We start from the raw sequence: 40,956 nt of genomic DNA, 5'->3' as shown, positions 1-40,956 counted from the left end.
TTTGGCACGCTGTTGAGTTCTCAAGGAACGGACGCTTCCTTCGTACTCACCCTCTCGGGCTTTCCTCCGGGCGCTTCCCTTCGGTGTTTCCAACCTTACCAGATTCTTTTTCCGTTCCGTTCCCGGTTCGGATTTCGTTTCCGGTGGCCGTTGGAGGGCCTTTTGCCTTTCGGCGATGCCGACTTTATCAGAGTCTTTTCGGCCGACCTAATCGGCTTCGCGATCCAGATAAGGAGTCGATTGGCTCCGAGGGAATTCATTTCCTTCGAGAGCGAGCTAGACGCTAGTCGTGTCCCTCGAACATGTCCAGTCCGAGGCAACCGTTAGAATCTACCTCCCCGCGCCGACCGTGTCAACGTTCTTTGCGGGCGATGAGGAGACTAGCAGGTCACAGGGTCTGCTTGCACATCAGGCGGCCGTAGGGAGGTCGGCACTCCGGTCGACGGCGTCGACGTCGCCCGTGCCGCCGGCTCGTGCCGCCCGGCCGCCGAGGACGTACACGTACGCGAGGAAGGCCAGCTCCGCCACGACGCCGATCGTGATGCGTGCCCAGGTCGGAAGGCCGGAGGGAGTCACGAACCCCTCGATCAGACCCGAGACGAACAGGACCAGGGCCAGCCCGACGGCCATGCCGACGGCGGCGCGACCTTCCCGGGCGAGGGCCGTTCGCCGGCTTCGGGGGCCCGGATCGATGAGGGTCCAGCCGAGGCGCAGTCCGGTGCCCGCAGCGACGAACACCGCCGTGAGTTCGAGGAGGCCGTGCGGGAGGACGAGTCCGAGGAAGGTGTCGAGGCGACCGGCGGAGGACATGAGACCGATCCCCACGCCGAGGTTCACCATGTTGAGGAGGAGGATCCACAGCACCGGCACGCAGAGGAAGGCACCCAGGACCAGGCACATGGCCGCCGCCTGAGCGTTGTTCGTCCACACCTGGGCGGCGAAGGACGCCGCGGGATGGCTGGAGTAGTACGTCTCGTACTCACCCCCGGGTCGGGTGAGGCTGCGCAACTCCTCCGGGGCGGCGATCGCCGATTGGACCTCCGGGTGGGCACCGATCCACCAGCCGATGACTGCTGCCAGCAGGGTCGAGACGACTGCCGTGGGGATCCACCAGCGCCGGGAGCGGTAGACGGCCGCGGGGAAGCCTGCGGTGAGGAAGCGCGCGGCGTCCCGCCACGAGGCCCGTCGGGTGCCCGTGACCGTGGACCTGGCCCTGGCGACGAGCTGGGTGAGCCTCGCCGTGACCAGCGGGTCGGGCGCGCTCGACTGGATCAGCGAGAGGTGGGTCGCGGTGCGCTGGTAGAGGGCGACGAGCTCGTCGGCTTCGGCGCCGGTGAGCCGCCGACCGCGGTGCAGGAGGTGGTCCAGACGGTCCCACTCGGCGCGGTGGGTCATCACGAAGACGTCGAGGTCCATGATCGACTGCTGCTCCAGGCACTGGTCCGGGTCCGTTCCGGGCGAGGATCCGAACGGACTGTGTTCGCACATCTGCACGTCACTGCTGCGGCGCACGTCCGGTCAGCTTGGCAGACTGGCGTTCCGAGGGGTCGGGAAGGTCGGAGAACGTCTGATGCAGGAGAACGTCTGATGCAGTGGGGAAGGGGTGGGCGCCGGTGAACGGGGTCGTGACTGGGGATGCCGTCGTGCTGGGAATCCGGCCGGCGCGGTTGCCGAGCCGTGCGCTGGCGCTGTTGATCGATCTCGTCGTGGTCCTGGCGGCGTACCTCCTGATATCCATCGGCCTCGCGTTCGCGACGGCGTCCCTGGACGAAGCCGCGCTGACGGCGGTGTCGATCGCGACGTTCCTGCTCGTCCTCGTCGGTGGACCGATCGCCGTGGAGACGCTCAGCCACGGCCGGTCACTGGGGAAACTGGCGTGCGGGCTGAGGGTGGTGCGCGACGACGGCGGTCCGATCAGGTTCCGGCATGCACTGGTCCGCGGCGCCATCGGGGTCGTGGAGATCATGATGTCGTTCGGGGTCATCGCCTGCATCGCCTCGCTCGTCTCCGCGCGGGGGCGGCGGATCGGCGACGTCTTCGCGGGAACGCTCGTCGTGCGCGAGCGCGTCCCTGCTTCGCGGACCGTAGCCGTGCCCCCGCCACCGCCATGGTTGGTGGGGCGCTTCGCAGAGCTGGACCTGTCCGGGGTCCCGGACGACCTCTGGCTCGCGATCCGCCAGTACCTGACGCGGATGCACCAGCTCGACGGTGCCGTGAGCTTGTCGCTGGCGGAACGGTTGGCCGGTGACCTGGCGGCGCATACCGGAGCGCCCGCCCCTCGGGACGTGCCTCCGGCCGCCTTCCTCTCCGCCGTGCTGATCGAGCGGCAGGCGCGCGAATCGCGGCGGGCGCTCGCCGCTGCTTCGACGGTGGCGCAGCCGCGCCCCCACACGGTGTCCCCGGCGCCCGTGTCGTCGGCCCCCGTGTCGTCCACTCCGGCGCCGTGGCCCGGGACCGGAGGACCGGTGGGATCCGTGTCCCCCGCGGCTCCGTCCTTCGAGCCGCGGCCCGCTGCTGCCCGCCCGGCCGACGCGGACGGCGCTCCCGACGGCGTGGGTCCCGCCCGGCCGCCTTCCCGGTTCGCTCCGCCCGCCTAGTCGGTTGAGGGCCCGTCCGCGAGCGCGGGCGTGCAGGGGGGCGAGGTGCGTGCACGCGCCCGGACCGGCGCCCGCCCGAACCGGCCTCAGGGCGGAGGCGGCGGGGCTGGGACGGGGGTCAGGGGAAGACGGAGGGCGGGGTCTCGAGGTCTTCGAGCTCGATGCCCGGGGCCGAGAGAACCACGTCGCCCGTCAGGTGCACGGTGTGCTGCTCGCCCGTGTCCAGGGCGCTGACCCGGTACTCGTCCACGACCAGCAGGCCGTTGTCAGTGGTGTGCGCTTCTCTCTCGAGCAGGGCCCAGGACTGGTCGACGGTGCGGGGGGCGAGGACCGGGTCCGTGAAGGCGACGAGTCGGACGCGGGTGGCGGGGGCTCCCGGGGAGAGTCCGAGCAGCCGGGCCGTTGCGACGAGGAACGCGGGTGAGGTTCCGGTGAAGGCATGGGCACGGACGTTGCCTTCGGTCGCGTCCGCGCCGGTCGGGTCGGTACGCACCCAGGTGACGCCTTCGAGGGCGGCTCCGCGGACCTGCCAGCTCGCTGCGTGGAGTTCCAGGCGGATCGGTCGACCGAGTTCATCGAGGGCCAGGTCGACGGAGCCCCGGTGTTCGCCCGAAGGGCTGGTCAATTGCGAGACGTAGCGCCAACCCGACGGGCCGGGTGCGCAGTGGAAGTGCTCCTCACCGAGCGGGGTGCGATCGTGCGGATCATGGAGCGAGTAGCGGCCGCGGGGCATGGGGTCGTGGTCCTTGCGATGCGTGGGGGCCGGGCTGGTGGTGCGTGGCTGCCCGGTCCGGGTACGGGCCGGCGGTCCGATGGTCGTCGGCGCGCCGTGGTCCCCCCGGGGGGACCGCGCAGGCCCCCGAGACGTGGGTCCCGGGGGCCTGCGGTGGCGTCGGCGCGTGTTGGCCCGGTGCCGGTGTGCGGACCGGACCGACGGTCGTGCTGCCGGCGGTCAGTACCGGTAGTGGTCCGGCTTGTACGGGCCTTCGACCTCAACACCGATGTAGGCGGCCTGCTCGGGGCGGAGGGTGGTCAGCTTCACGCCGAGGGAGTTCAGGTGGAGGCGGGCCACCTTCTCGTCCAGGTGCTTGGGCAGCACGTAGACGTCGGTCGGGTACTCCTCGGGCTTGGTGAAGAGCTCGATCTGGGCCAGTGTCTGGTCCGCGAAGGAGTTGGACATCACGAACGAGGGGTGACCGGTGGCGTTGCCGAGGTTCAGCAGGCGCCCCTCGGACAGCACGATGAGCACCTTGCCGTCGGGGAAGGTCCAGGTGTGGACCTGCGGCTTGACCTCGTCCTTGACGATGCCCGGCACCTTCGCCAGACCCGCCATGTCGATCTCGTTGTCGAAGTGGCCGATGTTGCCCACGATCGCCTGGTGCTTCATCTTGGCCATGTCCGAGGCCATGATGATGTCCTTGTTGCCCGTCGTGGTGATGAAGATGTCCGCCTGGTCGATGACCTCGTCCAGGGTCGTGACCTGGTAGCCGTCCATCGCGGCCTGCAGCGCGCAGATCGGGTCGATCTCCGTGATGATCACGCGGGCGCCCTGGCCGCGCAGCGACTCGGCGCAGCCCTTGCCGACGTCGCCGTAACCGCAGACGACCGCGACCTTGCCGCCGATCAACACGTCCGTCGCACGGTTGATGCCGTCCACCAGCGAGTGGCGGCAGCCGTACTTGTTGTCGAACTTCGACTTCGTCACGGCGTCGTTCACGTTGATCGCCGGGAACAGGAGCACGCCGTCGCGCTGCATCTCGTACAGGCGGTGGACACCGGTCGTGGTCTCTTCCGTCACACCCCGGATCTCGGAGGCCAGCAGCGTCCACTTCTGCGGGTTCTCGGAGAGGCTGCGGTTCAGCAGGGTGAGGATGTGGCCGTACTCCTCGCTGTCGGCCGTCGCCGGGTCCGGGGCCTCTCCGGCCTTCTCGAACTCCACGCCCTTGTGGACGAGCAGGGTGGCGTCACCACCGTCGTCGAGGATCATGTTGGGGCCGCCGGTGGGCGAGTTCGGCCACGTCAGGGCCTGCTCGGTGCACCACCAGTACTCCTCCAGCGTCTCGCCCTTCCAGGCGAACACGGGCACGCCCCGCGGTTCGTCGGGCGTGCCGTTCGGGCCCACGGCGATGGCGGCCGCAGCGTGGTCCTGGGTGGAGAAGATGTTGCAGGACGCCCAGCGGACCTCGGCGCCCAGGGCGACCAGGGTCTCGATGAGGACGGCGGTCTGCACGGTCATGTGCAGCGAACCGGTGATCCGGGCGCCGGCGAGCGGCTGCTGCTCCGCGTACTCCTTGCGGATCGCCATCAGACCGGGCATCTCGTGCTCGGCGAGGGTGATCTCCTTGCGGCCGAAGGCGGCCAGGGAAAGGTCGGCGACCTTGAAGTCCTGTCCGGCGGCGACAGTCGTCATTGCGAGCTGCTCCTCAGTGGGGTCGAGGGTGTTCTGGGCTGGCTGGCTCCGCGGCCACTGCGGCGACAAGGGCACGCGCGTACCCGAACGCCGGCAGACGTCCGCAGCTCAGTAGCTCAGTCCGTCGGAGGCCCTCTCTCCCTCGGTCGGTCCGCGGACCGCCCGACCGCCATCAGCAGCGACGTCTGGCACTGGTCACGCTACACCGATCACCGTGGCGGTCCACAGCCCGCCCGCCGCCGGTTTCCGGCCGGATGCGGGCGACGGGTCCCGCGTGCCGGCGGCTCAAGGGGGGCTCCGGCGAGGCGTCGGAGCGGGACGGGGCGCCGTGGGACGGACTGCCGGGCGGCGGGAGCGACGGAAGCCACGAGCCCTGCCGGGCGGGCTCGTTCGGCGCAGGGTGCGGGCCGCTTGTGTCGGGGCGTGCCGCCCGATCACGTCCGCAGTGGGCCTCCGGCGCGGGCGACCCCTCCGTGCTGCAGCGGTCAGTGATCGAGGTCCGGGCCGGGGCCACCCGGGGACTTGGCGGGATCCGGTCCCGCCGCCGCGGCGGCCTCGCTGTAGATGTCCGGTTCGAGGTAGATGACGCGGGCGATCGGGACGGCGGTGCGGATCCGGTCCTCCGCGGCGTTGATGGCGGACGCCACCTCCCCGGCGGTGTCGTCGTGCTGGACGGCGATCTTGGCGGCGACGAGCAGCTCCTCGGGGCCGAGGTGCAGCGTGCGCATGTGGATGACGCCCGTGACCGTGTCGCCGTCCACGACCGCCTCCTTGATCTTCTCGACTTGCTCAGCGCCTGCCGCCTCGCCGAGGAGCAGGGACTTCGTCTCGGCCGCGAGTACCAGTGCGATCAGGATGAGCAGTGTGCCGATGCAGAGGGTGCCGATGCCGTCCCACACCCCGTTGCCGGTGAGCAACGCGAGACCGACGCCTCCGAGGGCCAGGACCAGACCGATGAGCGCACCGAGGTCTTCGAGCAGGACGACGGGGAGCTCGGGGGCCTTCGCGTGCCGGACGAACTCCTTCCAGGAACGGTCACCCCGCAGGGTGTTGGACTCCGCGATGGCGGTGCGGAAGGAGAAGCCCTCCGCGATGACCGCGAAGACCAGGACGCCGATGGGCCAGTACCAGTCCTCGATCGGGTGCGGGTGCGTGATCTTCTCGTAGCCCTCGTAGATCGCGAACATGCCGCCGACCGAGAACAGGACGATGGAGACGAGGAAGGCGTAGATGTAGCGCTCGCGCCCGTAGCCGAAGGGGTGCTGCGAGGTCGCCTCGCGCTTGGCCTTCTTGCCGCCCAGGAGCAGCAGCCCCTGGTTGCCGGAGTCGGCGACGGAGTGGACGCTCTCCGCGAGCATGGAGGAGGACCCGCTGAAGAGGAACGCCACGAACTTCGCTACCGCGATCGCGAGGTTCGCGGCGAGCGCCGCCACGATCGCCTTGGTTCCACCTGACGCGCTCATGGGTGCAGGGTGTCCTTCCTCGAAGCTGCTGGGACGTACCGGCTCGCGCTGCACGTCGGTTCCGTCCCGCGCCGTCCGGCCGTGGTACCGCCGCACGGCGGCACGGCCGGACATTGTTGCAGCAGCTGGTGCGGGGGGTGCGTCAGACCACCACGGTGGCACGGAACAGGGTCCCCGTACCGGACAGTTCGACCGTCTCGCCCGCTGGGACGAAGACGGATTCCCCCGGGGCGAGGGGAGTTCCGCCCGTTTCGGGGCGTCCCGCCGTGGCCAGCAGGACCTGCGGGGTGGGCGCCGTGAGGTCGCACGGTGCGGCGTGCGGTGAGCGGACGTAGCGGGACAGCCGGAACTCGTCGAAGGGGGTGTCGTAGACCTCCTCGCCCGTGGGCGACGCCTCGGGGCGCAGGACCGTGGGGTCACCGGCCTCGAAACGGACCACGCGGAGGAGTTCGGGGACGTCCACGTGCTTGGGCGTCAGCCCGCAGCGGAGCACGTTGTCCGAGTTCGCCATGATCTCGACGCCGAGTCCGGAGAGGTACGCGTGCGGCACGCCGGCGCCGAGGAAGACGGCCTCGCCCGGCTGCAGCCGGATGCGGTTGAGGAGCATGGCGGCGATGACCCCGGGGTCGCCGGGGAAGTGGTGGGCGAGGCTCCCGAAAGGGGCGAACGGGCCGCCGAGGCGTTCCGCGGAGGCGGCGGCCTCGGCGACGGTGGCGGCCATCTCCTCGCGGTCGGCGCTGAGGACGGCGGTGAGGACCTCCCGCAGCGCGGCGTCCTCGGGATGGGCGTGCAGGAGGTCGACGTACGGCTTCAGGGAGTCGACGTCGAGTGCGGCGATGAAGTCCGCCGCTTCGACGGGCGGGCGGAATCCGCACAGGCCGTCGAAGGGGGTGAGCGCGCAGATCAGCTCCGGCTTGTGGTTGTCGTCCTTGTAGTTGCGGTGGGGCGCGCTGAGGGGAATGCCCGCGCGCTCCTCGGCGGCGAACCCGGACTGCGCCTGGGCGCGGTCGGGGTGCACCTGGAGGGACAGCGGGGCGCCGGCGGCGATCAGCTTGAGGAGGAAGGGCAGCCGGGGTCCGAAGGCGTTCACGGTCGCCTGCCCGAGTTCGCGCACGGGGTCGGCCGCGATGACGTCGTTCAGGGCGCCGCGTTCGGTCTGCGAGGGCGCCCCGGGATGGGCGCCCATCCACATCTCGGCCTGCGGCTCGCCGGTGGGTGCGGTGCCGAGGAGCTCCGGGATGAGCGTCGTCGAGCCCCATGCGTAGGGGCGCACGGTGTTGGAGAGGCGGTCCATGGGGTTCCTTCGCGCGGTCTGGGTGCGTCGTGTTCCAGTCGGGGTGGTCGCTGTCTGCGGGTGTGGCCGCCTTCTGCTGGTCCTCCCGGAGGTGCTGGTGTGGGCGCCGTGCGTGATGCGGTGCGTCCAGGTCGTGTGCTGCGAGGTGTCCGCGTCACGGCGTGCCGCACGGGTGGTGACCAACGATCGCGCCTTTTGGTTGTCCGGGGGCGCCGAACGGTCGCCGTCCGGTCGACACCGCTCCCGGGCGTTGCTCCGCTCCCGATCAGCTGCTCCATGCGTCGCTCGCGCGCGGGTGGGGTGGATCCGCCGGAACGGGCCTACGCGTGGCCGCTGGTCGCCAGGGCCAGGTATCCGGCCGCGAAGTCGGTCACGGCCAGGAGCTCGGCGAGGGTCTCCAGCTCCGTGCCCTCCTCGGGCTCCAGCTCGCTGATGGCCGTGTCGTGGCTGAGGGCGAGTTCGCGTGCCGCCGGAGCGGCGGTCAGGTCGTCGCCCGCACTGTCGCGCAGGAGCAGGACGCGGGCCCGCAACGCCTGCGGCTCCTCGACACGGTCCCGGAAGAAGTCGTCGGGGTCGGCGCCGGCCGCGAAGTCACCGGCGAGGAGGACCCCGTGGGCGGGGAGCGCCTCGGGGAGCTCGGCGGCGAGGGCGGGGCGCCCCGCCAGCTCGGACAGCACGGCGGCGAAGCGGCGGCCGACCGGTCCGGCCGTGCCCTCGGTCCAGATCAGGGGGAGAGTGTCCGCGAGCTCGGCGGCGAGGGTCTTGGCGGGGTTGCTGTAGGTGGCGATGGCCGGGCCGCAGCGTTCGGCGATGCGGTCGAGCCGGTCGGCGACGCTCTGCAGCACGTCCGGGGGCGCGGTGATCAGGCCGACGCGGTCGAGGAGTGCGAGGAGCGGCGTGAACAGCGCCCAGAAGGCACCGGGGCTGGCAGCGGCCTGGGTCTCCTCGTACAGCTCGTACGGTGCGGTCGCCATGGGCACGACCATGCCGTGGACTCCGCTGACGGCTTCGGAGAGCGGGGAGCGCTGAGGGGCCACGGCGACGACGGTGCACCCGCGGCGGTACGCCTGCTCGGCGAGGAGGGCGAGGCCCGGTTCGCTGCCGTCGGTGGTGGCGATCAGGAGCAGGTCCACGGAGCCCGCCCAGCCGGGCAGCGCCCAGCGGAGGGCGCCCGCGGCCGGGGCGACACCGGTGGGGTGGAGACGGGTGACCGGCGCGGTGGGTCCCGCCAGCTCGGCGAGCAGGTCCGCCACTCCGGTGGCGGCGGTTCCGGGGCCGGCGATGAGGACGGCACGGGGGCGCCCCTCGGGCTTCAGCTCGGTGATCCCCGCCTCGGTGGCGTGCCGTGCGGCGGTACGGACGCGTGCCCCGGCCTCCGCGGCGCCGCGGAGCAGACCGCGGCGATCGGCGCGGGCGAGGGCTTCCGGGGCGTCGAGGAGCGACTCGTCGAGCATGGGGGTGGGCCTCCGATCGTCGCCGTACAGGTGCGGGTGCGGGCGCGCCGGGCGGGCTACCCGGGGCGGCGGGCCTCATCGACGAGGAGGACGGGGATCCCGTCCCGTACGGGGTAGGCCAGACCGCAGTCCTTGCCGGTGCAGATCAGCTCGGGGACGTCGTCTGCCGTGCGGTCGTCGAGCGGAGCGTGGCAGGCGGGGCAGGCGAGGATCTCCAGGAGGCCGGCTTCGAGCGGCATGGGGGTGTCCCTTCGAACATGCGGTTTGGGCCACGTCAGCCTACCGCTGGGGGACGGCGGGCGCGGCTCGGCATGCGGGGCGCGGGCCCGGCAGGACGGTGCGGGGGCGGCTCGCGACGGCGGCCGGGGGCCTGGTCCGGCTCGAGCCGGCGGACCCGCGCCGGTCGGAGCCCCGGCCGGGCTCCCGGGTTTCCGGGCACCGGCCGGGCTGTCGGCCGGTGCCCGCTCCCGGCCCGGTTCGCCGTCAGGCTCCGCGCACCAGCCCCAGGACCTCGTCCCGGAGGGCCGTCATCGTCGCCTCGTCACGGGCCTCCACGTTCAGGCGGAGCAGCGGCTCCGTGTTGGAGGGGCGCAGGTTGAACCACCAGTCCTCGGTGGCGACGGTGAGGCCGTCCAAGGAGTCGATCGAGACGCCGGGCCGGCGCTCGAAGGCGCCGCGGACGGCGAGCGTGCGTGCGGCCTGGTCGCTGACCGTCGAGTTGATCTCCCCGGAGCCGACGTAGCGGTCGTAGCGGTCGACCAGCGCCGAGAGGGGCTTGTCCTGGGTGCCGAGGGCGGCGAGGACGTGGAGGGCGGCGAGCATGCCCGTGTCGGCGTTCCAGAAGTCACGGAAGTAGTAGTGGGCCGAGTGCTCGCCACCGAAGATCGCGCCGGTGCGAGCCATCTCCTCCTTGATGAAGGAGTGGCCGACGCGGGTCCGGACGGGCGTGCCGCCGTGCTCCGCCACGACCTCCGGGACGGACCACGAGGTGATCAGGTTGTGGATGACCGTGCCACCGGGGTGCTTGGCCAGCTCCCTGGCGGCGACCAGGGCGGTGATCGCCGAGGGGGATACGCCTTCGCCCCGTTCGTCGACGACGAAGCAGCGGTCCGCGTCGCCGTCGAAGGCGAGGCCGATGTCGGCGCCCTCGGCGCGCACCCGCGCCTGGAGGTCCACGAGGTTCTTCGGGTCGAGGGGGTTGGCCTCGTGGTTCGGGAACGTGCCGTCGAGCTCGAAGTACATCGGAACGAGTTCGACCGGCAGGGGGGCGAACACCGTGGGTACGGTGTGGCCGCCCATGCCGTTGCCCGCGTCGACGACGACCTTGAGCGGGCGGATGGCCGTGAGGTCCACCAGGGAGAGCAGGTGGGCCGCGTACGCGGCGAGGACGTCGCGGCTGCCGACCGTCCCCGGGGAGGGCACCGGCTGGGGAGCGCCCTCGGCCAGCCAGCGCTCGACGAGGGCACGGATCTCTCCGAGTCCCGTGTCCTGGCCGACCGGTGCGGCGCCCGCACGGCACATCTTGATGCCGTTGTACTGGGCCGGGTTGTGCGACGCCGTGAACATGGCGCCCGGGAGTCCGAGGTGCCCGGAAGCGAAGTACAGCTGGTCCGTGGAGCAGAGTCCGATCTGGGTCACGTCCGCGCCGCGGCCGGCGGCGCCGCGGGCGAAGGCCGCGGACAGCCCGGGCGAGGACGGTCGCATGTCATGACCGACGACGATCGCGGTCGCATCCGTCACCTGCACGAACGCGGCGCCGAAGAGTTCTGCCAGCGACTCGTCCCAGTGGTCGGGGACCACGCCTCGGACGTCGTACGCCTTCACGATCTGCGACAGATCAGCAGCAGCGGATGCAGCCACGGCCCAACCCTTCTGGAGTCTCTTCGGTCGCATCAAACTACCGTCAGGGACTCACGGGGCTTTCGGTGCGGCGGTGCATGGGGGCGGGACGCGCGGCCCCGTGGACCGGCCTGCCGCCCGAAACGGCAGGTTGGGACGGGCCCACCGGCTGCCCGGTGTCGGTGCGGCCGTCGCGGGTCCCGCGGAGCGCCGGTCGGACTTCGCCGCACGGGAGCGCTGCGCCCGTGAGCAGCGTGCGGCCGTTGGATCCGGCCGGTCCCGTCAGTCCGGGGAGCGCAGGACCCGCAGGTGTCCGCGGCGCCCGACCTCCACCGGCTCCGATCTGCGGACGCCGGAACCGCCGGCCTCGGCCGCGCGTTCCTGGGGCCGCGCCGCCTCGCGCACCGCGTTGGCCAGTGCCTCGAGGTCGTCGCCGCTGGGGCGGGCCGGGGCCGAGCCGTCGGAGAGTCTGACGACCTCCCAGCCCCGGGGCGCGGTCAGCCGCTCGCTGTGCTCGGCGCACAGGTCGTAGCAGTGGGGCTCGGCGTAGGTGGCGAGCGGACCGAGGACCGCGGTCGAGTCGGCATAGACGTACGTCAGTGTCGCGACGGCGGGACGGCCGCATGCGGTGCGCGAACAGCGACGTACAGGGCTCACGACGTTGGACGGTACCGCACTCTTGAGCGGGCCGCGACGACTCTCCACCAGGTCACTCCCCCGTGTCGTGCTGTGACGTCCGGCACAGCGCCTTTTCGGGCAACTGCCTTGACCTGCGCGGGAGGAGACGGCCCCGGCCGGTCGCCGGGCGCGGCCCGGTCGCCCCTCGGCACAAATCGCGTCAATCGAGGCGAGGGCCGCGGTCGACTCGAGATCCAGAAACGCGCTCAAGCTTGGCTGAAATGTTCAATAAACGGCAGGTTAGGTGGCTGATTGGCAATGCACCGACCGTCCGGGAGCGCTGCGCAACGCCGCGGGGGTGGCGACATGCGGGACAGCGCGGCCGGCGGCCGCGCTGTCCGGGTCCCCGGGAGAGCTAGTCTGCGTCAGTGATGGACAGTCCCGTGCCTCCCCGCCCGACCGAGCCCAGGCCACGCCGTCGCGACCGCCACGGCCGCGGTATGCGCGGCCCGGTGGCCCCGCCGCAGGTGCCGCTGTCCGTCAGCCGAGCCGAGTCGTTCCACGACCTCGTGAGGGACTCGGTGGAGCGGCTGGAACGGCGCTGGCCGCAGCTCGCCGAGGTCGAGTTCCTGGTGCGCGAGGTGCCGACGGCCGAGGACGGGACGGTGCCGCTGGGCAGCTCGTCCCCGGCGGGCAAGGGGCTTCCCGCACGGATCACGATCTACCGGCGCCCGGTCGAGATCCGCACCAAGAACCGCGACGAACGGGCGCTGCTCGTCCACGAGGTCGTCGTGGAACAGGTCGCGGACCTGCTCGGGCTCTCGCCGGAGTCGGTCGACCCGCGGTACGGCCAGGACTGACGCGCCCCGACCGCCGGGAGGACCGCGGGTCCCACCCGCGAGCGGCCGCTGCTCCCGGACCCGTCCGGTTGCCCGGGACGCTACGGCCCCGCGGCCTCCCGGGCTCCACGCCCGTCCGACCCGCCGTCCCTCAGGGACGGATTCAGTCGTCCAGGACGGTGAGGTCCTGCTCGGCCCCGGGGACCTCGACCAGGCCGCGGTCGTCCGGGAGCGTCTGCACGGTGAACATCTCGATGCCGTCCTGCGGGAGCAGCAGCGTGCGCGCCGCGTGCACCGGTCCGCCGGACTGCGGTTCGACGGTCAGCGCGTACGAGCCCTTGAGACCGGCCGGCACGGGCGGGGTGACCGCCAGCGTCGTGCCTCCCTTGACCGTGTACGTCTTGACGACGCCGTCGCCACCCTGGGTACCGGCCGAGGCCGTGACCTTGACCCGGGCGGTCTCACCGGGAGCCGTCAGGGACAGCACGGACCCCTTGGCCCGGTTGTCGGCCGCGGTGGCGCGCTCCTTCACCGGTGCAGTGGCGGGGATGAAGGCGATCTCCTGCTTCGGACCTTTGCCGCGGGCGACCTGGAGCGCCGCCACCAACGGGGTGGGACGTCCGCTGGCGGAGGGGCTGAGGACCAGGGAGCCGGCCTCGTTCTTGGTCAGGTCCTTGAGGTCGAGGGTTGCGGTCATCCCCGACTTGACGTGCAGCGACTCGTGCCCCGCCGGCGTGATGGTGCCGGCGGGGCCCGCCAGCTGCAGCTTCACGTCGGCGTCGTCCTCGCCGGGGGCGAAGGCGACCAGCCGTACGGATGTGGCGTCCGCCGGGATGCCCGGCAGGACCAGCGTGGAGGCGGGGTCGGTGGAGGCGGGCAGCCAGTCGCTCCCGGTCTGATCGCCGGCACCGCGCACCACCGCGCCGACCCTGCCCGTGCTGGTGGTCACGTGCACCGTCACGTCCTCGGCCCGGTCGCTCGTGAGGGTGGAGAGCAGCACGGGAACGCTCGCTCCCGGGGGAACCGGGATGCCCTCGGTCAGCTGGGACTTGAGGGCGCCGTCCTTGCCGTAGAGCTCGATGTCGGCGACGGCGCCGGCGTCATCCGGGTTGGTGAGGTGGACGTAGTCCTGGCGGTCCTTGGCGAGGCTCGCGCCGGGGAACCAGAAGTCGGTGTCGGGTGCGGTGCAGCTGAGGCCGAGCACCCCGCGACCGCTGCCCGCGCTGACGGTGGTCGTCTGCTGGGTGGTCCAGCCGGGGGCCAGCGTGCCGCTGGCGGAGCCGATGAGCGCCGGGGCGTCCCCGCGGCTCGCCGTGCCGCCCACGGGCTTGCCTGGTTCCTTCACGGTGAGGAAGGGCTTGCTCGGTGCGGGCTTCTTCGGCGCTTCGGCACCCGTTCCGGCTCCGCCCTTCGCCGTGTCCGCGTCGGGCGTGGCCGCGCCCTTCCCGGTCTTGTCCGCCGCGTCGGGATCGGCCGGGGTCGCGGCGGACGGTCGCAGCACGGCCGAAGGGGCCTCGCCGCCCGCACGTCGCTCGGTGGCCGACGGCGTGACCGAGGTGTAGGTCGTCTCGGCGATGTCGGACGTCGACGGCGCCGGGCACAGCAGGGTGGACCGCTCGACCGGCAACCGTGCCGCGGACTCGGCCCGCGCGGGTGCCCCGTCGTCCGGGGCGGCGAGCGCACCGAGCCCGGTCACGGCGGCCAGGGCGGTCACCGCCGCGAGGAGCGAGAGGGTCGTGCGGTTCACTGGTTGCTGCTCCCGTCCGGACGCTGCTCGTTCTCGTGGTCGTACGAGCCGTTCCGGCCGGTCCCGTACGGATCGTCGGGGTGCTGACCGTACGCCTGCCGACCGGACTGCGGGTCGTCGTAGGGGTCGGCGTACCGCTGCACGTAGCTCTGGTCGTACGGTTGCTGGTCGTACGACTGCTGGGCGCCGTACGGGTACCCCTGCGCGGCATCCTGGTACTGCCCGGCGTAGGGGTCGGCCGCGTAGGGGACGTAGCCCGCGTCCGAGGCCGCGCCCGGGTACGCGTCCCACTCGCCTCCGTGGCCGTGCTGGTGGGGCACCGAAGCCTGGGTGTCCGGCCCCGGGGCGGGTGTGCCCGCGGGGGCGGCACCGTATCCGGGTGCGGTCTGCGGATCGGGGGCGTCGGTTTCCACGTCCGCCTCCTCGCTGCGGGCCTCGGCCCCTGCTTCTGCCTGCGCCGCACGGAGCCTGCGGGCCCGGCGCCCTTCGCCCTCGACGGGCTGGGCCGGGACCGGGGCCTCCGCCTCGGGGAGGTCGTCGTCGACCTCGCGGCGCCTGCCGGGCAGGGCGAGCACCAAGAGCACGACGGCGAGGAATCCCTGCGTCCAGATCCAGGCGGTGTGGGTGGCGGGGTCCTCGTACGTGAGGTCCAGGCGGCCCCCTTCGGTGGGGAGTTCGAACCCCTGGGCCCAGCCGTCGACGGTGGTCTTCTTCAGCGCCCGGCCGTCGAGCGTGGCCTGCCAGCCGTCGTCCGAGCGGTCCGCGACGCGCAGCACCCTCCCGGACGGGCCGGCCGGGATCCGGGTGTGCGCCTCGACCGGGCCGGACGCCACGGGCAGCGGGTCCTCCGAGCCGCCCACGACGACGATCCGGGCGACCTGGCGGTCGACGCTCCACAGGGCGCTGCCGTCGAGCTGGCTGAGGCGGGAGAGCCCCGGGGTCGCGTCGAGCACCCTGCTCATCTGGCGCGGGGCCCCGTCCCGTACCAGCACGTAGCGGATCGCGAAGCCGCTGAGCTGGCTCGTCTGGTCCGCTCCTGAACCGGCGACGAGGTTGGCGACGACCTTGTCGAGGCGCGCGTCACCGCCGCCGGACTCGGCGAGCTCGGCATCGCCGAGGCGGCCGCCGGAGCCGCGGACCAGGGCGTAGGACACCCGGGCCGGGGACGTGCCGCCGAGGACGAGGGTGCGGGGCTGGTCGCGGGTGGTGCTCTCCTCCGCGACGAACGCCGGGACCTGGACCGGGTCGCGGCGGGTCAGCGGGCCCGCCGCCCCGCCGATCATCCAGTGGGCGGCGGCGAGCAACGGGGCAGCGAGGGCGGCGGCGGCGATCAGCGCTGCGACGGGCTGGCGCCAGCCGAAGTTCAGGGCGGCGACCCGTTCGCGGGCCCCCTCGGCGCCGAGCACGGCGGCGGCGATCAACGCGCTTCCGTAGACGAGGGTGGCCGGTCCCGCCCAGCCGGAACCGTTGGCGAGGACCGCGAAGACGAGGGCGACGAGCGCGACCACCCATGCGGTGCCGATGGCCGCCCGCCGCTCACCGCGGAGCAGGGCGGCGAGGCCGGCGAGCACGATGCCGATCAGCAGCAGCCCGCCGAGGGTCTTGGGGCCCCCCGGGCTGGCACCGAGCAGGTCGAGTGCGGACGCCGCACCCTTGTCGAACGAGAGTCCGGCCTCACGCAGGAAACCGGAGGGCGCGCTGAGCAGCGACAGCGACCAGGGAGCGAGTACCAGCAGCGGGGTGCCGACGGTCGCGAGGAAGCGCAGTCCGTAGGCGACGGCGTCGCGCCGGCGCAGCACCAGGCCGGCGAGACCGAGTACCACGGCGACGGGCCACACGACCGGTGTGAAAGCCATCGCGAACGTCAGTAGGAGGGCGTAGGCCCACGTCGCGCGCCAGCTGCCGCGCGTCCCGTCCGGCTGGTCGAGCCCATGGGCAGCGACCCCGGCACGCGCGATCAGCGGCAGCACGATCGCGAGCACGGCGGTGCCGAGCCGGCCGGTGGCGAGGGCTCCGGTGGCGGCGGGCAGGAACGCGTACGCGATGCTCGCCCAGGCACGCAGCAGTCGGGATCCGACGAGCGGGCGGGAGGCGAAGTACGCCGTCACGCCGGCGAGCGGCACCGAGCAGACGAGGAGCAGGGTGACGGCGAAGCCGGTGGAGCCGAGGAGCAGCCCGGACAGGAGCGCGAGGACCGCGAGGTAGGGGGGTGCCGTCTGGGTGCCGCCGGTGCCGAGCGGATGCCAGGCGTCGGCGTACCGTCCCCACAGGTCGGCGACGCCCGCCGGCGCGGGCAGCAGGGCTCCGCCGGCCAGTGCCCCGCCGCCGAGGAGCCCCCGGCAGGCGACGAGCGAGACCACGAGCAGGACGGCGAAGAGGACGGGGCCGGGCTTGCGCGCGATCCGTTTGAGGCGGGCGAACTGCTCGACCTCGAGGAAGTCGGCCTCGTCCCCGCCGGGTCCCGATTCCACGGCGCCGTGCCGTGAGCCTCCGGAGTCGGAATCGCGACCGGCACCGAGGCTGCTCGCGACCTGTTCGACGGTGGCGCGGACGGTGGCGCCGGGCGGCGGGAAGAGCGGCCGCAGCTCGGCCGCTTCGACGACGGACTTCGCCCGCCTGCGTCGGGCGGCGAAGATCCGCTCGGGCCGCAGCAGCGTCCCGCAGAGGCCCATGACTTCGTCCACGGCCTGACCGGGCGCCTTGCCGACGAGGTAGCCGAGGGTGCGCATCAGGGTGCCGAGGACGAGACGGAGCAGGACGAAGGGGAGCGCGATGCCGCGGGAGTTGGTGAGCAGCGTGTAGACCGCACCGGCCTTGTCGACGCGGTGCGGGCTGGAGACGAGGCGCCCCGCACAGTCCACGGTGCGGCGCTCGCGGGCGGCGGCCTCGGCGTGCCGGAGGACGGCCCCGGGGGCGACCAGGACGCGGTGGCCCGCGGCATGGGCGCGCCAGCAGAGGTCGACGTCGTCGCGCATGAGGGGCAACCTGCGGTCGAAGCCGCCGAGCTCCTCCCAGACGTCCCGTCGGACGAGCATGCCGGCGGAGGAGACGGAGAGTACGGAGCGGACCTGGTCGTGCTGCCCCTGGTCCTGCTCCCGGCGGTCGAGGCCGGTCCAGCGGCGACCGCTGTTGGCGATGGAGACGCCGGCCTCGAGGAGCTGCTTCCGGTCGTACCAGCCGCGCAGCTTGGGGCCGATGATCGCGGCGGGGCGCCCGGTGGACAGTTCCGCGTCGGCGACGCGCAGCAGTTCGGCCAGTGCGTCGGGGGCGGGGGCGCAGTCGTCGTGCAGGAGCCAGAGCCACTGGACGGGCTCTCCGTGGGGCAACTCCGGCATGTCGTAGGCGTCGTCGCGCCAGGTCCTGCTCACCGGGTCCCAACCGCTGGGCCGCTTCAGGTAGGGCAGCTCTTCCGGGGTGAGCACGCCGGCGGAACGCACGGCTTCCTCGACGGCGGCGCCGAATCCGGTGCGGCGGGCGAGGTGCAGTACCCGGTCGGCGCCGAGCGCCTCGGTGACCAGCCGTGCGGAGTCGTCCGCGCTGCCGGTGTCGGCCGCGACCGCGGCCTGCACGGGGCGCTCCTGGCCGAGCAACCCGGCGAGCGCGTCCGGCAGCCAGCGGGCACCGTCGTGGGAGACGAGCACGGCGGTGACGACGTGCCGCGGGAACTCGGGCGTGGCGGGAACGAACGCCGCCGGGGCGGCGGGCACGAACTCGGGCGGGGTGGCGGACATTGAGGTACGGGCCCTCCGGCCGGGTCGCCCCGCGAGGGGCGCTGGAGCGTCTGGGACGGGGCCCCACACTAACGGTAGGGGGAAGCTCCGGAGTGCTTAGCGCTTCGACAGGGGCTGTGCGCGGGCGGTAGGGGCGGGCCGGCGGCCGGGACGGTGGGCGGTCCTGCTCGGCGCGCGCGAGAAGCGCGAGAAGCAGCGGACGGCTGTGGGGAGTCGGGCGGAGAGCCGGGGTGGGGCTGCCCGGAGGGACGGCGGACATCGGCACCGGAAAGACATCCGGCCCGTCGCCCGTGGACGGTGTCAGGGGCAACGGACCGCTCTCGCACGGAGATGGCCATTCCCCGCACAGGAGATGGATCAGCGGCGCATGTCGTCTCGATCAGACAGCGGCCTTCTTCAAACGACGCCGCTCACGCTCGGACAGGCCGCCCCAGATACCAAAACGCTCGTCATTTGCAAGCGCATACTCAAGACACTCGGAGCGAACCTCGCAGGCCAGGCAGACCTTCTTGGCCTCCCTGGTGGAACCGCCCTTCTCGGGGAAGAAGGACTCGGGGTCGGTCTGGGCGCACAACGCGCGCTCCTGCCAGCCGAGTTCCTCGTCCGCGTCCTCGACCAGCAGTTGTTGGAACAGCTCGGTCATGTGCGCCCCTCGTCTGTTTTTGCGTCCCCGTGACACGGCCCCGGCAGTACTGATTTCGGCCGAACGACACGAGTGAAATTACAAGTGCGTGGATCCAGGCCAGTCAAGCCGAGATCTGCTATTGGGCCCCGTATTCACTCTGCGGAACCAAGCCTATGCGGAAAGTGTTCAAATCACCAAAAACCATGACACTTGCCACTGACCTGACCGCGCTCCCTCCGACCCTCGCGCCCGCACCGGCGATCACCAGTCCTCGCGAAGGAAGACGCCGCACGGTTCGATCTTGTTGCGATCCAGCCAAACAAGCGATCCGGATCACAGTCTGATCACGAGCGCACGACGACGTTTGAGAGCGCGGATGCTGCGCCATGTCTCCTGCCACGCGAATGCACAAACCTTTCGCCGACCGGAGTAACCGGATGAGGTGAAACATTGCCGCCAATTCGGTCATTGAGTTGACATCCGGGACCGCGTTGGCCACCTTTGGAGACATGCCAGCGACCACAGCGCCTTCCGCGACCCACGCGATCCGTGGGTTCCGCAGCGCTGTCCAGGCGCGCTGTTGCTGTTCCAGCTGTTGATGCCGTAGCGCTCCAGCTCCAGCTCCCCCTCCGCCCCCCGCGGGCGGATTGCGTGACACCCCAGCACTGACCTCTTCTGTTTCTGCCGAGGAACCACCGCACCCCTATGAACAGCAACAGCGACCTGCAGATCGCCGGCGACATCCTCGAGGTGCCCCACCTCCTCCAGCCCGCCCGGGAGCACCCGGCCACGGTGGCCGAGTTCGCCGGCCTCGCCCGCTCCATCGCCGCGGACCGGGACCAGTGGGCGCCGCTCGTCCGGTACGACGCCACGACCCGCTGGTACCACCGGCTGCGCACCGGCCCCGGGTACGAGGTGTGGTTGCTGTCCTGGGTGCCCGGCCAAGGCAGCGGCCTGCACGACCACGGCAGGTCCTCCGGCGTACTGACCGTCCTGGACGGCGAGTTGACCGAACACACGGCGACGGCGTCGCGCTCCCTGGGGGCAGGGGCGCAGCGGGTGTTCGCACCCGGATACGTGCACGAAGTGGTCAACGACGCGCTCGAAGCGGCCGTGAGCCTGCACGTCTACTTCCCGGGCCTCACCGAGATGCCCATGCACACGGCGCACTGCTCCCCGGTCCAGCAGGACACCGCCACCGTCTGACGGTCTTCCCCGACGGTGTCGACCCACGCGGGCGACACCGCCCCCCGGGCCCGCTGCCCCACCGCACCGGGAAGGCCTCGGCGACCGCCGCGCACGCTCCGATCGGCCCCGGCCGATGCCCCGACACCCAGACCGCCGCACCCACGCCCACCGCCCGACACCGACCAGCCTCCGGCTGACAGACTGTTCCCATGCGCATTGTGGTTCTGGCCGGCGGCATCGGCGGTGCTCGTTTCCTACGCGGTCTCAAGGCCGCCGTCCCCGACGCCGACATCACCGTCATCGGCAACACCGGTGACGACATCCACCTGTTCGGGCTGAAGGTCTGCCCCGACCTCGACACGGTGATGTACACACTCGGCGGCGGCATCAACGAGGAGCAGGGCTGGGGACGCGACGACGAGACCTTCCGGGTCAAGGACGAACTCGCCGCCTACGGCGTGGGACCCGACTGGTTCGGGCTCGGCGACCGCGACTTCGCGACGCACATCGTCCGCACCCAGATGCTGGGCGCGGGCTATCCGCTGAGCGCCGTCACCGAGGCACTGTGCGCACGGTGGCGGCCCGGCGTGCGGCTGCTGCCCATGTCCGACGACCGGGTCGAGACCCATGTCGCCGTCGAGGCGGAGGGCGAGCGCAAAGCCGTCCACTTCCAGGAGTACTGGGTCAGGCTGCGGGCCTCCGTGGACGCACACGCCGTCGTACCCGTCGGCGCCGAGCAGGCCAAACCCGCACCGGGCGTCCTCGAGGCGATCGCCGCCGCCGACGTCATCCTGTTCCCGCCGTCCAACCCCGTGGTGAGCGTGGGGACGATCCTCGCGGTCCCGGGCATCCGAGAGGCGATCGCGGAAGCAGGCGTCCCCGTCGTCGGCCTCTCTCCCATCGTCGGGAACGCACCGGTGCGGGGCATGGCGGACAAGGTGCTGGCCGCGGTCGGGGTCGAGTCGACGGCCGCGGCGGTGGCCAAGCACTACGGCTCCGGCCTGCTCGACGGCTGGCTGGTGGACACCGTGGACGCGCCGTCGGTGGCCGAGGTCGAAGGCGCGGGGATCCGCTGCAAGGCCGTTCCCCTGATGATGACGGACCTCGACGCCGCCGCGGCCATGGCGCGCGAGGCGCTCGCCCTCGCCGAGGAGGTGCGCGCATGACGGACGCAGCGAGCAGCCCCCCGTCCTACCGGGTGTGGGCGCTCACCGGACTGCCCGAGGTCCAGCCCGGCGACGACCTCGCCAAGCTGATCGCGTCGACCGGGCCGGGGCTGGTGGACGGGGACGTGCTGCTCGTCACCTCGAAGGTCGTCAGCAAGGCCGAGGGGCGCGTGGTCGCCGCCGCTGACCGGGAGGCGGCGATCGACGCGGAGACCGTACGGGTCGTGGCTCGCCGCGGCGGCCTCCGCATCGTCGAGAACCGGCAGGGCCTGGTCATGGCCGCGGCCGGAGTGGACGCCTCCAACACCCCCGCGGGAACCGTGCTGTTGCTGCCCGAGGACCCCGACGCATCAGCTGCCCGGATCCGCGCGGGACTCCGCGACGCCCTGGACGTCGAGGTCGGGGTCGTGATCACCGACACGTTCGGACGGCCGTGGCGCAGCGGACTGACCGACGTGGCGATCGGCGCCGCCGGGGTGCGGGTCCTGGACGACCTGCGCGGTGGCGAGGACCGGCACGGCAACGCGCTCAGCGCGACCGTCGTCGCCACCGCGGACGAGCTGGCCGCCGCGGGCGACCTGGTCAAGGGCAAGACCGCCGGGCTGCCGGTCGCGGTGGTGCGCGGCCTCGGCCACCTGGTGACCGAGGCCGACGGCGGCGCGCGGGCGCTGGTACGGGCGGCTGCGGACGACATGTTCCGCCTCGGCACTTCGGAGGCGGTGCGCGAAGCGGTGACCGTGCGGCGCACCGTGCGGGAGTTCACGGACGAGCCGGTGGACCCGGGCGCGGTGCGACGGGCGGTTGCCGCGGCCGTCACGGCACCCGCCCCGCACCACACGACCCCGTGGCGGTTCGTCCTCCTCGAGTCGGCGGAGTCGAGGGCGCGGCTGCTGGACGTGATGCGGGACGCCTGGGTCGCGGATCTGCGGCGCGACGGCAAGTCGGAGGAGTCCGTCGCGAAGCGGGTGCGCCGCGGGGACGTCCTGCGCAACGCGCCGTACCTGGTGGTGCCGTGCCTGGTGATGGACGGCTCGCACGCCTACGGCGACGAGCGCCGGGCCACCGCCGAGCGCGAGATGTTCGTGGTCGCGGCGGGCGCGGCCGTCCAGAATTTCCTGGTGGCGCTCGCGGGAGAGCAGCTCGGGTCGGCTTGGGTTTCGTCGACGATGTTCTGCCGCGACGTGGTCCGCGGGGTGCTGGGGCTGCCCGACGCGTGGGACCCCATGGGGGCGGTGGCCGTGGGACGACCCGCAGCACCGCCGAAGGAACGGGCGGCCCGCGAGGCGTCCGCGTTCGTCTCGGTGAGATGAGCTGAAGCCGGTTCACGCCGGCGGCGCGCGGAGCGGCCGGGCCGAGGCAGCAGGCGTGGCTCCTGGCCGGAACCGTGCCGCCCGGGAGGCCAGACACCGCTTCGGTCGGGCCCGCGCGGGTCCGTGACCGGGCGCCCGTCGACCGCCGGCCGGCGCACCGGCCTCCGCCTCAGAGCGCGGCGATGTCCGTGCGCGGCATCTTCGGCTTGCGCCGCGCCGGAGTGCGCCCGCTGAGAAGGATCAGGCGGGCGGCGCGGTGGCGCTGCCCCGCGTACGGCTCCAGGAGCTCCAGCATGGCGGCGTCGTCGGCGTCGCGGTCGCCCGAGAGGGCGTAGCCGACGATGCCGGGCAGATGGAGGTCGCCGACGGTGACGGCATCGGGCGCACCGTTGCTGCGCTGCACGGTCTCGGCCGACGTCCAGGGGCCGATGCCGGGGACCAACTCCAGGCGCTGCTGGGCCTGGACCGGGTCCATGGCCGCGGCCTCCTCCATGCGGCGGGCGACGCGGACGGCACGCAGGACGGTCGACGCGCGCTTGTCGTCGACGCCCGCGCGGTGCCATTCCCAGGACGGAATCAGTGCCCAGCTGCGCGCGTCCGGCATGACGTGCATCCGCGCGGGCGCCGGTCCCGGCGCGGGCTCTCCGTACTTCGTCACGAGCAGGCGCCAGGCGCGGTACGCCTCGTCGGTGGTGACCTTCTGCTCGAGGACGGACGGGATCAGGGACTCCAGGACCAGCCCCGTCCGGGTCAGGCGCAGGCCCGGGCGCCGGTGGTGGGTGAGCGCGACGAGCCGGTGGCGCGGCGTGAAGGCGTCGGGGTCGTCGGAGTCACCGAGCAGGTCCGGGAGCTGCTCCAGCAACCACCCGGCACCCGGCCCCCACGCCTCGGCGTGCACGGAACCGCCGTGCAACGCCACGCGGACGGTGCCGGGGCCTTCGGGGGTCCGGGTGGCTCGCCACACGGCACCGTCCGGCGTGGTGCGGAAGGTGGGATCGGCCGGGCCGCGTCGCAGCGGCCCGAGGACCAGGCCCACGTCCAGCGGCCCCCGCGGCACGTAGCGCCGCTCCCGGCTGCCTGCGCGGACCGGCACGGACGCTCTCGGTGCCGGTACGGCGACCTCGCCCCCGCGCACCGTGGTGCGGGTGACTGCGGGACGGGAATCGAATCGGCCTGCCACGGATGGTCCTCGGGGTCGGAGTCCCTTAGAGGGTAGGCCGTGGAGAGCCGTACGCGGCAGCGTCCCGCGGGCGCCGGCACGGCGGCCGGGCCGGCGCGCCCCGCTCCGCGCGTGTGCCGTGGCGCCCGGGCGGTACTCGTCCGGGGGCGGTGCCGCCGGCCTCCGGCCTACTGGTCCGAGGAGAAGCGGATCGCCCCGGCCGGAATCGTCGCGTCGCACCACACCCGTACGCCGTCCCGGAGTTCGTTGTCGGGGCCGACGACCGCACAGTCGCCGATGACCGCACCGGACAGGACGCTACGGGCGCCGATGTGGGCGTTCGCACCGACCAGGGAATCGGTGATCACTGCACCGGGGCCGATCGTCGCCCCGTCGAGGATGGTGCTCCCGGTGATCCGGGCCCCCTCACCGACGCTCGCACCGGCACCGACGACCGTTCCGCCGGTCAGCTTGGCGTCGGGCGCGACGGTTGCCGTCTCCAGGACCAGGCGGTCGCCGCAGCGGCCGGGGACCGCGGGCGACGGGGCGCGCCCGAGGACCAGGTCGGCGGAGCCGCGCACGAAGGCCTGGGGCGTGCCGAGGTCCAACCAGTAGGTGGAGTCGACCATGCCCTGGAGGTGCGCGCCCGAGGTGAGCAGTTCGGGGAAGGTCTCCCGCTCGACCGAGACCGGACGCCCCTCGGGGATGCCGTCGATGACGGAGCGCCGGAAGACGTACGCGCCCGCGTTGATCTGGTCGGTGACGATCTCCTCGGGGGTCTGCGGCTTCTCCAGGAAGGCCGTGACCCGGCCGGTCTCGTCCGTCGGGACCAGGCCGAACGCCCGCGGGTCCGCCACCCGCGTCAGGTGCAGGGAGACGTCCGCGCCGGACGAGGCGTGCGTCGCGACCAGGCCCTTGATGTCCAGACCCGTCAGGATGTCGCCGTTGAAGATGAGCACCGGGTCGTCGGGGCCCGACCTCAGCCTCGACGCCACGTTGCGGATCGCCCCGCCCGTGCCGAGCGGTTCCTCCTCGGTGACGTACTCCAGGTGGAGGCCCATGGAGGAGCCGTCGCCGAAGTACGGCTCGAAGACCTCCGCGAGGTAGCTCGTGGCGAACACGATGTGCTCGACTCCCGCGGCACGCGCCCGGGCCAACTGGTGCGTGAGGAACGGCACCCCGGCCGCGGGCACCATCGGCTTGGGTGTGTTCACGGTCAGCGGGCGCAGCCGCGTCCCCTTGCCGCCTACCAGGAGGACCGCTTCTTGGGCCTGGGTCAATGCCTTCTCTGCTTCCTACTGGGGCCGGGCGATGTGTCCATGTGACCGGCCAGTTTATGCAGCCCGCTGTCCGCGCCTTCCGACGGGCCGATCGACGACCCCGTCACCGCCCCTGGAGCTTGGCCGACGCGTTACGGACGGTGCCGAGCTTGCCGTAGAGCCGGGCCCCGGGGCAGTCGGTGTCGAACCCGTCCCGGTGCCCCGAGATGACGTTGAGCCTGGCCGACGTGCCCTTCTTGAACTTGTTGCCGCCCTCGGACGTGAGGGCCGTCTGCGCCTTCGGATTCATTCCGTACAGGCCGAGCTTCCAGGCCGTGAGCTTGGCGATGGCCGTCACCGCCGCCGCCGGGGGGTTGCTCGCACTGTACGTTCCGAGGACGGCGATGCCCATGCTGTTGCCGTTGAATCCGAGCGTGTGCGCACCGAGCACGGGTTTGACCACGCCGCCCGCCCGGCCTTCGTAGATGCGTCCGCACTTGTCGACGGCGAAGTTGTAGCCGATGTCGCGCCAGCCATTGCTCTCCACGTGGTAGCGGTAGATGCCGCGCAGCACCGCGGGCGCCTGGGCGCAGGTGTAGCCGTTGCCCGTCCCACTGTGGTGGATGAACGCCACCTTGATCGACTTGGTGTAGGCGAACTCCTTCTCGCGCAGGCTCTCATCGGCTCCCCAGCCCTTGCGCGAGATGATGGGCGGCCGGGCGCCGACGTACGGCTTCGCAACGCCGTAGACACCCGCCTCCTCGCTGGCTTCCTGCTTCGAGAGGGCGGGGATCACCGAGGCCCCGAGCGGCGCGAGACCCGCGTTGACCGCGGAAGCGGCAGCGGCTTCCGGGGTGGCGAACAGCGGTGAGGCCTGCAGTGCGTCGAGCGGGAGGGCACTCGCCGGCGCCTTCTGGGCCAGCGACCCGCTCGGGGGCGCGGGCGCGTCGGCCGTGGAGGTCGCGGGTTTCGGCGTCGGGCCCGGGTCGACCAGTTCCAGTCTGAGGCCGCCCGGCAGGGGCGTGGAGCGGAGCGATGCGTCCGTTTCCGGCAGGACGCGGGCCTCGACCCCGTCCGAGGCACCGACCCAGAGGGGTGCCGTGGAGCCGCGGAGCGCCCGGTCCGAGCGTTCCCGTGCGCTCGGGTCCGGTGCGTGGGCGACGTCGTCCGCCTCCAGGTCCTGCCAGCCGGACCAGATGTGGGAACCGGCCGCGCGGGTGCGGACCTTGACCTTTCCGTGAAGCGCGACGCCCGCGTCGTCCCAGACGACGCCGAGGAGCGAGAACGGACGCACGTCGCGTGGTGCGGTGCCCTGGGCGGCGACCGCGCTCCCGGCCCTCAGGCGGTCGGGGAGCGGGGACAGCGGCAGCGACTGCGTGGATCCGGGGAGGTCCGCCGAGGGCGGGGGGCCGGCTGCTGCGGCCGGAAGGGTGAGTACGGGCAGGGCGAGGGCGGTGGCGCACACCGCGCCGGTCGAAGAAATGAGGAAGGCGCGCATGAGCCGATCCTTGGCCGCGCGGGCCGGATCCGCCCTGCGGAAATCCCTGCGTCCCCCGGTCCGAACGGGGGTCCGGGTCACCGGTACGGCGGCGGTCGCCGGCGTACCGCGGCGTACCCTTTCCCGGGTGAATTCCAGCGATCGCACACCCGCCGACCTGCTCCGATCCGCCCTCGCCGCGGACCCTGCCCGCCCCTTCGTCACCTATTACGACGATGCCACCGGAGAGCGCGTCGAATTGTCCGTCGCGACCTTCGCCAATTGGGTGGCCAAAACATCGAACCTCCTGCAGGACGGGTTGTCCGCGGAGCCTGGCGACCGGTTGGCCCTGTTGCTGCCCGCGCACTGGCAGACCGCGGTGTGGCTGGTCGCCTGCTCCTCGGTGGGGGTGGTGGCGGACGTCGGTGGCGACCCGTCCGGCGCGGACCTGGTGGTCGCGGGGCCCGGCAGTTTCGACGCGGGTTTGGCGTGCGGTGGTGAGCGGATCGCGTTGTCCCTCCAACCGCTCGGCCGCCGCTTCGTGACCCCGCCCGAGGGCTACGCCGACTATGCGGTGGAGGTGCCGAGCCAGCCGGACCGCTTCGCCCCGTACGTGCCGGTCGATCCGGACGCGCCCGCGCTCGCGGTCACCGGGGCGGACACCGAGCTGACGGGTTCCCTGATCGTGGACCGCGCCCGGACGGACGCCGCGGATCTGGGCTTGGCGGCCGGGGCACGACTGCTGTCCGGACGGCTCTTCGACGACTGGGACGGGCTGTCCGCCGGGCTGTACGCACCGCTCGCGGCCGGCGCTTCGGTGGTGCTCTGCCGGCACCTCGACCGGCTGTCCCAGGAGGGCCTGGCGCAGCGCATCGAGAGCGAGCGCGTGACGCACCGGGTGGAGTAAGCCCGTCCGCGCCTGACGGGGCGACCGGGTCGACCGCCCCGTCCGCGCCGGTCGATGCGGGTCGCGGCGGGACAGGGCGGCGCCGGGGATCGGCCATCCCGGAATCCGGCCCGCGGGCCGGGACCCTGCGGTACGGCCCGCAGCGCCGTCGGCCGGTCCTGCGGCGCCGTACGGCTCCCAAGGCCCGGACCTGGGCTCCGCGCGGCTCCCCGAAGTCCACTCTTCCGGCTCACTGCGTGCCGAGCCCCCGGGCCTCAGGGGGCCCCGCGGGACATCATCGGCGTAGGCATGCACATCGAGTCCGACGAGCCGCGAGGATGGACGCACACGTGACCGACAGCGCTGGCACGCCCGCCGAACCGGACGACCCGGCCGGGACCGCCGGTGCTTCCGGAAGCGGAGACGGCAGGCACTCCGGAGGAGAGGACGGCAGGGGCTCCGGAGGCCGGGACTCGGGCGGCGCCGGCCAGCGCACTCGTCACCGCCTCCGTTGGATCGCGCTCTGCCTGTCGTTCTTCGTCCTCGTCCTCGCGGGCGCGGGCTGGTGGCTCTACCGGAAGCTCGAAGGCAACATCACCACGGACGTCTCGGCGGCAGAGGAGCTGGCGCGCTACGACAAGGAACGACCGCTGCCCGCGCCCCGCGGGGCGCAGAACCTGCTGCTCATCGGCTCCGACACACGGGCCGGCCCGGGCAACCGCAAGTACGGCCGTTCCAAGGGCCAGCGCTCCGACACCACCCTTCTGGTGCACCTAGCCGCGGACAGACGCAGCGCGACCGTGGTCTCCATCCCGCGCGACCTGATGGTCGACGTCCCCGGCTGCCGCACGGGCAAGGGCACGTACACCCGAGAGCAGTTCACCCAGTTCAACTTCGCCTTCGCCTTCGGTGGTGCGGCGTGCACGATCCGCACGGTCGAACGGCTCACGGGGGTGCGGATCGACCACCACATGGTGATCGACTTCCATGGCTTCAAGGACATGGTCGACGCGGTGGACGGCGTGACGGTCTGTCTGACCGAGCCGATCAACGACAAAGATGCGCACATCAGCCTCAAAGCGGGCAGGCACACGCTCAGCGGCGAGCAGGCCCTGGGCTACGTCCGTACCAGGAAGTCCCTCGGGAACGGCAGCGACACCGAACGCATGGGCCGGCAGCAGCAGTTCCTCGGCGCGCTCTTCAACAAGGTGCAGAGCAACGGCGTCCTGCTGAACCCGACGAAGCTCTACCCGGTGCTGGACGCGGCGACGAAGTCGCTGACCACCGACCCCGGCCTGGACTCGCTGCGGGACCTCTACGACCTCACCCGCTCGGTCCGCAGCATCCCCGCGGAGCGCGTACAGTTCCTGACCCTGCCCCGCCGGCCGTACGCACTCGATGCGAACCGGGACGAACTGGTGGAGCCCGATGCGAGCCGGCTCTTCGAGCGGCTGCGCGAGGACGCACCGGTGAAGGTGGTGCCGTCGGACACAACAGCGAGCACCGACCCGAGGACACACGGTGACGGCAGTACGGGCACGGGGCGGCGGTCACCGGCACCGACGTTCACCGGCACCAATGCGGCAACGGGAACGTGCAGGTAAAGCGATCGCCAAGGAGTCGTCGGCACTCCATGGGGATTGGGTGGATTGCCCGGTTGTAAGCAGCGTGGAATTTGTCACGGACGTCGCCCGGCGCTGAACTGGGCGGATACTGTGGCGCGATCCGGTGCTTCCGGCCGCCAGGCCACACACAACCGGATCGACGAACCGAGCGTCTCCTGGGGGGAGGGGCGCCTCGCGTGGCACCGACGGAGGACTCAAGCAACCGTGGATGCGCAGAGCCGTGGGCAGGCGGACGACATCGACCCCGCCGACCAGTGGGTGATGAACCCGCAGACCGGCAATTACGAACTGCGACTGGACCGCTCCGCTGGGCAGTCGACCTCCTCCCACTCCGTCGGCTCGAGTGCGCCCGGAACGGGCCGCCGCCGCGGCGCCACCGGCCCCGCGGCGCCGAACACGGACGTCCCCGGCCAGCGCAGCCGCCGTTCGCCCCGGAACCCGGGCCAGGACGGCAGCACGACGCCGCCCACCGGACCGGGACGCCGCAAGCGGAAGCCCCCGAAGTCGCGGAAGAAGAAGGCGCTGGTGTGGACGGGCGGTGTCCTGGCCCTCGTCGTGGTCGCCGGGTCCGCGGCCGCCTATTACGTGTACGAACGGCTTAACGGCAACCTCAACACGGTGGACGTGGGCGACGCGGGCAACAAGGACGTCTCCGCGGACGGGCCGATGAACATCCTGCTGCTGGGCACGGACAAGCGCACCGGCGCTGGCAACTCCGGCTACGGCGACAAGGGCAGCGAGGGCCACGCCGACACCACGTTCCTCTTCCACGTCTCGCAGGACCGCACCAACGCGACCGCGGTGAGCATCCCGCGTGACCTGATCACGGACATCCCCGACTGCCCCACCAAGCAGCAGGACGGTTCGACGAAAATAATCAGGGGTTCGCAACGCGTGCGCTTCAACGAGAGCTACGGGGTCGCGGGACGGGACCCCGGTTGCACCATGCGTACCGTCAAGGCGCTCACCGGCGTTCCCGTCGACCACTTCATGATGGCCGACTTCAACGCGGTGAAGACCCTGTCCACCGCGGTCGGCGGGGTGGAGATCTGCCTCGCCAAGCCGATCAAGGACAGGCGCTCCAAGCTGGACCTGCCCGCGGGACCGCAGAAGGTCGAGGGCGAGGACGCGCTCGCCTTCGTCCGCAACCGGCACGGATTGGGCAACGAGAGCGACCTCGACCGGATCAAGCAGCAGCAGCAGTTCGTGGCTTCGATGATCCGGCAGATGAAGGAAGACACCCTCGGCAACCCGCAGAAGATGTTCGCGCTCGCCGATGCGGCCACCAAGGCGCTCACCGTCGACAAGGCCATCGGTGACATCCCGAAGCTGACGTCGCTCGCCAAGGACCTCGGCGAGATCGACATCAAGCACATCACCTTCGCGACGGTCCCCGTCGTCGACAACACGGACGGTGCGACCGTCCTCCTCGACCCGACCAAGGCCCCGCAGGTCTTCAGCATGCTGCAGAACGACGTCTCCTTCACCGAGGTGAAGAAGAAGCAGTCGGAGGCCAAGGACAAGCAGGCCGCCCTGCTCAACGGCCCGCGCGCGAAGGCCTCCGACGTCCGCGTCGACGTGTACAACGGCAGTGACACGACGGGGGCCGCGCAGAAGACCCTCGAGTGGTTGCAGAACGTGAAGGGCGTCTACAAGTCGTCCAACAAGAGCAACGCGCCGACGAAGATCCCGAAGACGACGCTGGCGTACGCGCCGAACCAGGCCGACCAGGCCCGCACGCTCGCGGACCTGATGGGCCTGCCCGCCGAGGCCCTCAAGCCCGGCACGGAGAACGCCGAGGGCAAGCAGCCGATGGTGCTGACCCTCGGAGCCGACTTCAAGGGCGCAGGGGTGCCCGTCACCGCGCCGGCGAAGGCGCCGGAGGGCGTGCAGCAGGTGGAAGCCGACAAGCAGGTGTGCGCCAAATGACCCCGGACCACCGGGTCATTTGGCGCGCCTGAATCGACAGGGGGACCTGGGTGGGACACAGCAGCGTGCGTGGGGAGCGGACGCAGGAACGCGTCCGGCACGCCGGTCAGGACGTTCACGAGGAGGAGCAGGGCGGTGCGGACGCCAGAGGTGGCGGGGACGCGGGCGCGGTGTCGCCCGGCGCGGGTACGGGGAGCACGGGGCGGGGTAGGTCTTCCGGTCCGCCCGGCAGACGCGGCAAGCGCCGCGTGCTGCGCTGGGTCGCGTCCGTCCTGTCGTTGCTCATACTCGGCACGGCGGGGGTCGGCTACCTCTACTACCAGCACTTGAACGAGAACATCCGCAAGGGCGAGCGCACCGCGGGTGACAGCAAGGCGAGGCGGACCGCGCCGAACGCGGCCGGCCAGACACCACTGAACGTCCTGCTGATCGGCTCGGACAGCCGGGCGTCGCAGGCGAACCAGGACCTCGGTGGAGCGCGGGACAACAAGGACAACCCGCCGCTCGCCGACGTCCAGATGCTGTTGCACGTCTCGGCCGACCGCAAGAACGCCTCGGTCGTCTCCATCCCTCGTGACACCCGGGTGGAGATACCCGAGTGCCAGGAACCCAGGACCGGGCAGAACTACGCGAGGACCAGGACGCTGATCAACGAGAGCCTGGCGCGCGGCGGTCCGGGCTGCACGCTGCTCACCTGGGAGAACCTCACCGGCATCTACATCGACCACTGGATGATGGTCGACTTCGCCGGTGTGGTCGCGATGTCCGACGCGGTCGGCGGAGCCGAGGTGTGCGTGAAGTACAACGTGCACGACAAGCCGACCCGCGCCGTGAAGGGCGGTTCCGGGCTCAAGTTGAAGGCGGGCCGTCAGAACATCCAGGGCGAGACGGCCTTGCAGTGGCTGCGCACCCGGCACGCCTTCTACGACGACTTCGGCCGCTCCAAGGCCCAGCACATGTACATGAATTCGGTGATCCGCAACCTGAAGAAGCAGAACGCGTTCACCGACACGGGGCAGCTGATGGACCTGGCGGAGACGGCGACCAAGTCCCTGCAGGTGTCCGAGGAGATCGGCACCGTCAAGAAGCTGTTCGACCTCGGCATGCAGCTCAAGGACGTACCGACGGACCGGATCACGATGCTCACCATGCCGCGCATCCCGGACCCGGCCGACCGTGACCGGGTGCTTCCCGCGCCGGGCAAGGCGGACGACCTGTGGAGCATGCTCCGCGACGACGTCCCGCTGGACGGCAAGGGCCCCACGTCCAAGCCGAAGCCCGCGCCGACGCCCAAGGACCCCGCAGCGCCGCCCGGCGAGATCGGTGTCCTCGTGCAGAACGGGACCTACACGTCCGAGTCGGGATCCGTGAAGGGACGCGCAGCCGACCTCGTGGAGGTCCTGAAGGGGAAGGGCTTCTCCCGGGCCTCCGCGGACCGCACCAGCAATCCGCAGGCGAAGACGGTCGTCCACTATCCCAGTGCCGAACTGGAGGGCGACGCCCAAGCGGTGGCCAAGTCCCTCGGGATCCCGACGGGCAGCGTGAAGAAGTCCTCGGACGTCTCGGGCGTCACGCTGGTCGTGGGAGCCGACTGGCGCAGCGGTGACTCCTTCCCGAAGACTCCGGCACCGACGGTGTCGAAGGACGAGACCGAGGCGCTCAACGGCGCCGACGAGAGCACCTGCATGGACGTCTACGAGCCCTACCGCTGGTGACCCCGCGCGTGGCCCCGGCCGGTCCGTGCCTGCGCGGCGGAACGACCCTGCCCCGGCACGTTCCGGGGCGGGGACCGTTCGTCGCGTCGGACGTCCCGTAGGTCGCGTCGAACGTCCCGGACGGCGCGTCAGCCGCCGGACCCCGTCGTGTCAGACGGCCGACCGCACCGCGGGGCGGCGGCTCGCGATGACCTTCTGCGCCAGCGAACGCGGGCTGGTGAGGAAGCCGAACCCCCAGGACATGTGCATGGTGGCCAGGGCGACCGGGATCTGCAGCCTGGCCTTCAGCGGCAGGCCCTTGCCCGCCGGGACCGAACCGGCCGCGATCGCGGCGAGGTATCCGGCCGGGACGACGAAACCCAGCGGAGTGAGCGCGGCGCCCACCACCACACCCGCGGCGATCGCGCAGACGGCGACCGGCGGAGCGAGGTAACGCACGTTGATCGAGCCCTGGTGGTAGCGGGCGACCACGTGGCGCCAGCGACCGTAGTCCTTGTACTGCTTGGCGAGCGCCCTGACGGAGGGCCTCGGCCGGTACTGCACCCGCAGCTCCGGCGAGAACCAGATCAGTCCGCCCGCCTCCCGGATGCGGAAGTTCAGCTCCCAGTCCTGGGCCCTGATGAACTCCTCGTTGTAACCGCCCTGCTGTTCCAACGCCTCGCGCCGGAACACACCGAGGTACACGGTGTCCGCGGGGCCCGCCTCGCCGCCGGTGTGGAACGCGGCGTTGCCCACGCCGATCCTGGAGGTCATCGCGGCGGCGACCGCGTGCTCCCAGTCGTTCTCGCCCTCGGCGTGCATGATGCCGCCCACGTTCTGCGCGCCCGTCTCCTCCAGCAGCCGGACCGCGGTCGCGATGTAGTTCGGCGACAGCATGCCGTGACCATCCACGCGGACCACGATCGGATGGCGCGAGGCCTTGATGGCCGCGTTGAGCGCAGCGGGCGTACGCCCGGTGGGGTTCGGCACCGTGTGGACCCTCGGGTCCTCCCGGACCAATGCGGCGGCGATCTCGTCGGTGCGGTCCGTGGACGGGCCGAGCGCGATCACCACCTCCATCTCGCCTGCGTACTCCTGCTCGAGGATGTGGCGGACGGAGGTGCGGAGATGCCGCTCCTCATTGAGGACCGGCATGATCACGGAGACGGCGGGAGCAGCGGCGGGCATTCGGTTTCCTCGGAGGTCCGGAGGTCGAGACTCCGGGAGACGGCAGCATCGTGCGCCACGTTACCGCGAACGGGGGACACCGGTGCGCGCCGCCCGCTCCGCCTCCCCGTGCAGCAGATCGTATGGGCCTACGGTTCTCGGGATCCCGGTCTGCCACCCTCGCGGAGGTGTCCCCGTGCCCACACCGCCCCGCTCGCCCCGACCGCGGCAGGCGCCCGCCCGCCCGCGGACGGTGGCGCACCGCCCGAGGCCCACGGCGACGCGTCCGGGACCGTCCGCCGCCCGTCCGCGTCCGCACGGGGGGCGGCAGACCCGGCGCACCCGCTGGAGCACGCGGCTGGCCACCACTCTCTCGGTCCTGGTGTTGGGTGCGGGTGGCATCGGTCACGCTCTGGTGACCGGGCTGGACAGTGGGATCGGCCGGGTCGACCCGTTCAAGGACATGAAGAACCGGCCGGACGCCGGACACGGGATGAACATCCTGCTCGTCGGAACGGACGGCCGGGACCGGATCACCGCGGAAGAGCGGCGCAGGTTCCGGCTCGGCGGTGCACCCTGCCGCTGCACCGACACGATCATGCTGGTGCACATCTCGGCCGACCGGGACCGGGCGAGCATCGTGAGCCTGCCGCGCGACTCGTACACGGTGATCCCCGCCCACGTCGACACCGCCACCGGGAAGCACCACGGCCGACACGCGCTGAAGCTGAACGCGGCGTACGCGGAGGGCGGACCCGCGCTGACCGTCCACACCGTCGAGCAGATGACGCAGATCAAGGTCGACCACTACCTGGAGGTCGACTTCACCAGCTTCATGAAGACCGTGGACGCGATCGGTGGGGTGAAGATCTGCACAGCCCGGCCGATGAAGGACTCGCACACGGGCCTGAACCTCCCCGCGGGCACCCACGAGTTGAACGGCGGGGAGGCCCTGCAGTACGTCCGCTCCCGCTACATCGACGGCGCGGCGGACCTGGGCCGGATGCAGCGCCAGCAACGCTTCATGGCCGCGCTCATCCACCGCGCCACGACCAGCGGCGTCCTGCTGAACCCGGTGAAGTTCCGCGAGGTCAGCTCCCAGATGTTGAGTGCGGTGCGGGCGGACCGGGGCTTCGGCACGAGCGAGTTGCTGTCGCTCGCGAAGGCGATGCGCGGGTTCACGCCCGCGTCGTCCGAGTTCACCTCGGTGCCCATCGGCGACCCCAAGCACCAGGTGAAGGGCCTCGGCTCGACGGTGAAGTGGGACCCGGTGAAGTCGAAGAAGCTCTTCCAGGCGCTGCGCGACGACCAGCCGCTCGCACCGCGACGCGCGGGGCCGACGGCTCCGGCGCCCACGGCGAAGGTCATCGACGTACCGCCGCGGCAGATCAGGGTCCAGGTCTACAACGGGACCCGCTTGGACGGTCTGGGCGCCCGAGTGGACGCCGCCCTGCACGCGACCGGCTTCAACACCACCCGCGTGCCGTTGAACGGCGACCGCCGCGACGTGAAGCGCACGCTCATCACCTACGACCCCCGGTGGGACCGCTCGGCGAAGTCCCTCGCCGTCGCCCTCCCCGGCTGCGAACTCCGCCAGGTCGAGGGCCAGGGCGCCACGATGAAGGTGACCGCCGGCTCGAGCTTCACCTCCGTGACACCGGTGCGCGCGGAATCCGTCCCCGCTCCAGGCCCTTTCGAGGCGGTCACGGGCGACCAGGCGCTCTGCAAGTGAGCGAGGTGCGCGGGTGCGGGCGGATGCTCACCGGGGTGTCCGGCGCCCGTCCGGGTCGCCGGGTGGCGGCCCGCTCGGGGGCGTAGCGCGCCCCTGGCGCCCCAGCCGGGTCGGGCCGCACCGGCGGGCCCGGTCGACCGGCGATCGAGGACGGACAGCACGGGCCTGCCGCGCCCCGGGGCACCGCTGACCCGAGTGGCTCCCGGGCGCCCGGCCCCGGCCTCAGTCCTGGTACCCCTCCGCCGCCCTCTTCTCGCGCAGTTCCTTGATGGCACGGCGCCGGGCCAGCCGGTGGGTACGGCGGATCTGCGCCTCCTGGTAGCGGCGCTTGTCACGCTCGGTCTCCGGGACGACCTGGGGTACCGGGCGCGGCTTGCCGTCCGCATCGACCGCGGCGAAGACCAGATACGCGGAGCCGACCTGCGTGGCCGGGGTCGACTCGTTCCAGCGCTCGGCGAGCACCCGGACCCCGACCTCCATGGAGGATCGCCCGGTCCAGTTGACCTGCGCCTTCACATGGACCAGGTCACCGACTCTGACGGGCTCCAGGAAGACCATCTCGTCCATGGAAGCGGTGACTGCGGGACCTCCCGAGTGCCGCCCGGCCACCGCGCCCGCCGCGTCGTCCACCAGTTTCATGATCACGCCGCCGTGCACGGTGCCCAGCAGGTTCGTGTCACTGCCGGTCATGATGTGGCTGAGGGTGGTGCGCGAAGCCGAGGTGGGTTTGGCCGGGATGGTGCCCTCCGGCCGCTGGGCCTGTTCTGTCATGCCCTCTACCCTATGCGGGGGTCTGCAGGTCGGAGCATTGCATCAGGTTCGCTACAGGCGCGGTGCTATTTCTCACCCGCCCTGTCGGCGTGGCGGGGGCCGACTGCACACTGGTCCGCATGAATGACTGGCCCGAAGGATACGGACGCGGCAGCCAGGGCGCCCAGCCCGAGGGCGCCCGCGTGATGCGGCACGTGCAGCGCCCCGCCGTCCCCCGGCAGCAGGCGCAGGGGTACGACGACGGACACGACGCCCCGTACGACAGCGGTTACAGCACGGGCCAAGTCTACGGCTCACCGGGCGGCGGGTACGGAGGGGGCAACGGGGGCTACGCGCCCCCGGCCGACCGACCGGCGCCCGACTGGCGACGCAGGCTCAAGATCGGGTCGGTCGTCGTCATCGTCGGCGTGCTCGGCGTCTCCATAGGCACCTACTTCTGGGCCGACTCCAAGATGCGCCGCGAGGTCGACCTCTCCAAGGTCATCGAGCGCCCGGAGGAAGGCGACTGCACGACCTACCTCATCGTCGGGTCCGACAGCCGCGAGGGCATGACCGCCGAGGAGAAGAAGGAGCTCCACACCGGCTCAGCCGAGGGCAAGCGCACCGACTCGATGATGATCCTCGCGGCCTGCGGCAGCGGGAACACCATGGTGTCGCTCCCCCGCGACTCCGACGTGGAGGTCCCGACCTTCGTCGGCTCCGAGTCCGGCAAGACGTTCAAGGGCGTGGGTCGCCACGTCAAGCTCAACGCGGCGTACGCGGAGGACGGACCCGAACTGCTGGTACGCACCGTCGAGTACAACACCGGACTGCGCATCGACCACTACGCCGAGATCGGCTTCGCGGGCTTCGCGAACATCGTGGACGCACTCGGCGGGGTCGAGATGGACATCCCCAAGGCGTTCAAGGACAAGAACTCCGGCGCCGACTTCCAGGCCGGCAAGCAGACCCTCGACGGGCAGAAGGCCCTCGCCTTCGTCCGCACCCGCTACGCCTTCGCGGGCAGCGATCTCGACCGTACGAAGAACCAGCAGAAGTTCCTCGCGGCACTCGCCAACCAGGCCGCCACGCCGGGCACGGTCCTCAACCCGTTCACGCTCTACCCGACGCTCGGCGCGGGACTGGACACCCTGATCGTCGACAAGGACATGTCCCTGTTCGACCTCGGCGAGATGTTCTTCGCGATGAAGGGCGTCAACGGCGGGGACGGCAAGTCGATGAACATACCGATCTCCGGCAGCCGCGGCGGGAACCTCATCTGGGACAAGGACAAGGTGAAGCAGTTGGTGAGCCAGATCAGGAACGACGAGAAGGTCACGGTCACCGGAAACTGACGCCCGCCGTCCGACCCCTTCGCCGTCCGCTCGCGCGCTCCTCGCCACCGCCCTACGCTGCCCCTACGGCGAACGGCGATCACGGGATGCGGTGGGCGCGATGGCGGAGGAGAGCCGGTACTGGGCGTCGGGGAACTGGCGGGTCGCCGAGGGGCGGGCCGAGGAGTTCCAGGAGCGCTGGACGGAGTTCCTGACCTGGACCAGGGAATCGGTCGACGGCTTCCAGTGGGCCCGGCTGATCCGCGACCGGCACGAACCGGAGCACTTCGTGTCCTTCTCGTCGTGGCGCGACCTGGAGTCCCTCAAGTCCTGGCGGGGCCACCCGGAGTTCGAGGCTCTCTTCGGGGCCTGCCGGGCCCTGTGCACGGAGATGCGTACGGCGGGCTTCGAACTGGCCCGGTCCGTCTGAGGACCGGCGCCCGGAATGAGACCGGCGCCCGGACGACGGACTCCGGCGAACCCGGACGGCCGCCGGCACACGGACGCGGGCGGCGACCGCCGGCACCGGGAAGATCGTCCGCCGTGTCATTCCCGTGGCCTCGGGCAGCAGCTCGTTCAGATCTGCCGGGCCCACGTCCGCACCGACGGGTGGCCGATTCCCGCGTCAGGGCGTGGTGTCCAGGACGCGTTCCCCTCACCGACCCGGACGACAACAGCCCCCGGCATGGCGCCGGGGGCTGCGTTGTTTGTGCAGTGGCCCTTTCCCGCCCGGCGTCCGCCCAGGATTCCCCCGGCATGACACCCAGGAACGTCCCTGATCAGGCCTCAACGGACAGAAAGCCCAGGATGCCCATGCGGACCCTCGAAACTGCCCTTGAACTGCAAAAACCCTGCTACGGCAGGTTCCTCGCCATCACGATCCGCTGGACCTGGTTCGTGCCCTCGTAGATCTGCGTGATCTTGGCGTCGCGCATCATGCGCTCGACCGGGTAGTCGCGCGTGTAGCCGTAGCCGCCGAGGAGCTGGACGGCGTCGGTGGTGGCCTCCATGGCGACGTCCGAGGCGAAGCACTTGGCCGCGGCGCCCTGGAAGGTGAGGTCGCTGTCGTTGCGCTCGGACTTGGCGGCGGCCGCGTAGGTGAGCTGGCGGGCGGCCTCGATCTTCATCGCCATGTCGGCGAGCATGAACTGGATGCCCTGGAAGTCGGCGATCGGCTTGCCGAACTGCTTGCGCTCCTGGACGTAGCCCTTGGCGTAGTCGAGGGCGCCCTGGGCGATGCCGAGGGCCTGCGCCGCGATGGTGATGCGGGTGTGGTCCAGGGTCTTCATGGCCGTGGCGAAGCCCGTGCCCTCCGCGCCGATCATGCGGTCGGCGGGGATGCGCACGTTGTCGAGGTAGACCTCGCGGGTCGGGGAACCCTTGATGCCGAGCTTCTTCTCCGGGGCGCCGAAGGAAACACCCTCGTCGCCCTTCTCGACGACGAAGGCCGAGATGCCCTTGGAGCGCTTCTCCGGGTCGGTGACGGCCATGACCGTGTAGTACTCGGATACGCCGGCGTTGGTGATCCAGCGCTTCACGCCGTTGAGGACGTAGAAGTCGCCGTCGCGCACGGCCCGGGTCTTCATACCGGCGGCGTCGGAGCCCGCGTCCGGCTCGGAGAGGCAGTACGAGAACATCGCGTCGCCCTGGGCGAGCGGGCCCAGGTACTTCTTCTTCAGGTCCTCGGAGCCGGAGAGGATCACCGGCAGCGAGCCCAGCTTGTTGACCGCGGGGATCAGGGAGGACGACGCGCAGACGCGGGCGACCTCCTCGATGACGATCACGGTCGCGAGGGCGTCCGCGCCCGTGCCGCCGTACTCCTCGGGCACGTGGACGGCGTGCAGCTCCGAGGCGACCAGCGCGTCGAGCGCCTCCTGGGGGAAGCGGGCCTCCTCGTCCACGGCGGCCGCGAACGGCGCGATCTTCGCTTCGGCGAGGGAGCGGACCGTCTCCCGGAGCATGTCGTGCTCCTCGGACGGGCGGTACAGGTCGAAGTCAGGCGTTCCCGCCAAGTTCTCTCACTCCCCAGATGTGCTAACTACCGTTAAGTAACGGGAATTTTAGTGCGCTCGCCCCGACCAGGCATACGTGAGCTTGCTGACAGCGGAAAAATGCCCCGGCACCCGCCCGACTATGCTCGGGCCCGCAGTCTTCCCGCACCCCCTCAGGAGCGTTTCCATGGCCGTCAAGATCACCGTGATCGGCACCGGGTATCTCGGTGCCACCCACGCCGCGGCCATGGCGGAGCTGGGCTTCGAGGTGCTCGGCATCGACGTGGTGCCCGAGAAGATCGCGATGCTCGCGGCGGGACGGGTTCCGATGTACGAGCCGGGGCTGGAGGAGCTGCTGGCGAAGCACGTCGCGGGCATTGCGGGATCGAGCGGTCGGCTGCGCTTCACCACCTCGTGGGACGCATTCGAGGAGTTCGGCGGGGACGTGCACTTCGTCTGCGTGAACACTCCGCAGAAGCACGGCGAGTACGCCTGTGACATGTCGTACGTGGACGCCGCGTTCGACTCGCTGGCTCCCAGGGTCGCGAGCGGCTCGCTGGTCGTCGGCAAGTCGACCGTACCCGTCGGGTCGGCGGAACGCCTCGGCCTGCTGCTCGCCGAGCGGGCCGCGGAGGGCGTGGAGCTGGCCTGGAACCCCGAGTTCCTCCGGGAGGGTTTCGCCGTGCACGACACCCTCCACCCGGACCGGATCGTGGCCGGAGTGGCGAGCGAGCGGGCGGAGAAGACCCTGCGCGAGGTCTACGAGACGCCGATCGCGGAAGGGTCGCCCTTCGTGGTGACGGACTTCCCGACCGCGGAGCTGGTGAAGACCGCCGCGAACTCCTTCCTCGCGACGAAGATCTCCTTCATCAACGCGATGGCCGAGGTGTGCGAGGCCGCGGCCGGCGACGTGGTGAAGCTCGCGGAGGCCATCGGCCACGACGAACGGATCGGCGCCAAGTTCCTCCGGGCGGGGATCGGCTTCGGCGGCGGCTGCCTGCCGAAGGACATCCGGGCCTTCATGGCCCGCGCCGGTGAGCTGGGCGCGGACCAGGCACTGACGTTCCTGCGCGAGGTCGACTCGATCAACATGCGCCGTCGCGGGCACATGGTGGAGCTCGCCCGCGAGGCCGTGGGCGGAGGTTCCTTCCTGGGGAAGCGGGTCGCGGTGCTCGGCGCGACCTTCAAGCCGGACTCGGACGACGTACGGGACTCGCCGGCGCTGAACGTGGCGGGGCAGATCCACCTCCAGGGCGGCCAGGTCACCGTCTACGACCCGAAGGGCATGGACAACGCACGGCGCCTCTTCCCGACGCTCGGGTACGCGGACAGCGCACTGGAGGCGGTACGGGGCGCTGACGTCGTCCTGCACCTCACGGAGTGGTCCGAGTTCCGGTCCCTGGACCCGGCGGAGCTGGGCGGGGCCGTGACGCACCGGGTGATCCTCGACGGACGCAACGCACTGGACGCGGAGCTGTGGCGCGGGGCGGGCTGGACCTACCGCGCGATGGGCAGGCCCAGGGCGTAGGGCCCGGCGGCCGCATCCAGACGACGAAAGGCGCCGTGGGACCGGATCGATCCGGTCCCCCCCCCTCCCTCCTTTTCCCTCTCCCCCCCCCCCCCCCACCACCGACCCAAAACAAGAGGGCTACACACTCCCCCCTACACGACC

31 protein-coding genes are annotated in these 40,956 nt (G+C 71.6%); 13 read left to right on the top strand and 18 right to left on the bottom strand.

Annotated elements, in window-relative coordinates; all coding sequences use genetic code 11:
• Positions 1-408: 408 nt before the first annotated feature.
• Positions 409-1,416, bottom strand: a complete 1,008-nt coding sequence (locus ACFXOM_RS29675; RefSeq protein WP_384942584.1) for a stage II sporulation protein M — start codon at positions 1,414-1,416, stop codon at positions 409-411.
• A 197-nt stretch (positions 1,417-1,613) separates the two neighbouring features.
• Here ACFXOM_RS29675 and ACFXOM_RS29670 point away from each other — a divergent pair, with 197 nt between their 5' ends.
• Positions 1,614-2,597 carry an RDD family protein gene (locus ACFXOM_RS29670; protein WP_384942580.1) on the top strand — a complete coding sequence of 328 codons (984 nt, stop codon included), beginning with the start codon at positions 1,614-1,616 and terminating at the stop codon, positions 2,595-2,597.
• Between the two features lie 118 nt (positions 2,598-2,715).
• Here the strand turns inward: ACFXOM_RS29670 and ACFXOM_RS29665 are convergent, their stop codons facing one another.
• The 8 genes from ACFXOM_RS29665 to ACFXOM_RS29630 form a co-directional block, all read right to left on the bottom strand.
• A complete protein-coding gene (locus ACFXOM_RS29665; protein WP_384942578.1) occupies positions 2,716-3,330 on the bottom strand; it encodes a hypothetical protein in 615 nt (204 codons plus the stop codon).
• Between the two features lie 219 nt (positions 3,331-3,549).
• Positions 3,550-5,007 carry an adenosylhomocysteinase gene (gene ahcY, locus ACFXOM_RS29660; protein WP_384945623.1) on the bottom strand — a complete coding sequence of 486 codons (1,458 nt, stop codon included), beginning with the start codon at positions 5,005-5,007 and terminating at the stop codon, positions 3,550-3,552.
• A gap of 485 nt (positions 5,008-5,492) precedes the next feature.
• Positions 5,493-6,470, bottom strand: a complete 978-nt coding sequence (locus ACFXOM_RS29655; RefSeq protein ID WP_384945620.1) for a cation diffusion facilitator family transporter — start codon at positions 6,468-6,470, stop codon at positions 5,493-5,495.
• A 142-nt stretch (positions 6,471-6,612) separates the two neighbouring features.
• Positions 6,613-7,764 (bottom strand): mannose-6-phosphate isomerase, class I, encoded by a 1,152-nt coding sequence (manA, locus tag ACFXOM_RS29650; protein WP_384942573.1) that lies wholly within the window; start codon positions 7,762-7,764, stop codon positions 6,613-6,615.
• Between the two features lie 320 nt (positions 7,765-8,084).
• A complete protein-coding gene (locus tag ACFXOM_RS29645) occupies positions 8,085-9,218 on the bottom strand; it encodes an SIS domain-containing protein (protein WP_384942571.1) in 1,134 nt (377 codons plus the stop codon).
• 56 nt (positions 9,219-9,274) lie between these two features.
• Complete coding sequence (locus tag ACFXOM_RS29640) at positions 9,275-9,457, bottom strand: Trm112 family protein (protein WP_384942569.1); 183 nt, start codon at positions 9,455-9,457, stop codon at positions 9,275-9,277.
• A gap of 244 nt (positions 9,458-9,701) precedes the next feature.
• Entirely contained in the window at positions 9,702-11,111 is a 1,410-nt protein-coding gene (locus tag ACFXOM_RS29635) for a phosphomannomutase/phosphoglucomutase (protein ID WP_385040305.1), read from the bottom strand.
• A 228-nt stretch (positions 11,112-11,339) separates the two neighbouring features.
• On the bottom strand, positions 11,340-11,762 hold the full coding sequence (locus ACFXOM_RS29630) for a DUF3499 domain-containing protein (protein WP_384942566.1): 423 nt from the start codon (positions 11,760-11,762) through the stop codon (positions 11,340-11,342).
• A gap of 344 nt (positions 11,763-12,106) precedes the next feature.
• Between ACFXOM_RS29630 and ACFXOM_RS29625 the strand changes: the two genes are divergently transcribed.
• Entirely contained in the window at positions 12,107-12,535 is a 429-nt protein-coding gene (locus ACFXOM_RS29625; protein WP_384942582.1) for a metallopeptidase family protein, read from the top strand.
• Between the two features lie 142 nt (positions 12,536-12,677).
• On the opposite strand, the gene ACFXOM_RS29620 is transcribed toward ACFXOM_RS29625, so the two are convergent.
• The 3 genes from ACFXOM_RS29620 to ACFXOM_RS29610 form a co-directional block, all read right to left on the bottom strand.
• Positions 12,678-14,261, bottom strand: coding sequence for a DUF5719 family protein (locus tag ACFXOM_RS29620; RefSeq protein ID WP_384942564.1), 1,584 nt, complete (start codon positions 14,259-14,261; stop codon positions 12,678-12,680).
• Positions 14,258-17,992, bottom strand: coding sequence for a glycosyltransferase (locus ACFXOM_RS29615; protein WP_385040302.1), 3,735 nt, complete (start codon positions 17,990-17,992; stop codon positions 14,258-14,260). The genes ACFXOM_RS29620 and ACFXOM_RS29615 overlap by 4 nt, the downstream gene beginning before the upstream one ends.
• A gap of 379 nt (positions 17,993-18,371) precedes the next feature.
• On the bottom strand, positions 18,372-18,635 hold the full coding sequence (locus ACFXOM_RS29610; RefSeq protein ID WP_017945871.1) for a WhiB family transcriptional regulator: 264 nt from the start codon (positions 18,633-18,635) through the stop codon (positions 18,372-18,374).
• Positions 18,636-19,322: 687 nt separating this feature from the next.
• On the opposite strand from ACFXOM_RS29610, the gene ACFXOM_RS29605 reads away from it, so the two are divergent.
• The 3 genes from ACFXOM_RS29605 to ACFXOM_RS29595 all read left to right on the top strand — a co-directional run bounded on the left by ACFXOM_RS29605 (position 19,323) and on the right by ACFXOM_RS29595 (position 22,281).
• Positions 19,323-19,823 carry a cysteine dioxygenase gene (locus ACFXOM_RS29605; protein WP_384942561.1) on the top strand — a complete coding sequence of 167 codons (501 nt, stop codon included), beginning with the start codon at positions 19,323-19,325 and terminating at the stop codon, positions 19,821-19,823.
• A 191-nt stretch (positions 19,824-20,014) separates the two neighbouring features.
• Positions 20,015-20,971 (top strand): 2-phospho-L-lactate transferase, encoded by a 957-nt coding sequence (cofD, locus tag ACFXOM_RS29600; protein ID WP_384942559.1) that lies wholly within the window; start codon positions 20,015-20,017, stop codon positions 20,969-20,971.
• Positions 20,968-22,281 carry a coenzyme F420-0:L-glutamate ligase gene (locus ACFXOM_RS29595; protein ID WP_385040299.1) on the top strand — a complete coding sequence of 438 codons (1,314 nt, stop codon included), beginning with the start codon at positions 20,968-20,970 and terminating at the stop codon, positions 22,279-22,281. The genes cofD and ACFXOM_RS29595 overlap by 4 nt, the downstream gene beginning before the upstream one ends.
• A 169-nt stretch (positions 22,282-22,450) precedes the next feature.
• On the opposite strand, the gene ACFXOM_RS29590 is transcribed toward ACFXOM_RS29595, so the two are convergent.
• From ACFXOM_RS29590 to ACFXOM_RS29580, 3 genes are all read right to left on the bottom strand, one after another.
• Positions 22,451-23,461 carry a DNA-3-methyladenine glycosylase family protein gene (locus ACFXOM_RS29590; RefSeq protein WP_384942555.1) on the bottom strand — a complete coding sequence of 337 codons (1,011 nt, stop codon included), beginning with the start codon at positions 23,459-23,461 and terminating at the stop codon, positions 22,451-22,453.
• A 167-nt stretch (positions 23,462-23,628) separates the two neighbouring features.
• The gene (locus tag ACFXOM_RS29585; protein WP_384942553.1) at positions 23,629-24,720 is read right to left on the bottom strand and encodes a sugar phosphate nucleotidyltransferase; all 1,092 of its coding nucleotides are present in this window, start codon (positions 24,718-24,720) and stop codon (positions 23,629-23,631) included.
• Between the two features lie 103 nt (positions 24,721-24,823).
• Entirely contained in the window at positions 24,824-26,197 is a 1,374-nt protein-coding gene (locus tag ACFXOM_RS29580; protein WP_384942551.1) for an N-acetylmuramoyl-L-alanine amidase, read from the bottom strand.
• 127 nt (positions 26,198-26,324) lie between these two features.
• Here ACFXOM_RS29580 and ACFXOM_RS29575 point away from each other — a divergent pair, with 127 nt between their 5' ends.
• From ACFXOM_RS29575 to ACFXOM_RS29560, 4 genes are all read left to right on the top strand, one after another.
• The gene (locus ACFXOM_RS29575; protein ID WP_384942549.1) at positions 26,325-27,083 is read left to right on the top strand and encodes a TIGR03089 family protein; all 759 of its coding nucleotides are present in this window, start codon (positions 26,325-26,327) and stop codon (positions 27,081-27,083) included.
• 317 nt (positions 27,084-27,400) lie between these two features.
• Positions 27,401-28,666 (top strand): LCP family protein, encoded by a 1,266-nt coding sequence (locus tag ACFXOM_RS29570; protein WP_384942548.1) that lies wholly within the window; start codon positions 27,401-27,403, stop codon positions 28,664-28,666.
• A gap of 225 nt (positions 28,667-28,891) precedes the next feature.
• Positions 28,892-30,616 (top strand): LCP family protein, encoded by a 1,725-nt coding sequence (locus ACFXOM_RS29565; protein ID WP_384942546.1) that lies wholly within the window; start codon positions 28,892-28,894, stop codon positions 30,614-30,616.
• A 50-nt stretch (positions 30,617-30,666) separates the two neighbouring features.
• The gene (locus ACFXOM_RS29560; protein ID WP_384942544.1) at positions 30,667-32,331 is read left to right on the top strand and encodes an LCP family protein; all 1,665 of its coding nucleotides are present in this window, start codon (positions 30,667-30,669) and stop codon (positions 32,329-32,331) included.
• A 150-nt stretch (positions 32,332-32,481) separates the two neighbouring features.
• Here ACFXOM_RS29560 and ACFXOM_RS29555 read toward each other — a convergent pair whose 3' ends face one another.
• Positions 32,482-33,498 (bottom strand): glycosyltransferase family 2 protein, encoded by a 1,017-nt coding sequence (locus tag ACFXOM_RS29555; RefSeq protein WP_384942542.1) that lies wholly within the window; start codon positions 33,496-33,498, stop codon positions 32,482-32,484.
• A 175-nt stretch (positions 33,499-33,673) separates the two neighbouring features.
• Here ACFXOM_RS29555 and ACFXOM_RS29550 point away from each other — a divergent pair, with 175 nt between their 5' ends.
• Positions 33,674-35,209 (top strand): LCP family protein, encoded by a 1,536-nt coding sequence (locus ACFXOM_RS29550; RefSeq protein WP_384942540.1) that lies wholly within the window; start codon positions 33,674-33,676, stop codon positions 35,207-35,209.
• 222 nt (positions 35,210-35,431) lie between these two features.
• Here the strand turns inward: ACFXOM_RS29550 and ACFXOM_RS29545 are convergent, their stop codons facing one another.
• Positions 35,432-35,980 carry an acyl-CoA thioesterase gene (locus tag ACFXOM_RS29545; protein WP_384942538.1) on the bottom strand — a complete coding sequence of 183 codons (549 nt, stop codon included), beginning with the start codon at positions 35,978-35,980 and terminating at the stop codon, positions 35,432-35,434.
• 119 nt (positions 35,981-36,099) lie between these two features.
• Between ACFXOM_RS29545 and ACFXOM_RS29540 the strand changes: the two genes are divergently transcribed.
• Entirely contained in the window at positions 36,100-37,314 is a 1,215-nt protein-coding gene (locus ACFXOM_RS29540; RefSeq protein ID WP_384942536.1) for an LCP family protein, read from the top strand.
• Positions 37,315-37,414: 100 nt separating this feature from the next.
• Positions 37,415-37,723 (top strand): antibiotic biosynthesis monooxygenase family protein, encoded by a 309-nt coding sequence (locus ACFXOM_RS29535; protein WP_384942534.1) that lies wholly within the window; start codon positions 37,415-37,417, stop codon positions 37,721-37,723.
• A gap of 424 nt (positions 37,724-38,147) precedes the next feature.
• Here ACFXOM_RS29535 and ACFXOM_RS29530 read toward each other — a convergent pair whose 3' ends face one another.
• Entirely contained in the window at positions 38,148-39,305 is a 1,158-nt protein-coding gene (locus ACFXOM_RS29530) for an acyl-CoA dehydrogenase (RefSeq protein WP_384942532.1), read from the bottom strand.
• 166 nt (positions 39,306-39,471) lie between these two features.
• On the opposite strand from ACFXOM_RS29530, the gene ACFXOM_RS29525 reads away from it, so the two are divergent.
• The gene (locus tag ACFXOM_RS29525) at positions 39,472-40,812 is read left to right on the top strand and encodes a UDP-glucose dehydrogenase family protein (RefSeq protein ID WP_384942530.1); all 1,341 of its coding nucleotides are present in this window, start codon (positions 39,472-39,474) and stop codon (positions 40,810-40,812) included.
• Positions 40,813-40,956: the final 144 nt, after the last annotated feature.

This window comes from Streptomyces sp. NPDC059169 (genome assembly GCF_042755225.1).
GTDB lineage: Bacteria > Actinomycetota > Actinomycetes > Streptomycetales > Streptomycetaceae > Streptomyces.
Note: the sequence above shows the minus strand (reverse complement) of the source record. Positions and strands in the feature narration are given on the sequence as shown.

Bases quoted from the DNA above. Each gene is read 5' to 3' on its own strand.
- ACFXOM_RS29555 (WP_384942542.1), bottom strand. From the start codon at position 33,498: ATGCCCGCCGCTGCTCCCGCCGTCTCCGTGATCATGCCGGTCCTCAAT.
- ACFXOM_RS29525 (WP_384942530.1), top strand. From the start codon at position 39,472: ATGGCCGTCAAGATCACCGTGATCGGCACCGGGTATCTCGGTGCCACC.
- ahcY (WP_384945623.1), bottom strand. From the start codon at position 5,007: ATGACGACTGTCGCCGCCGGACAGGACTTCAAGGTCGCCGACCTTTCC.
- ACFXOM_RS29580 (WP_384942551.1), bottom strand. From the start codon at position 26,197: ATGCGCGCCTTCCTCATTTCTTCGACCGGCGCGGTGTGCGCCACCGCC.
- ACFXOM_RS29675 (WP_384942584.1), bottom strand. From the start codon at position 1,416: ATGGACCTCGACGTCTTCGTGATGACCCACCGCGCCGAGTGGGACCGT.
- cofD (WP_384942559.1), top strand. From the start codon at position 20,015: ATGCGCATTGTGGTTCTGGCCGGCGGCATCGGCGGTGCTCGTTTCCTA.
- ACFXOM_RS29645 (WP_384942571.1), bottom strand. From the start codon at position 9,218: ATGCTCGACGAGTCGCTCCTCGACGCCCCGGAAGCCCTCGCCCGCGCC.
- ACFXOM_RS29570 (WP_384942548.1), top strand. From the start codon at position 27,401: ATGGACGCACACGTGACCGACAGCGCTGGCACGCCCGCCGAACCGGAC.
- ACFXOM_RS29665 (WP_384942578.1), bottom strand. From the start codon at position 3,330: ATGCCCCGCGGCCGCTACTCGCTCCATGATCCGCACGATCGCACCCCG.
- ACFXOM_RS29540 (WP_384942536.1), top strand. From the start codon at position 36,100: ATGAATGACTGGCCCGAAGGATACGGACGCGGCAGCCAGGGCGCCCAG.
- ACFXOM_RS29625 (WP_384942582.1), top strand. From the start codon at position 12,107: ATGGACAGTCCCGTGCCTCCCCGCCCGACCGAGCCCAGGCCACGCCGT.
- ACFXOM_RS29595 (WP_385040299.1), top strand. From the start codon at position 20,968: ATGACGGACGCAGCGAGCAGCCCCCCGTCCTACCGGGTGTGGGCGCTC.
- ACFXOM_RS29615 (WP_385040302.1), bottom strand. From the start codon at position 17,992: ATGTCCGCCACCCCGCCCGAGTTCGTGCCCGCCGCCCCGGCGGCGTTC.
- ACFXOM_RS29610 (WP_017945871.1), bottom strand. From the start codon at position 18,635: ATGACCGAGCTGTTCCAACAACTGCTGGTCGAGGACGCGGACGAGGAA.
- ACFXOM_RS29655 (WP_384945620.1), bottom strand. From the start codon at position 6,470: ATGAGCGCGTCAGGTGGAACCAAGGCGATCGTGGCGGCGCTCGCCGCG.
- ACFXOM_RS29635 (WP_385040305.1), bottom strand. From the start codon at position 11,111: ATGCGACCGAAGAGACTCCAGAAGGGTTGGGCCGTGGCTGCATCCGCT.
- ACFXOM_RS29605 (WP_384942561.1), top strand. From the start codon at position 19,323: ATGAACAGCAACAGCGACCTGCAGATCGCCGGCGACATCCTCGAGGTG.
- ACFXOM_RS29640 (WP_384942569.1), bottom strand. From the start codon at position 9,457: ATGCCGCTCGAAGCCGGCCTCCTGGAGATCCTCGCCTGCCCCGCCTGC.
- ACFXOM_RS29535 (WP_384942534.1), top strand. From the start codon at position 37,415: ATGGCGGAGGAGAGCCGGTACTGGGCGTCGGGGAACTGGCGGGTCGCC.
- manA (WP_384942573.1), bottom strand. From the start codon at position 7,764: ATGGACCGCCTCTCCAACACCGTGCGCCCCTACGCATGGGGCTCGACG.
- ACFXOM_RS29545 (WP_384942538.1), bottom strand. From the start codon at position 35,980: ATGACAGAACAGGCCCAGCGGCCGGAGGGCACCATCCCGGCCAAACCC.